The following is a 55,184-nucleotide window of genomic DNA, read 5'->3' as shown; positions in this document are numbered from 1 at the left end:
GAGCCCCACGTGCATCTGGCCGGTGACATGGGCGGGATTCGCGGCGGCGAAGCGGCGATGCTCGCCGGCAAGATCGCTGCCACTTCGATCCTGCTGCAACGCGGTGTGCTCGAAGAGGAACTGGCGCGCGTCCGTCGCGACCGTTATCTGGGCAAACTCAAAGCCATCGTGCGCTTCCGCGCGGCGGTGGATCGCTACACCGAACGCGGCGTCGGGCAGACCGCATTGCCGGCCGCCGACACGGTGATCTGCCGCTGCGAACACGCGACCCGCGCCGACATCGACCGCGCGCTGGAGCAAGGCGTGCAAGACATCGCCAGCCTGAAAATGCGCACCCGCGTAAGCATGGGCGACTGTCAGGGGCGGATGTGCGTCGGCTATTGCAGCGATCGTTTGCGACAGGCCACCGGGCGCAAGGATGTCGGCTGGCTGCGCCCGCGTTTCCCGATCGATCCGATACCTTTTTCCGCATTCCAGTCCCTCGGCACGGAGGCCGTTTCCCATGAGTAAGTTCTATGACGTGGTCATCGCCGGCGGCGGTGTGATCGGCGCGTCCATCGCCTATCAACTGTCCAAGCGCAAAGGCCTCAAGGTTGCGCTGATCGACGCCAAGCGCCCGGGCAACGCGACCCGCGCTTCGGCCGGTGGCTTGTGGGCCATCGGCGAGTCGGTGGGGCTGGGCTGCGGGGTGATTTTCTTCCGCATGATGTCGGCCAACCGCAAGCGCGAAACCCAGGGCGCGGCGGTGGCAGTGGACGCCAGCACGCCGCACATCCTGCCGCCGTCATTCTTCGATTTTGCCTTGCAGTCCAACGCGCTGTACCCGGCGTTGCACCGTGAGCTGCGTGACAATCACGGGATGGATTTCAAGTTCGAAAAGACCGGGCTCAAATTCGTGATCTATGACGATGAAGACCGCTTGTACGCCGAGCACATCGTCGGCTGCATTCCGCACCTGGCCGATCAGGTGCGCTGGCTGGATCAGGCGGCATTGCGCGAGTCCGAGCCGAGCGTCAGCCATGAAGCGCGCGGGGCGCTAGAGTTTCTCTGCGACCATCAGGTCAGCCCGTTCCGCCTGGCCGACGCCTACACCGAAGGCGCCCGGCAGAATGGCGTGGACATGTTCGTCAACACCAACATCACCGGCGTGTTGCATCACGGCACGCGAGTGACCGGGGTGCAGACGGCCGAAGCCGGGGTGTTCCACTGCAAAACCCTGATCAACGCCGCCGGCGCCTGGGCAGCGGACTTGAGCGAGTGGGCCACGGGCATCCGTATTCCGGTGAAACCGGTGAAAGGGCAGATCCTGCTCACCGAGCGCTTGCCGAAAATCCTCAACGGCTGCCTGACCACCAGCGATTGCTACATGGCGCAGAAGGACAACGGCGAAATCCTGATCGGCAGCACCACCGAGGACAAAGGCTTCGACGTCACCACCACCTGGCCGGAAATCGCCGGGCTGGTGCAGGGCGCCGTCCGTTGCCTGCCGGAACTGGCGGACATCAACCTCAAGCGTACCTGGGCCGGATTGCGGCCGGGTTCGCCGGACGAGTTGCCGATTCTCGGGCCGATGGCCGGGGTAGAGGGGTATCTCAACGCCTGCGGGCATTTCCGTACCGGGGTGCTGACGTCGGCGATCACCGGGGTGTTGCTGGACAAACTGGTCAACGATGAACCGCTGCCGCTGGACATCACGCCGTTTCTGGCGGACCGGTTTGAAGTGGCGCCGGCCAAAGAAGAGAGGGAGCTGGAGATAGCCTGAGCCTGCTAGCTGTGATCGTTCCCACGCTCCGCGTGGGAATGCAGCCCGGGACGCTCCGCGTCCCTTCCAGATCTGGAACGCGGAGCGTCCCTTGAGGCATTCCCACGCAGAGCGTGGGAACGATCATCAACTCTGCAAACGTCAGGACTTGCCCGATTGTTCTTCCAGTTGATCCGACTCGAACAACCGGGCCAGTTCCGCCCGCGCTTCCTGCGCGGTCTGCAGGACTTTGGCCGCGTCGTCGTACACCGCGTGTTGAGCTTCCAGCACCTGTTCATCATGGTGCTTGAAGCGCTTGATCCGCGCATCGGCCTGGGCCTGGGTCAAGCCAAGGCCAACCAAGGTGCGGCGACTCATTTCCAGACTTGAGTAATAAGTCTCCCGGATCGGATCGGCCCCCACATCCACCAACCGATGAACGTGCTGCCGGTTACGCGCCCGGGCTATGATTTTCATGTGCGGGTAGAGCTTGCGCACGATCTCGGCGGTCTTGATGTTGGTTTCCGGATCGTCCGTGGCAATCACGAAATACTCCGCTTCCCCGGCCTTGGCCGCATTGAGGATTTCCGGACGCATCGGATCACCGTAGAACACCGGCACACCCCCAAAACTGCGCGACAGTTCGATAGTCTCCACCGAGGTGTCCAGCGCCACGAACTTGATGTTCTGCGCCCGCAGGATCCGCGCCACGATCTGGCCCATCCGACCCATGCCGGCGATTACCACCCGTGGGGTTTCGGTCTCGATCTGGCGGAACTTCTCCGGCACTTCCACCGGCTGCACCTTCGGGCTGACCAGTCGTGCGCAGACCAACAGCAACAGCGGCGTCACCGCCATCGACAGGGTGATGGTCAGCACCAGCAGATCGTACAGACGCGGTTCGAACAGCCCCTGATCGCGACCGATCTTGAACACCACAAACGCAAATTCACCGCCCGCCGCCAGCACGATGCCGAGGCGAATCGCGCTGACCTTGTTCAACCCGCCGGCCAGACGCCCGACCACAAACAGCAGCGGCAACTTCAGGGCGATCAGCAGCAGCGTCAGCCCCAGCACCGTGATCGGCGCGCTGAGCAGCAGACTGAGGTTGGCGCCCATGCCGACGCTGATGAAAAACAGCCCCAGCAGCAGGCCCTTGAACGGTTCGATCTGCGCTTCCAGCTCATGGCGATATTCCGAATCCGCCAGCAGCAGGCCCGCGAGAAACGCGCCCAGCGCCATCGACACACCAACCATGTCCATCAGCCACGCGGTGCCGATCACCACCAGCAACGCGGTGGCGGTGGAGACTTCCGGCAGACCGGTTTTCGCCACGATGCGGAACACCGGACGCAGCAGATAACGTCCGCCGATCACCACCACCGCGATGCCGCCGAGCACCTGCAAACTGTGGCGCACGTCGTCGGCGGTGCTGGTGTGGTGATCGACCCCCGCGAGCATCGGCACCAGGGCGATCAGCGGGATCGCGGCGATGTCCTGGAACAGCAGAATCGCAAACGCCAGGCGACCGTGGGGGCTGGTCAGTTCCTTGCGCTCGGCGAGGCTTTGCAATCCGAACGCGGTGGACGACAGCGCCAGACCCAGGCCCAAGACAATCGCGCTGTTCAACGGCTGACCGAACACCGACAGCGCCAGTACGCCAATCACCGAACCGGTCAGCAGCACCTGCGCCAGGCCCACGCCAAACACTGATTTGCGCATCACCCATAAACGTCGCGGCGACAACTCCAGACCGATGATGAACAACAGCAGTACCACCCCCAGTTCCGAGATATGGCTGACGCTTTGCGGATTGCCGATCAGGCCCAGCACCGACGGGCCGATGATCACCCCGGCAAACAGATAACCGAGCACCGCGCCCAGTTGCAGGCGCTTGGCCAGGGGAACGGTGAGCACGGCGGCAAAGAGAAAGACGACGGCGGCTTGTAACAGATTGCCTTCATGGGGCATGAGCGGAACTCCAGTAACGCGGTACGGCGGGGGGCGACAAGGATAAAGGCTGAAATGATTGCAGATCCAGCGCAGAGCCTGATTGAGCAGATGTGCTTCTGTAATAATTTGCATCAATTGGTTACATTTATAGCCTCAGCGAATCAATTCCTTTCGAGTCTTCCATGGCCATCAACTTCGACCTCAACGACCTGCAAGCCTTTCGCGCCGTCGTCGAGCAGGGCAGTTTCCGCAAGGCCGCCGACACCGTGCGCCTGTCGCAACCGGCACTGAGCCGGCGCATCGAAAAGCTCGAAGACGCCCTCGGCGTGAAGCTGTTCGAACGCACCACGCGCAAGGTCAGCCTGACCCAGGCCGGACGCGGTTTCATGCCCAGCGTCGAACGTTTGCTCGACGATCTGGACGTCGCGTTGTTGGGCATCAGCGAAGTCGCCTCGAATCGGCAGGGCCACGTAACCGTTGCCTGCGTGCCGTCGGCGGCGTACTACTTCATGCCGAGCGTGGTCGCCCGTTATCACCGGCAGTTTCCGCGCATCAAAGTCAAAGTCCTCGATTCCAGCGCCCACGACGTGCTGAGCGCGGTGGTCAACGGCGAGGCGGATTTCGGTCTGAGCTTCATGGGCACCCAGGAGGCGGGCGTGGATTTCGAACCGCTGGTGCAGGAGAGCTACGTAGTCGCCTGTCGCCGCGATCATCCGCTGGCCGGGCGTAGCAGCGTGACCTGGGACGAGTTCTACCGGCAGGATTACATCTCGCTCGACAAAACCTCGGGCAACCGTTTTCTGCTGGATCAGGCCCTGGCCAAAGTGGTGCCGCAGCGCCCGAGCATCTGCGAGACGCGGCATGTGACGACCATGATCGGTCTGGTGGAAGCGGGGTTGGGGGTGGCAGCGGTGCCATTGATGGCGATGCCGGCGGCGGATCATCCGATCCTGACGCGGGTGCCGCTGACCGAGCCGCAAGTGATGCGCAGCGTTGGCATCATCAAGCGCCGGGGTCGTACGCTGACCCCGGCGGCATTGGAGTTGGAGCGGCTGGTGGTGGAAATGAAAGTCCAGCCGCCGACCGTCAGCGCTTGACCGAGTCGAGCCCGGTGGCCTGCACATCAGCCTGGGCGGCCGGCGCGGCCAGATAAGCGAGCAACGCTTTAGCTTCCTCTGGATGCTGCGCACCTACCGGAATCCCCGCTGCAAACCGTGTCACCGACTGCACCGATTCAGGAATCTTTGCCACAAAACTTACCCCCGGCACCGGCAGCAATTCGCTGACCTGCTGGAAGCCCAGTTGATAGTCGCCAGTGGCGACCACCGAGCCCACCGGGATTTTCGGGATCATCTTCGCCTTCGGTTTCAGCTGATCTTCGATACCCAGTTTTTTGAACAATTGCTGCTCGATGTACACGCCGCTGGAGCTGTCGGAGTAAGCCACCGATTTTGCATCCAGCAGGGTTTTCTTCAGGGCATCGACGTTGCTGATGTCCGGTTTCGGCGCGCCTTCGCGCACTACCAGGCCGATTCGCGAATCCGCCAGCTCCACCCGCGACGCCGGATCAACCTTGCCTTGCTTGATCAGATCATCGAGGGCGTAGCCGACCATGATCACCACGTCGGCCTTTTCACCACGGGCGAGGCGATTGGGGATTGCCTCCGGCGCCTTGCCCATCGACGGACCGAGTTGGGTGTCCAGCGTGTTGCCGGTGGCGGCGGCGAATTTCGGCCCGAGGATCTTGTAGGCGGCGGTGAAACCGCCGGAAGTCATGACCCGCAGTTCTTCGGCCTGGGCCGCAACGTTGAACGCAAGACCGGCGAGCAGGGCTGAAACGGTAAACAGTTTTTTCATGGTGATGTTCTCAGGCAGTAACAGGTTGCAGACGACCGCCGGCCCGGCGATACAGATAAAGCGTGGCGCACAATGCACACAGTGCGCCGATGCTCATCCAGTAACCCGGTGCGGCTTTGTCGCCGGTGTACTCAATCAGGAAGGTCGACATTGCCGGGGTGAACCCGCCGAACACGGCAGTGGCGAGGCTATAGGCCAGGGAGAAACCGGCCACCCGCACTTCCACCGGCATGATTTCGGTCAGCGCCGGAATCATTGCGCCGTTGTACAGGCCGTAGATAAACGACAGCCACAACAGCGACAGCAGCATGTGGCTGAAGCTCGGCGCCTGCACCAGGTACGACAGCGCCGGATACGTGGTGGCCAGCGCCAGCAGCGCCATGGCGATCAGCACCGGACGGCGGCCGACGCGATCGGACAATGCACCGCCAATCGGCAGCCAGAAGAAGTTGGAAACGCCCACCAGCAGCGTCACCAGCAACGCATCGGAAGTGCTCAGGTGCAGCACGGTTTTGCCGAAGGTCGGTGCGTACACGGTGATCAAGTAAAACGCGGTGGTGGTCAGGGCAACCATCAGCATCCCGCCCAGCACCACGCCCCAGTTCTGGCCGAGGGTGCGGAACACTTCCTTCATGCTCGGACGATGTTTACGAGCGGCGAACTCTTCGGTCTCCGCCAGATTGCGCCGCAGAAAGAAAATGAACGGCACGATCATGCAGCCGACGAAAAACGGAATACGCCAGCCCCAATCGGCGACCGCTTCCGGCGCCATCCACTGGTTCAAGCCATAACCGAGCGCGGCGGCGACGACGATGGCCACCTGCTGACTGGCCGACTGCCAAGCGGTGAAAAAGCCCTTGCGACCGGGCGTGGCAATCTCCGAGAGATACACCGAAACCCCGCCCAGTTCGGCACCGGCGGAGAAGCCCTGCAGCAGCCGTCCGATCAACACCAGCGCCGGGGCGAACAGGCCGATGGTTTCGTATCCGGGCACCAGCACAATCAAGATCGTGCCGCTGGCCATGATCGACAGGGTGACAATCAAACCTTTGCGCCGACCGACGTCATCGATGTACGCGCCGAGCACGATAGCCCCCAGCGGACGCATCAAAAAGCCTGCGCCGAACACTGCGAAAGTCATCATCAGGGATGCGAACTCACTGCTCGCCGGAAAGAACACCGCCGCGATCTGCGTGGCGTAGAAACCGAACAGAAAGAAGTCGAACTGTTCGAGGAAGTTACCCGAGGTCACCCGGAAAATGGCGCCGGCCCGTGAGCCGCCGTGTGGGATTGAGGCTGTCATAGAAAAGTACTCCACCGCTTTTATGACGTGCGCGACGGGGAGGCGGCGCACGGTTTTTATTGGGGCGGATAGTGGCGCGCAGGGATCGATTTGTTAATTGCATTGTTGGCATGGATTGATGCGCTATGCAGATCAATGGCGTGCTATGGCAGCTGTTTTGGCGTCGCTGCCAGTACGGTTCTGGCTACCATCGAGTCTTGCGCTGGTGCGGCGATGTTCACAAAAGTCCCGTCCCAGTCAGGGTCTATCCTGCGAATGCGTTCACGCAGATCCGGATGGCCCGAGAGCAGAAGAGAGCTGGAAGTGCCAGGGCCGAAAAACAGGTGGCTGAACTCGGCGGCACGGGCGGCCTTGAGGGTCGAGCCCATTTTGTATCCGCCGATTTTCTTCAGTGCCCCGGCGATACTGTCGGGGTTGCGGGTGTATTGCACGGCCGTCGCATCGGCCAGGAACTCGCGTTGCCGGCTGACTGCAGCCTTGATCAGGTTGCCGAAGAACGTCCCGGAGAATCCGACAATACACAGCGCAGTGCCAAACATGCTGACCAGAATGGTCGGCTGCTTACGATTGGCAGATGAGTGTGGTGTGTCCTCAAGACCGCGCAAAAGATGGTTTCCCGCCAACCCGATCACCATGATCCCGTGAACGATCGCGACCAGTTGGGTGTTCAGGCGCATGTCGCCGTTATAGATGTGGCTGAATTCGTGGGCGATCACGCCTTGCAGTTCATCGCGTGACAACAGGCTTATCGCACCTTGAGTGACGCCGATCACTGCATCCTGAGGAGCGAGGCCAGCAGCAAATGCATTGATGCCCAGATCTGGCAGCAGATACACGGGAGGGACTGCGGTGCCAGACGCCAACGCCATTTCCTCCACCACGTTGACCAGGCGGCGCTCTTCCAGAGTCCGCGCGTCATGGTTGATCAGACGACCAGCCAAACGGCGCGCGACCACTTTGCCGCCCCCTTTCAGTTCGACGTATTTGGCCAGCCCGCCGAGCAACACAACAGCCGTTACCAGTGCCGCGACGGTCGCGAAAAACTGCCAGTTCGACGCCATGTTCTCCAGCGTTTTGCCGTATGAGAACGGCAGAATCAGGAGCATGCAAAACACAAGAATCAGGCTGAGTACGGCGAGAAACATCAAGATCACGAGCTGCACCGAGCGACGTTTGGCCCGGCACTGTTGTTCAAAGAAATTCATCTGGCCATCCGTGGACGTGGAGTCTGAATCAATCCGCCGTTGCCGCCATCTGATCTGACACCGGTTTGCCCGCTGCGGCAGCCGTCGTAAAACTCCCGTCCCACTGCGGATCGATCCGACGAATCCGCACGCTCAGATCAGGGTGGGTCGCAAACATCCGGCTCAGCAAACCTGAGCCGCCGGTACTGAAAAACAAATGGCTGAACTCGGCGGCACGGGGCGAGCTGATCACCGAGCCTTGTGCATGGGCGCCGATTTTTTTCAGGGCACCGACAATGCTTTGCGGATTGCGCGTGTATTGCACCGCGCTGGCATCGGCGAGGAATTCACGCTGGCGACTGACAGCCGCCTTGATCAAATTGCCATAGAGATTTCCGATAAATCCGGCCACGCACAGTGCGGCACCGAGCGCAAAAACCACCAGCATCAATCGCACGTCGCGTTTGTCGCGTTTGAGCAGGCTGGCCAGTATGTAAGTGCCGGCCAGCCCCAGCACCAAAAGGCCGTGCACCACCGCCACCAGTTGCGTGTTGAGGCGCATGTCCCCGTTGAAGATGTGGCTGAATTCGTGGGCGATCACCCCTTGCAGTTCTTCTCGGGTCAGTAGTTTCACTGCGCCACGGGTCACACCAATGGCCGCGTCCTCCGGTGTAAACCCGGCCGCGAAGGCATTGATGCTTTCGTCGGGTAACAGATACACCGCTGGTATGCAGGTGCCGGAGGCAATAGCCATTTCTTCGACGACGTTCATCAACCGCTGCTCGTCCAGGGTTCGCACATTGCCATTGAGCAGGCGGCCAGCCAGTTTCTCCGCGACGACTTTGCCGCCCGCGCGCAGTTGCCGATATTTGAGCAGACCGCCAATCACCACGATGCTGCTGATGAACGATGCGATAACGGCCATTGCCAGAAACGCATCCGTCAGCGTGCCGGTCCCGCTCAGGTAATCCTCAAAACCATTGAAGACGAAGGGCAGGCTGGTCATCCCGATCAGCATGACAATCGCCAGAATCATCATGCACACCAGCCGTTGCGTCTGGTTTCGGGCCTGGGTCTGTCGTTCAAAAAAATTCATCGGGCCATCCATGGAGAGAAGAAGTCAGAAAGAAACGTTGGGCGCGGTCTTGATGGCCAGCGTATCGGCGAACTTCAGCGGAACCGCATCCTCGCGATGGCCAAAACTGGCCGCCAGCAGCACCGCCGGAAAGCTCTGCTTGAGCGTGTTGTAGGCCATCACCGCATCGTTGAACGCCTGCCGCGCGAAACTCACCTTGTTTTCGGTGCTGCTCAGCTCTTCGCTCAGTTGTTGCATGTTCTGCGAGGCCTTGAGTTCCGGATAAGCCTCCAGCGTCAGGTTCAAGCGACCCACCGCGCTGCTGAGTGCGCTGTCCGCCAGCCCCAATTGCGCGATGTTCTGAGCGCTGCCCGGTTTCGCCTGTGCAGCCTCAAGACCGGCCAAGGCGGCATTGCGCGCGGCGATCACCGCTTCAAGGGTTTCGCGCTCATGGGCCAGATAGCCCTTGGCGATGCTGACCAGATTGGGGATCAGGTCATAGCGGCGTTTGAGCTGCACTTCGACCTGAGCAAATGCGTTCTTGATCTCGTTGCGCCGGGCAACAAGTTTGTTGAAAAGACTGACAGCGTAGAGCCCCAGCAGCGCCAGCAACACCAGATTGACGATGAGATAGATTTTCACGGTGATGTCCTTATTCACTCGGCAGGGGCGCGCGATCTTATCGCAAATGGATGCCGTTGACTGTATTGGCCCGGTGGCGGGTTAGCCCGGATCGCGTTCCGGAGCGTGGCTACAATCTCAACTTCCATCAATAAACAAGGAATGATTCCGGAACCCCGCAGTCGGAGTTCAGGTATCACACATCTGAAGGAGGTTCACCGATGAACAACAAGACCCTAATCGCCAGCCTGGCCCTAGTCGCCGGCATCGCCGGGATCAGCCCCCTCGTTCAAGCGGCGCAAACCTCGAACGACACTGTCGAGCAATCACCGACGGGCAACCGCGAACTGAACGTCAACGACCGCGCCCCGGATATCTACCAGCGCAGCGAAAAAGCCATCAAAAACTGGAAACAGAAAGGCCTCAAGCAGCCGGAACCGCAAGCGCAGTGGGTGCAGATCAATGACAAGTACGTGATGGTGATGATTACCAACGGGACGATTGTGGCGATTCAGCCGGTGGAGAAATAGCCTCGGGCTCAATCAGCCCGGCCATGACTCAGCGCTTGCCCGCCGCCCAATCGATACTGATTATTCCCGCTGCGCTTGGCCTGATACATCGCCAGATCCGCAATGTGCAGCAAGCGATCCATGGTCGGTGCGTGGTCGGGGAACACGGCGACGCCGAGGCTGGTGCCGATGTGGCGTTGTTCGTTGCCGATGGGAGTCGGCGGGGACAGTTCGATGAAGATTTTCTGGCAGATGCTGCGCGCTTCGTCCTGCAGGTTCAGGCCGGGGGCGAGGCCTTGCAGGATGACCACGAATTCGTCGCCGCCGATCCGCGCGACGGTGTCGCTGACCCGCAGGATGCGTTTCAGGCGCGTAGCGGTGGTGATCAGAACGCGGTCGCCGGCGGCGTGACCGTAGCGGTCGTTGATCGCTTTGAAGCCGTTGAGATCGATGAACACCAGCGCCACCCGCGTTTCGGTCACGCGGGCATGTTCCAGTGCTTCCGATAGCCGTTCCTCCAGCACCAGCCGATTCGGCAGGCCGGTCAACGGGTCGAAGTGAGCCAAGTGCTGGAGGTAGCTGGCCGAGGCCTTTTCTTCGGTGATGTCGCGTACCACACCCATCATCTTGATAACCGCGTCGTGATCGTTGCGCACCACGTTACCGGTTTCCCGCAGCCAGCGAATCGTGCCGTCGGGCCAGACCACGCGGTATTCCTCATCATGGTTTTCACCGGTCTTCAGGCACCGCAATTCCCCGGCGCGCACCCGGGCGCGGTCGTCGGGGTGTACGCAGGAGCAGAACAGGGCGTAGGAGGGTGTCACTTCGCCGATCTTGAAGCCGAACATGCCGAATATTGCGTCCGACCAGTAGAGCCGGTCAGTGTCGACTTCCCAGTCCCACGTGCCGATCCGGGCGAAATACTGGCTGCGCTTGAAGCGGTCGGCATCGCCATCCTGACGTATGTTCTGGCCCTCGGCGGCGCGGGTGAGCAATTCGCGATACTCGGCGATTTGCTGACGAAGCTCGCGCACTCGGCGGATCAGAACGGCGATCACGACCAACAGCACAACGACAATGGCGAAGCTGATCCAGAGTTGAGTCATTCAAGCGTCGCTGACATGGCGTATCGATCCGGGAGTGATGGCGCGTCGCTATCTTAATTCACGGCCAACGCCGGAAACAGCGGCAACCTTGGGTCAAACGGTTGCCAATGGCCGGTATTTCTGGGAAAACGGCGGCCAGCGGAACAATAGAGCGAATGTTATGAATGATGAACTGCAGATAATCGATCTTCAGCCCGGAGACGGAAAAGCCGCCGTCAAAGGCGCGTTGATCACCACCCAATACACCGGTTGGCTGGAAGACGGCACCGAATTCGATTCGTCCTGGAGCCGGGGCAAGCCGTTTCAGTGCGTGATCGGCACGGGGCGGGTCATCAAGGGTTGGGATCAAGGGATCATGGGCATGCAGGTGGGCGGCAAGCGCAAACTGCTGGTGCCGGCCCATCTGGGTTACGGCGAGCGGACGATGGGCAAGATTCCGCCGAATTCGAATTTGGTGTTCGAGATTGAGTTGCTTGAGGTTTTGACGCGGGAGGATTGATTGCCCGTTTCATCGCTGAAGTCATAAAAACCCGCTGCCTCCCTTCACGGAGGCAGCGGGTTTTTTCTTGCCTTATGCCCCAGGTGTTACGCAGCCATCGCCATCTCATCCAGCGTCGCGGCAACCGTGCCGGTCAGGCTTGGGAATCTGCGTTTTACGCTGGTGAGTGCCGGCAGCAGGCGGCTGCGGTCCAGTTCGCCATGGTCACGGGTGAGTTGGGTGAGTGCGGTGAGTGCGGCGCTGACGATGGATTTCCGTTCGCTCTCGAGCAGTAGCAAACAGGCTTTCTGGGCCCATTGGCTGTCTTTCTCGTTGAGGCCGATGGAGATCAGGGCGGCGACGATGTGTGCATCGGATTTGCTTTCCATGGGTGTTCCTCAGGTCGTGGCATCGAGAGTGTCCAGCGCCCGGTTCACAGCCAGTTCGCCACACATCACCACTTGGGCGATGCCCAGCACGGTGCTGCGGTAGGGCGGGTCCAGCAGCGCGGCGAAGTCGCTGAGCATCACGCTGGCCGAAGTCATCGATTCGCAGGCGTGGGCCAGCAGGGCATGCTGATCCAGGTCGGGGGCGACGAGGAACATGCGGCCGGGGCAGTGTTGTTTCGGGGCGGTGGGTTTCAGGTAATGGTCGAGGGCGCGCTCGGCGGCTTCGTGGAGTTTTCTGGAATCGGCGGAGGCGTAGGGCGAGGCCGGATCGGATTCGCTGGGTTTGTCTGTTTCGGGTGGATCGGGGACGTATTTGAACATTCGGGAAAGCCTCAAAGTGATGCCGACACCACCTCGCGACTAAACGAAAAGGTGGCAGCTGTACGCAGGTTAGTCGACCGGCGACTTCCCAAAACCGGCGCACCCGAGGGTGCCCTGCACACAGCCGCCATAGAGTGCAGATGAAGGTCACCTGACTGTCTGGAGCACATGTAAAGTTTTGAGAAATCATCGAGCGACTAAACCCGATCACTGACCATTCAGTGACGCGGACCAAGTTACTGACGCCCTCAAAACCGCACAAGCCGGCGGATTCTGGCGTAGTTGTAGGCAAAGGCGCAAGGCGATGTAGCCTCGCGGATGAGGGCAAAATGATGCTTCATTTGTCAGGCTTTATGGCTCACGTAAAAGGTCGCCGTCGGCCTGTGAAGCGTGTTTGCTTGTGAACATCCTCTTTGTGATACCGAATATTTAATAAGCCACTTTGAGCTTGATTTATATCGGTTTCGATATAGCCTGCGTGGCACGTTCAAATGCCAGGAACAGGTGAAACATGAAGGATCATCAAAACCCACCCCAACGTTTCTCAAACATCTGGGACGCACTGGAAGACACGCCGCATGAAGCGGCCAACATGCGTCTGCGGGCGAAACTGATGCGCACGCTTTGTGAAACGATTCGTGCGTGGGAGCTTCCGCAGAAAGAGGCGGCCAAGCGTCTTGGCATCACTCAGCCGCGTCTCAACGACGTACTCAACGGCAAAATCGACAAGTTCTCGCTGGATGCGCTGGTCAACCTGTCGGCCGCCGCAAAACTGGAAGTAGACCTCTGTTTCCAGTTGCCTGCATCCCTGGAATGGGCCACCTGATCCTTGATTGCAGCGATGCTTAAGTCTGCATCTCGCTGAACATCGGAATTCGTCCATTCAGCGAAGGCCGGTAGTGCCACGCGAGTCTTCCCGGATCAATGTCGCGGGCGAGAATTTCAGTGAGCGTGGCGCTGGCGATCATCATCGCCAGCATCTGTCCGGGACATTGATGCCGACCGCTGCCGAACGTGAAGCTGCGTCGGTTCGGGCGATCCACCATAAAGCGATCCGGGTTTTCATTCAGTGCCGGGTCACGATTGGCTGAGGCCAGCAGCACCAGAATCACGTCGCCGGCTTCCAGCCGCACGCCGTCGATTTCGCAGCTGTTCGCCACAAATCGACGGGTGTTCTGTACCGAAGGATCGAAGCGCTGGACTTCAGCCAGCAACGAATCCACTGACGCCACGCGTAATTCAGGCTGACGCTGCAACGCCACCAGCGCATTACCGATAAGCCCGGCAGTGGCCTCGAACGTCTGTGAACAGAGGCCGATCAGGTTGGCGAGCAGCACGTCTTCATCGCCGACAAACCGCTGGCGAATGTCGGCGAGAAACGGGTTCGGATCCGCTAACATTTCAATGAAATACCCGCGCAATTGCTCCGCCGCCCGATGGGCCGCCGCCAGTTGCAGGTCATTGCTCAGCGGCGACAGGCACGCCGCGAAATCCGCCGTCAGTTCACTGATGACCCGCGCCTGCGCCGGGGTGAAACCGAGCAGCGACGCAACCACGCACACCGGGCCACGAAACATTGCTTTATAGAGGCCGTCGGCATCGTTCGTGATCAACCGCGCGGACACCAGAGCGCTGACTTCTTCCCGATCAATCAATCCCAGCGGCGGCTCGATGGCCGAACGCGGGCAGCGTTGAGCCTCGCCGTCGTTCATGCGCATCAACTGGCCGAACACCTCGCCCGCCAAGTTATCGGCAATCGCCTTGGGCACCGGCTCCTGCACCGGACGCACCCGGCAATCCGGATGCGCCAGCACCGCGCAAACCGCCCGGGCGCTGCTGGCGACCCACAGTTTCAGTCCGTGATGAAAGGTCAGCCCGCCCGCCGCGCGCAGTTCGGCGTAGTAGAGGTAGGGATCGGCGTGAGTCGCCGCGATGATCGGGTCCATGGATCGCAACCTTGTCGGTGGGGAAAGTGTTGCTACTATCTCCAGTCCTTGAGGGCGATGATTCGTCCGGGAGCGAAATATGCACGCCAGAAAAGCAGTACAAGATTCGGCTTAACGATGTAGGCACTTTTCCGAAGAGTAAGAGGGATTCATGTCATGTGCAGGTTCCCCTTCCATGAGTCGGAGAGAAGGGGAAAGAGGGGGGTAGCCAAGCTAAGCGACTGGCAAAGGATCGCTTAATAGGGTGCCCGCTGGGCCTGTGGTTATGGTGTACGAAACCTTACTTCCGATTTTGAATGAGTTGGGATTATTCACCCGAAATGATGTAGAGCTGCCTCCATCATCGGGTTTGACGGATATAAAGAATTCATTGCCGTTGGTAAAACTCTTCTCGACTGTTCCGGTTTTACGCGTAGTGACGATTGGTGTAGACATGTCCTGTTTCCTCCCATCGCTGAAATCATTAAAAGGTGTGTGGAGTTGCTATTACAGGAAAGGCTTTTTGAAGATTCTTTTCTACTGTCATTTCTGTCAGGTTTTGCCACCGTTCATCGTTTTCCAACGCCTGCATGGATTTGATCCTCAAGCCCCAAAATTGGGATGCGTGGAGGACTGCTAACATTTCCAGTCCTTGAGGGCGATGATTCGTCCGGGAGCGAAATATGCACGCAGAACATCAAGACATCGGCGTCTCGCAAGTGGCCGCCGCCATCGCGGAACCGGCGCGGACCAAAATGCTGTGCTCGCTGATGGACGGCCACGCCCGCACCGCCACGGAGCTGGCGACCCTCGCCGACGTCAGCGCCTCGACCGCCAGCGCGCACCTGGCCAAGCTCAAGGACCTGGCCTTGGTGCGCCTGCATGTGCAGGGCCGTCACCGTTATTACAGCCTCGCCGACAAGCGCGTGGCCCAGGCGCTGGAAGCGCTGATGGTGATCGGCCAAAACCCCGCGCCGACCTTCAAACCGCATACGCCGGATCGCCTGCAATTTGCCCGCACCTGCTACGACCATATGGCCGGGACGCTGGCGGTGTTGCTGCATGACCGCTTGCTTGAGGCGGGATGGCTGGTGGAAACCGATGAACAGGTTTATCGCCTCAATGAAAGCGGGGAGGCGTTTTTTGAAGGGCTGGGCATTGAGGTCAAGGATCTGTCGACGATGCGCCGCCGCTTTGCCTGCCCGTGCCTCGACTGGAGCATGCGTCGGCCGCATCTGAGCGGTTCGCTCGGGGCCGCGTTGTTGCAGGCCGCGTTGAAGCGCAAATGGGTGACGCAGGATCTGGACAGTCGGGCGCTCACTTTGACGGTGCAGGGGCGCCGGGAACTGGCGTCGCGCTGGGGACTGGTTTTGCCTGGGTCCGGGCGGGAATCGTCAGGTCGCCAACTGACTGACTCCCCGCCCAGATCGGTGCATGCGCGTTAGCTTAGGGTGTATCCGCTATCGACCACCCAATCCTGCCCGACGACGCCGCGTGCGCCATTGCCCAACTGAAAAAGAATGACGTCGGCCACTGCCGCAGGTTCCAGGAATTGTCCGCCCAATAGCCGTTTGTTGACGCCCTGGGCCACGTCCCCGAGCGCTTCGTCGCTCAAGCCCAGTGTCGACCAGATCGGCGTTGCGGTCGGGCCGGGGGAGACGCAATTGATGCGCACGCCATGGGGTGCCAGCTCGACCGCAAGGGTTCGGGCATGGGCGATCAACGCCGCTTTTGATGCGATGTAGGCGGCCAGTCCCGCGAAACTGATTTGGGCCAGAAAAGTACCGATGAACACCACCGAAGCGCTGTCTGCGAGGTGCGGGCGCAGGACGGCCAACGTGTTCAGGGCACCTGCGCCGTTCACCGCCCATTGGCGATCAAACGCCGAGCTGTCGAGCCCGTCGGCGAGTTCTGCGATACCGGCATTGGGCACCACGAAGCTCACCGGGCCCAGACTCGCAGCCTGCTCGGCCAAGGAGGCAAGGTCAGAGGCTTGAGTGACATCGCCGGGATGCCAGACCAGTTGGTGGGGATACCGTTCAAGCAGTTCGGCCAGTGCGCCGAGTTTTCGCGACATGGCCAATACGCGCGCGCCTTGATCCAGCAGACGCTCGGTAGCGGCCAGGCCTATGCCCGAACTGGCACCGGTGAGGACGGCAAGCTTGCCCTGAAAAACATGATCCATGTTCGACTCCCGTTTTTGGTCTTCAGCCAAATGGCTACGGGGGAGCAGTCAATTTTCGGGCCATGCCGGACAGCCTTTGATATCAAGGGTTGCGCAGGGTTGGTAGTCATTATGACTCTTTTGGAATCGAGTCAATCTGACTGCCTTTGAGTCAAATTGACCTGACTCCTGCGGCGCGACATTCCGACGAAGAGCGGTATTGCGCCTTGTGTGAGCCAATCGCTCTCTATACTGTATATGCGAACAGTATTGAGTCCGTGCCATGCAAATCATCGACAAGCTCAGCATCCTCGCCGACGCCGCCAAGTACGACGCCTCCTGCGCCAGCAGTGGCGCGCCCAAGCGCAGTTCCGAGGGCAAGAGCGGGCTGGGCTCGACCGATGGCATGGGCATCTGCCACAGCTACACGCCGGACGGGCGTTGTGTGTCGCTGCTCAAGATTCTGCTGACCAACTTCTGTCTCTACGACTGCCAATACTGCGTCAACCGGCGCTCCAGCGACGTACCGCGTGCGCGTTTCACGCCCGAGGAAGTGGTGACGCTGACGCTGGATTTCTACCGGCGCAACTGCGTCAGCGGGTTGTTCCTCAGCTCGGGGATCATTCGCTCGGCGGACTACACCATGGAGCAACTGGTGCGCGTCGCGAAGCTGTTGCGCGAAGAGCATGAGTTCCGTGGCTACATTCATCTCAAGACCATCCCTGACGCGGATCCCGCGCTGATCGAAGAGGCCGGGCGTTATGCCGACCGCTTGAGCGTCAACATCGAATTGCCCACCGATGCCAGCCTGCAAACCCTGGCGCCGGAGAAGCACATCGGTTCGATCAAGCAGGCGATGAATACCATCTACACCGGCGTGCAGACCGTGCTCAACGAACCCCGCGCACCAAAGTTCGCCCCGGCCGGGCAGAGCACGCAGATGATCGTCGGTGCCGATGACACCGACGACAGCACCATCCTGCACAGCGCTCAAGCTTTGTATGGCAACTTCCGTCTGCGCCGGGTCTATTACTCGGCGTTCAGCCCGATTCCCGACAGTCCGAAAAGCGTGCCGTTGGCCGCACCGCCGCTGATGCGCGAGCACCGCTTGTATCAGGCGGATTTCCTGTTGCGCGGTTATGGCTATACCGCCGGTGAGTTGCTCACGGGGCCGGGCAATCTGGCGTTGGACATCGACCCGAAACTGGCCTGGGCGCTACAGAATCGCGAGGTATTCCCGCTGGATCTCAATCGTGCCGAACCGGCGTTGATTTCACGCATTCCCGGCATCGGCTTGCGCACCACCGAACGTCTGGTGGAACTGCGTCGGCAGCGGCGCATTCGCTACGAAGACGTGGCGCGCATGCGCTGTGTGCTGGCCAAGGCCAAACCGTTCATCATCACCAGCGATTACCACCCGCAGCAGGCAGAAGTCACCAGCCAGATGCTCTATCAGCAGTTGCGCGACCGGCCGATGCCGCAGCAGATGGGGCTGTGGGGATGATCAACCTCGATTGCGACGACCTGTTCGGCACTTGGCGTCAGCAGGCGCGCTGGCTGCTCAGCCATGAAATCGACCCGAGTCTGGTGAGCTGGGCGTCGGAAGGGGTGAGTGATCTGTTTGCCAGTGACGTGTCGGTGCCCGAGGGGCAGGGGCCATTTCAGGCGCGTATTCCGCGTGCGTTGCTCGACACTCTGGAACAGGCGTCACGCTACCGTGGCGATCAACGCTGGAGTCTGTTGTATGAAGTGCTGTGGCGGGTTAGCCATGGTGATCGCACGGCAATGATGGCCGGCGACAAATTGGGCAGCGAGTTACAGCGGCGGATCAAGCAGGTGCAGCGCGAAGCCCATCATCTGCATGCGTTCGTGCGCTTCATCGAGCGCCCGCCAGAGCTGCCGGGCCCGCAATACGTCGCATGGCACGAACCGGCCCATGACATGCTGCACAGCGCCAGCGAACACTTCATCGGGCGCATGGGCCGGCATCGCTGGCTGATCGCCACGCCCCGCGATGGGGTTTATTACGATGGTGAACAACTGATCCATGAACGTCAGTGTCCGCTGGAGTGGCAGCAACTGGCGCAGAACGTCGATGATCCCCACGGGGACTTATGGCTGACGTACTACAGCCATATCTTCAATCCGGCGCGTTTGAACGAGAAAGTCATGCAGGGGCATTTGCCGACGCGGTTCTGGAAGAACCTGCCGGAAGGAGAGCTGATTCCCGGATTGATTACCCAGGCGCGAATGGGCAAGCAGCAGAACGGACAGGCGAGCGGGATTGCCGGTCGCGCGGGCAAGCGGATTGCCATGAAGGCCACCGAGCCAAACGAATAAAAAAGCCCCCATCGATCACTCGATGGGGGCTTTTGTGCATCTGGCCGTCAGATCAAACCTTGACGATCCAGCCTGCTGGCGCTTCAACGTCGCCGGTCTGCACGCCGGTCAGCTCTTTGTAGAGCTTCTGGGTGACCGGGCCGACTTCGGTTTCGCTGTGGAAGACGTGCAGGTGGTCGTTGTAGCTGATGCCGCCGATCGGGGTGATCACCGCAGCAGTACCGCAAGCACCGGCCTCTTTGAAGTCCGACAGCTTGTCGATGAACACGTCGCCTTCGACCACTTCCAGGCCCAGACGGGACTTGGCCAGTTCGATCAGCGACAGACGGGTGATGCCTGGCAGTACTGACGGCGAGTTCGGGGTCACGAACTTGTTGTCGTGGGTGATCCCGAAGAAGTTGGCCGAACCGACTTCTTCGATCTTCTTGTGGGTCAGCGGATCCAGGTAGATGGCGTCAGCGAAGTGCGCTTTCTTGGCCTGGGAACCCGGCATCAGGCTGGCGGCGTAGTTGCCACCGACCTTGGCGGCACCGGTGCCTTGTGGCGCGGCGCGGTCGAAGGTGGAGATCTGGAAGTTGTGCGGGGTCAAGCCGCCCTTGAAGTAGGCGCCAACCGGAATGCAGAAGATCGAGAAGATGAATTCGGGTGCGGTACGCACGCCGATGTTGTCACCCACGCCGATCACGAACGGACGCAGGTACAGCGCGCCGCCGGTGCCGTAAGGCGGGATGAAGCGCTCGTTGGCGCGAACCACTTGCTTGCACGCTTCGATGAACTGCTCGGTGGACACATGCGGCATCAGCAGGCGGGCGCAGCTGCGTTGCATGCGCGCGGCGTTCTGGTCTGGACGGAACAGGTTGATCGAGCCGTCCTTGCAACGATAGGCCTTCAGGCCTTCGAAGCATTGCTGGCCATAGTGAAGGGCAGTGGAGCCTTCGCTGATGTGCAGCACGTTGTCTTCGGTCAGGGTGCCTTTGTCCCACTCGCCGTTGCGAAAGTACGACAGATAGCGTTTGTCGGTCTTGATGTAGTCAAAACCCAGCTTGTCCCAGTTGATGCTTTCGTTACCCATGACACCCTCTATCACTGAACAACCGCCGAAGCGGTTCAAGGCTTCTGACGTTTTTTTGGATGGGCACAACAATACTTCATTCTTGAGCGGTTTCGCAGCCCGAAATCTCTGCCTTTGATCGTTCCCACGCTCTGCGTGGGAATGCAGTCCGGGACGCTCTGCGTCCCAACAGCCGAACGCGGAGCGTCCGTGGAGGCATTCCCACGCGGAGCGTGGGAACGATCTGCGACCGAGAGTTACAGGTGCAACGCGTGCCCAAGCGCACGCAACGCCGCTTCCTGCACCGCTTCACCCAGGGTCGGGTGCGCATGGATGGTGCCGCCGATGTCTTCCAGTCGCGCACCCATTTCCAGACTTTGGGCGAACGCGGTCGACAGCTCCGAGACCCCGACACCGACCGCCTGCCAGCCGACAATCACATGATTGTCCCGACGAGCGACCACCCGCACGAAGCCGGTTTTCGATTCCAGGGTCATCGCCCGGCCATTGGCCGCAAACGGGAAGTTCGACACGATGCAGTCCAGTCCTGCCGCTTTGGCCTCGTCCGGGGTCTTGCCGACCACCACCAGTTCAGGGTCGGTAAAGCACACGGCGGCGATGGCGGTTGGGTTGAACTCGCGGGTCTTGCCGCTGATCAGCTCGGCGACCATCTCGCCCTGAGCCATGGCGCGGTGGGCCAGCATCGGCTCGCCGCTCAGGTCGCCAATGGCGTAGACGTTGCGCATGCTGGTCTGGCAACGGCTGTCGATCTTGATCGCCGAGCCGTTCATGTCCAGGTTCAGCGCTTCAAGGTTCCAGCCCTGAGTATTGGGTTTGCGACCGACAGCCACCAGCACCTGATCGGTTTCAAGGTTCAGGGTGTCGCCGTTCGGATCACGCACCTGCAACGTACCGTCGAAGCCCAGTACGCTGTGTTTCAAATACAGCTTTACGCCGAGTTGCTTCAGCGCGTCGTGCACCGGTTGGGTCAGTTCGGCGTCGTAGGCCGGCAGAATGCGATCCTGCGCCTCTACCACGCTGACCTCGGCACCGAGCTTGCGATAGGCAATGCCCAGCTCCAGGCCGATGTAACCTCCGCCGACCACGATCAAGCGTTTCGGAACCGACTTCGGTGCCAGCGCTTCGGTGGACGAAATGATCGGCCCGCCAATCGGCAGGATCGGCAGGTTGACGCTTTTCGATCCGGTGGCCAGCACCAGATGCTCGCACTGGATGCGGGTGTCGCCGACTTCCACGGTCTTGCCGTCGATGACCTTGGCCCAGCCATTGACGACCTGAACCTTGTTCTTCTTTAGCAACGCGGCGACGCCGGTGGTCAGGCGATCAACGATGCCGTCCTTCCATTCGACGCTCTTGGTGATGTCGAGGGTCGGCGCCGAAACGCTGATGCCCAGTGCCGAATGCTGGTTGTGATGTTGAGTCTGGTGAAACTGCTCGGCCACATGGATCAGCGCTTTCGACGGAATGCAGCCGATGTTCAGGCAGGTGCCGCCCAGCGATTCGCCCTCGACCAGAATGGTCGAAATGCCCAGTTGCCCGGCACGAATGGCCGTCACGTAACCGCCGGGGCCGCCACCAATGATCAGCAGCGTGGTGTTCAGAGATTGCATGCCATCACTCCACAAACAGGGTCGCGGGTTGTTCGAGCAAGCCACGAATGGCCTGGATGAAGAGCGCCGCGTCCATACCGTCGACCACGCGGTGATCGAAGGAGCTGGAGAGGTTCATCATCTTGCGGATCACCACTTGGCCTTTGACGACCATCGGACGTTCGACGATTTTGTTCACGCCGACGATGGCCACTTCCGGCAGGTTCAGCACCGGGGTACTGACGATGCCGCCAAGGGCGCCGAGGCTGGTCAGGGTGATGGTCGAGCCGGACAGCTCATCGCGGCTCGCCTTGCCGTTGCGTGCAGCGGTGGCCAGGCGGGAGATTTCCGCCGCACTGTCCCACAGGCTGCGCGCTTCTGCGTGACGCACGACCGGCACCATCAGGCCGACATCGCTTTGCGTAGCGACGCCGACATGCACCGCGCCGAGGCGGGTGATGACCTGGGCTTCGTCGTCGTAGCGGGCGTTCATCTGCGGGAAGTCGCGCAGGGCAACGACCAGTGCGCGCACCAGGAACGGCAGCAAGGTCAACTTGCCACGGCTGGCACCGTGTTTTTCGTTCAGATGGGCACGCAGTTCTTCAATTGCGGTGACGTCGATTTCTTCGACATAACTGAAGTGCGCAGCGCGCTGAGTCGCGTCCTGCATGCGCTGGGCAATCTTGCGGCGCATGCCGATCACTTGAATCTGTTCTTCGTCGTTACGTTGGGCGTACGCGGCGGCGACCGGCGCCGAAGCGTTCGACTGACCTTGTGCCAGATAGGCCTCGAGGTCTTCGTGCAATACGCGACCGGCTGGGCCGGAGCCGCGCACCAGACGCAATTGAATGCCCAGGTCCAACGCATGTTTGCGCACGGCCGGCGAAGCCAGCGGACGCTCATCAGCTTCGCGAGCGACCACCGCGCCCTGGCAAACCGGAGCCGTACGCGGCGCGGCGGGTTTGCTTTCAACGACAGCTTCAACTTTGGGTGCGACTGGCGTTTCTTTCGCCGTAACTGGCGCCGGTTTGTCCGACTCCTTCAGATTGCCGGCGCCCTCGACCTCGATGCTGATCAGCACACTGCCGACCGCCATCACTTCACCCGGCTGACCGCCCAGCGCAATCACCTTGCCATGGACTGGCGAGGGAATATCGACCATCGCCTTGTCGGTCATCACATCCGCCAGCACCTGATCTTCAACGACCAGATCACCAACCTTGACGTGCCACTGCGACAGTTCTACTTCTGCGATGCCTTCGCCGATGTCCGGCATCTTGATAACGTGCGTGCCCATTCAGACCTCCATGACCCGTTTCAGCGCCGCGCCCACTCGGGACGGCCCAGGGAAATACGCCCACTCCTGCGCGTGCGGGTAGGGGGTGTCCCAACCGGTGACGCGTTCGATCGGCGCTTCCAGGTGGTGGAAGCAATGCTCTTGCACCAGCGACACCAGTTCGGCGCCGAAACCACAGGTGCGGGTGGCTTCGTGAACGACCACGCAACGGCCGGTTTTCTTCACGGATTTGACGATGGTTTCCAGGTCCAGCGGCCACAGGCTGCGCAGGTCGATGACTTCAGCGTCAACACCGCTTTCTTCAGCCGCAACTTGCGATACGTAAACGGTGGTGCCGTAGGTCAGCACGGTCACGTCCTTGCCCGGACGGGTGATGGCGGCCACGTCCAGCGGCACGGTGTAGTAACCGTCCGGCACCTGGGCTTGCGGGTGTTTCGACCACGGGGTTACCGGGCGGTCGTGGTGGCCGTCGAACGGGCCGTTATAAAGGCGTTTTGGCTCGAGGAAGATCACCGGGTCATCGTTTTCGATGGAGGCGATCAGCAGGCCTTTGGCGTCATACGGGTTGGACGGCATGACGGTGCGCAGACCGCAGACCTGAGTGAACATCGCCTCGATGCTCTGGCTGTGGGTCTGGCCGCCGTAGATGCCGCCGCCGCAAGGCATGCGCAGGGTCATCGGGGCGGTGAACTCGCCGGCCGAGCGATAACGCAGACGGGCGGCTTCGGAAATGATCTGGTCGGACGCCGGGTACACGTAGTCGGCGAACTGAATCTCGGCCACCGGGCGCAAGCCATAAGCGCCCATGCCCACCGCGACACCGACGATGCCGCTCTCGGAGATCGGCGCGTCGAACACCCGCGAGGTGCCGTACTTGGTCTGCAAGCCTTCGGTGCAACGGAACACACCGCCGAAATAGCCGACGTCCTGGCCGAACACCACCACATTGTCGTCACGCTCAAGCATCACATCCATGGCCGAGCGCAGCGCCTGGATCATGGTCATGGTGGTCGTGGTCATGGCGGTTTCCAACTGAATATTGTTGTTGTGATCGTTCATATCAGATCCCCAACTGCTGACGCTGGCGCTTCAAGTGCTCCGGCATCTCTTTGTAGACGTCTTCGAACATGGTCGCGGCGCTTGGAATCTGGCCACCGGCGAGGGTGCCGTACTGTTCGGCCTGTTTCTGTGCGGCGATCACTTCGGCTTCGAGCTCGGCGCTGACGGCGGCGTGCTCCTCTTCCGACCAGTGGCCGACCTTGATCAGGTGCTGTTTCAGGCGGGCAATCGGGTCGCCCAGCGGGAAGTGGCTCCAGTCGTCGGCGGGACGGTATTTGGACGGATCGTCGGAGGTCGAGTGCGGGCCGGCGCGGTAGGTGACCCATTCGATCATGGTCGGGCCGAGGCCGCGGCGCGCGCGTTCGGCAGCCCAGGCGGAGGCTGCGTAGACCGCGTAGAAATCGTTGCCATCCACCCGCAGCGAGGCGATGCCGCAACCGACGCCGCGTCCGGCGAAGGTGGTGGCTTCACCACCGGCGATGGCCTGGAAGGTCGAAATCGCCCACTGGTTGTTGACCACGTTGAGGATCACTGGCGCACGGTAAACGTGGGCGAAGGTGAGGGCGGTGTGGAAGTCCGATTCGGCGGTGGCACCGTCGCCGATCCAGGCCGAGGCGATTTTGGTGTCGCCCTTGATCGCTGAGGCCATGCCCCAGCCCACGCCTTGAATGAATTGGGTGGCGAGGTTGCCGGAAATGGTGAAGAAACCCGCATCCTTGACCGAGTACATGATCGGCAACTGACGGCCCTTGAGCGGATCGCGCTCGTTGGACAGCAGTTGGCAGATCAGGTCGATCAATGGCACGTCGCGGGCCATCAGGATGCTTTGCTGGCGGTAGGTCGGGAAGCACATGTCGTCGATGTTCAAGGCCAGGGCCTGAGCGCTGCCGATGGCTTCTTCGCCGAGGCTCTGCATGTAGAACGACATTTTTTTCTGACGCTGGGCGACCACCATGCGGTTGTCGTAGATGCGGGTCTTGAGCATGGCGCGCATGCCTTTGCGCAGGATCTCGACCGGCACGTTTTCGGCCCATGGGCCGAGGGCGTTGCCCTGGTCGTCGAGCACACGGATCAGGCCACGGGCCAGGTCGGCAGTGTCGGCCGGTTCTACGTCGATGGAAGGTTTGCGCACCGTGCCGGCATCGGTCAGATGCAGGTAGGAGAAATCGGTTTTGCAGCCTGGGCGGCCCGAGGGTTCAGGGACGTGCAGACGCAGCGGTTCATACGCTTGGGTCATGGCTTCTACGCTCGATCTTGTGAATTTCTTGTAGTGAGCTGGCAGTCATTCTTCGATAAAAGAAATCTTGTCCTACAACAATCATAGGCCCGGCCAAGAAGAATATTTCTCTCTGTTTCGTTGCGCTGAAGATCATTTGCAGATAGAAATTCTGCATAAACATAAAAAACAGGTGGTTTTGTCTCATGCGCAAACTGGACCGTACCGATATCGGCATTCTCAACAGCCTTCAGGAGAACGCGCGTATCACCAACGCCGACCTGGCCCGTTCGGTCAATCTGTCGCCGACGCCGTGCTTCAACCGGGTCAAGGCGATGGAGGAACTGGGGCTGATCCGCGAGCAGGTAACCCTGCTGGATGCCGACCTGCTGGGGCTGCACGTCAACGTGTTCATTCACGTCAGCCTGGAGAAGCAGGTGGAAGAGGCCCTGCAGCATTTCGAAGAGGCGATTTCCGATCGCCCGGAGGTCATGGAGTGCTACTTGATGGCCGGCGACCCGGACTATCTGATCCGGGTGCTGGTACCAACCATCCAGTCGCTCGAGCGCTTCATGATGGACTTTCTGACCAAGGTGCCGGGCGTGGCCAACATTCGGTCGAGCTTTGCGCTCAAGCAGGTGCGCTACAAGACGGCGTTGCCGTTGCCGGCGAACGGTTTGACATTGGGTGCTTGAAGATGATCGTTCCTACGCTCTGGGTGGGAATGCCGCCATGGACGCTCCGCGTCCCGCTTCCGATCAGTTGATTACAGTTTGTTGAGCGGAATCTTCAGGTACACAACGCCGTTATCTTCCGCCGCCGGAAAATCCCCCGCCCGGACATTGACCTGAATCGCCGGCAGCAACAGCGTCGGCATTCCCAACCCCGCGTCCCGCCGTGTGCGCATTTCAACGAACGTGGCTTCATCGACGCCGTCATGCACATGGATATTGCTTTTGCGCTGTTCACCGACAGTAGTCTGGCACTGTGCCTGGCGACTTTCGGGTGGATAGTCGTGGCAGACGTAGAGCTTCACGCTGGCGGGGAAGGCCAGCAGCTTGTGAATCGAATTGAACAATTGATGCGCGTTGCCACCGGGAAAGTCGCAACGGGCGGTGCCGACGTCGGGCATGAACAGCGTATCGCCGACCAGAATCTGCTCGCCATCGATCAAATAGGCCATGTCCGCCGGGGTGTGGCCGGGGACGTGCAGGGCGGTGGCCTTGAGATTGCCGATCCTGAATGACTCGTTCGGCGCGAACAGATGATCGAACTGCGAGCCGTCGACGCGAAATTCCGGTTCCAGGTTGAACAGCGCCTTGAACACGTTCTGCACTTTGCTGATCGATTCGCCAATCGCGATTTTCCCGCCCAGTTCCCGACGCAGGTACGGCGCGGCGGACAGGTGATCGGCGTGCGCATGGGTTTCCAGCAGCCATTGCACTTGCAGGTCGTGGGCGCGAACGAAGGCGATGATCCTGTCCGCCTGTGCCGTGCAGGTGCGACCGGCGGCACCGTCGTAATCGAGCACCGGATCGACGATCGCGCATTGCCCACCGTCGGCTTCGTAGACCACGTAGCTGTAGGTCGAGGAGGCGGGGTCGAGAAAGGCTTCAATCAACGCGGGCATGGACATGAACCTGTGGCAGAGGACGAAAAGTCAGTCGTGGGTTGCAACACTTTATGTAAACACATAATGTCCGCAGCTTAAGTGACGTTGAAGGCATCCTGCAAATGCAATCCAGTCTGACCGAATGTGAAGTCGCCCAACTGCGCGCCTCGGCCTCCAAGGCCTGTTCGCTGCTCAAGGCCATGGCCAACGAGGATCGGCTATTGATCCTGTGCCAGCTGACCCAGGGCGAGCGCAACGTCGGCGAGCTGGAGAAAATGACCGGCGTGCGGCAGCCGACCCTGTCCCAGCAGCTGGGTATCCTGCGTGATGAAGGGCTGGTCGCGACCCGTCGTGAAGGCAAGTACATTTTTTACGGTCTCGCCAGTCACGAAGTGATCCAGGTGATGAAAACCCTTTCCGGACTCTACTGCGGAGCCGTGCTCAAAAGCTGGGCGCAATAGACCCGGCTATCCTTGCGTGCAGCCATAAGGAACAAACAATGAACGATCAACACTGGGGCCCATCCATCAGTGCGGACATCGTGGTCATCGGCGGCGGCACTGCCGGTATCGGTTTTGTCGCGAGCCTGCTCAAGCGCGATCCCGGCCTGAAAATCACGGTAATCGAGCCGAGCACCCTGCATTACTACCAGCCGGCGTGGACGCTGGTCGGCGGTGGTGCCTTTGATGCCAAAGACACTGCGCGACCGATGAACAAAGTGATGCCGCGTAAGGCCACCTGGATTCAGGCTGCAGTGACCGGTATCGACCCGGACCAGCGCCGCCTCACCCTCAACGATCAACGCACTGTCACCTATCAGAACCTGATCGTCTGCCCCGGCCTGCGCCTGGCGTGGGAGAAGATCGAAGGCTTGCAGGAAAGCCTCGGCCAGCACGGCGTCACTTCCAACTACAGCTATCAGCACGCGCAATACACCTGGGATCAGGTGCAGAAACTGCGCGGCGGCAGAGCGCTGTTCACCCAGCCGCCAATCCCGATCAAGTGCGCCGGCGCGCCGCAGAAGGCGCTGTACCTGTCCTGCGATCACTGGCTCAAGCGCAACGTGCTGAGCAAGGTCGAGGTCGAGTTCAATCTGGCCGGCGCCGCATTGTTCGGCGTCCCGACCTTCGTGCCGCCGCTGATGAAGTACATCGAAAAATACAACGCGCGGCTGGCGTTCAATTCCAATCTGGTGAAGGTCGACGGCCCGGCGAAAACCGCCTGGTTCGACATCAAGGATGCGGACGGCAATGTCACCCGTCAGGCCAAGACTTTTGATTTGTTGCACGTCGTCCCGCCGCAGGTTTCGCCGGATTTCATCGCGCAGAGTCGGTTGGCCGACGCCGGCGGCTGGTGCGAGGTCAATCCGCACACGCTGCAACATCCGCGTTATCCCGACGTGTTTGCCCTGGGCGATATCTGCGGCACCACCCATGCGAAAACCGCCGCGGCAGTGCGCAAGCAAGTCGTGGTGGTGGCGGAAAACCTTCTCGCCCTGCGCAAGGATCTGGCACTGCCGCTCAAGTACGACGGCTATGGTTCCTGCCCGCTGACGGTAGAGAAGGGCAAGGTGATCCTCGCCGAGTTCGGCTACGGCGGAAAATTGCTGCCGACCTTTCCCCTCGACCCGACCGTGCCGCGCCGCTCCGCGTGGTGGCTGAAGGCGACGCTGCTGCCGTGGTTCTACTGGAACGGCATGCTCAAGGGCCGCGAATGGCTGACGCGTCTGTCCAGGGTCGACTGAGAACACGCTATGTTGCTGGCAAGTCTGTTTGGCGTGGTGATGGGATTGGTCCTTGGTCTGACCGGGGCCGGCGGCGGGATTCTCGCGGTGCCGGCGCTGGTGCTGGGGCTGGGCTGGACGATGACGCAAGCGGCGCCGGTGGCGTTGTTTGCAGTGGGCAGCGCGGCGGCGGTCGGCGCGATCGATGGTTTGCGTCACGGTCTGGTGCGCTATCGCGCGGCGCTGCTGATTGCAGCGCTCGGCGCGGTGTTTTCGCCAGTGGGCATCTACTTCGCCCATCAGTTGCCGGAAAAGGTTTTGATGATTCTGTTCAGCCTGCTGATGGTGATGGTGGCGTGGCGCATGCTGCGCCGTGAACGCCAGCTGGAGGGGCCGAGCGATCATGGCCACGCCAGCTGGGGCCAGAAGAACTGCATGCTCAATGAACAGACCGGCCGTTTCGACTGGACCGCCAAATGCACCGCGACCCTCGCGGCACTGGGCGCGGTCACCGGTGTGGTGTCCGGTTTGCTGGGGGTGGGTGGCGGGTTTTTGATCGTGCCGGCGTTCAAGCAACTGACCGACGTGCAGATGCGCGGGATCGTCGCCACTTCACTGATGGTCATCAGCCTGATTTCCGCCATCGGCGTGATCGGCGCGTTCCATGCGGGCGTGCGGATAGATCGACTGGGTGCTGCGTTCATTGTGGCGAGCATCGTCGGCATGATCATCGGTCGCCAACTTTGCGCGCGAGTACCGGCGAGGACGTTGCAGGTGGGGTTTGCCAGTGTGTGCCTGGTGGTTGCGGCTTACATGTTGCTGCGGGCGTGAGACAACACCTGTGGCGAGGGAGCGAACGCCCTCGCCACAGCGTCAGCGTTACAACACCAGGTGCGGTAACCACAGCGACAGTGCCGGAACATAGGTCACCAGCATCAGCACCAGGAACAGCACCGCATAGAACGGCAGCAGCGCCTTCACGGTGCTTTCGATGCTGACCTTGCCCACCGCCGAACCCACGAACAGCACGGCGCCCACCGGCGGCGTTATCAGGCCGATACCGAGGTTGACCAGCATGATCATGCCGAACTGCACCGGGTCGACGCCGATACCGAGGATCACCGGCATCAGAATCGGCGTAAGGATCAGGATCAGCGGCGCCATGTCCATCACGGTGCCGAGCAACAGCAGCATGACGTTGATGCACATCAGGATCACGTAGCGGTTGTCGGACAGGGTCAGGAACAGCGTGGTGATTTTCGCCGGGATCTGCATCAGGGTCATGGTGTAGCCGAAGCTGGCGGCGAAGCCGATCAGGATCATCACGATGGAAATGGTGCGCACCGTGCGATGCATCAGTTTCGGCAGCTCACTCCATTTGTAGTCGCGGTAGATGAACATGGTGACGAAAAACGACCACAGCACGGCGATGGCCGCCGACTCGGTGGCCGTGAAGATCCCCGAGAGAATCCCGCCGAGAATGATCACCATCGCCATCAGCCCCCACAGCGCTTCGCCGCAGATCTTCAAGGCTTCGCGCATCGGGATCACTTCGCCTTTGGGATAGTCGCGTTTGCGCGCGAAAATCAGGCACAGCACCATCAGGCATGCGCTCATCAGCAGGCCCGGCACGACACCCGCCATGAACAGCGAAGCGATGGACACGGTGCCGCCAGCCGCCAGCGAGTAGAGCACCGAGTTGTGACTCGGCGGAGTCAGCAAGGCCTGCACCGAACCACTGACGGTCACTGCCGTGGAGAAGTCCCGGGGATAACCCTTGCGCTCCATTTCCGGGATCAGCACCGAACCCACCGACGCGGTATCGGCCACCGACGAGCCGGAAATCGCACCGAAAAACGTCGAGGCCATGATGTTGACCAGCGACAGCCCGCCACGCACGAAGCCCACCAGTACCCCGGCGAACGCCACCAGCCGTCGCGACATGCCGCCCTCGGCCATGATCGCGCCGGCCAGCACAAAGAACGGAATCGCCAGCAGCGAGAATTTGTTCACCCCGCCCGCCACCTGAATCATCAGGGCCTGGAACGGGATGTCGATCCACCACGCGCCGATCAGCGCCGACAGCCCGAGCGCATAGGCCACCGGCATGCCGATCAGGATCAGTGCGATAAAACTGCCCAGCAGAATCAATGCGTCCATCAGGCAGCCCCTTCGTTTTCTTCAACCAGGTCGAACCGCACCACGCGGCGATTGCTTTGATCGCCGAGCAAGAGTTTTTCCAGCACGAAAATCAGCGTCAGCGCTCCGCCAATCGGGATCGGCATGTAGGTGATGCCGACGCGCAATGTCGGCAGGGCGCTCATGAACTGGTTCCACGTCGACAGGCAGAGCTTGGTGCCCCAGATGGTCATGAACAGGCAGATGGTGCCCATGAGCACTTGGGAAACGATGCTCATGGTTCGACGCATGTTCGGTTGCAGGCGGTCGGTGACCATCGCCACCGCCATGTGCGCGCCGGCGCGATAGCTGGCGGCGGCGCCGATGAAGGTGAAGACCATCATCAGCAGGATGGCGGTGGGCTCCGGCCAGCTTGAGCCGGTGCCGAGGACGTAACGGGCGAACACGCCCCAGGGAATGATCAGGGAAATGGTCAGCACCGACAGTCCGGCGACCCAGATGCAGGCCATGTAGATCCGGTCATTGATGCGCAGCAGCAAATTCTTCATCGGGTTCCACCGTAACCGGGCAGGCGTGAGCGCCGAGCGACGCCAGCGCTGCCGGGCCTTGTATTGAGGGCAGGGAGGTTACTGAACGGCTTCGATGCGTTTGATCAGGTCGACGTAGGGCGCGCCGTATTTTTCGCGGATCGAAGCGGTGGCCTCGTAGAAGGGTTTCTTGTCGACGGTGATGAACTCGACGCCGGCGGCCTTGAGTTTCTCTTCACTGCTGGCCGACTTGGCATCCCACAAGGTGCGCTCCTGGGCCTGCGCAGCCTTGGCGGCTTTTTTCACCAGCGTTTGCTGATCGGGGCTGAGTTTTTCCCAGGTGATTTTCGACATCACGATGGGCTCGGGCAGGATCAGGTGCCCGGTCAGGCTGTAGAACTTGGCGTTCTGGTAGTGGTTGTGTTCAAGCAGGGTCGGCGGATTGTTTTCCGCGCCGTCGATGACGCCGGTCTGCAGGGCACTGAAGATTTCGCCGGTGTCCATGGCGATACCGTTGCCGCCCATGGCGTTGATGGTCTCGATGAACATCGGGTTGCCCTGCACGCGGATTTTCATGCCCTTGAGGTCTTCAAGGCTGCGCACCGGTTTCTTGGTGTAGATGTTGCGCGTGCCACCGTCCATCCACGCCAGCGCCACGAGGTTGAATTCGGAGTTGGTGATCTTGTCGAGGATCTCGTCACCGATTTCACCGTCGATGATTTTGCGCATGTGCGCCTGGTCACGGAACACGAATGGCATGTTGAACACGTTCACGTCCGGCACCACAGGGCCGACGATCCCGAGGCTGACGCGGGCCATCTGGATGGCGCCGACCTGAGCCTGTTCGACCACTTCCTTTTCCGAGCCGAGCACGCCGCCGGGAAACATTTTGAAGGTCAGCTTGCCGTCACTTTCGGCAACCAGGGTCTTGCCCAACTGTTCTTCGGCGACCACGGTCGGATACCCGGCGGGGTGGATGTCGGCGAATTTGATTTCCAGCGCCTGGGCCGCGCTGCCGAAGGTGAGCGCGAGGGGGAGGGCGACGGCGAGCAACGTGCGTTTGAAGTCCATGAGGGGTTCTCCAGTCTTGTTATTTTTGTGTTCAAGGCACAGCAATGCAGCAAGGGCGGGTTACAGCAGATCGTCGAACATTGGCTCCGGCAGGCCTTTGACGCCGGGGTTGAGGGCGAACACGCCGCCGGCCAGGGACTGCGGATCCTGGTCGTCGCCGGGGCGAATCGAAGTCACGAACAAGGTGTCCATCCGGCTGCCGCCGAAGGCGCACATGGTGGGTTTTTTCACCGGTACCTGCAGCGAGCGGTCAAGGCGACCGTCGGGGGTGAAACGATGGATCAGGCCGACGTCGTTGGCGCAGATCCAGTAGCAGCCATCGGCATCCACGGCAGCGCCGTCGGGGCGGCCGTAAAAATGGTTCATGTCCACGAACACCCGCCGGTTGGAGGGTGTGCCTGTCTCGGTGTCGTAGTCGAAAGCCCAGATCAGTTGGACGTTCGGGTGCGAGTCCGACAGGTACATGGTTTTGCCGTCCGGGCTGAAGCCCAGGCCATTGGGCACGATGAAGCCATCAAGCTGTGCCTCGATCACGCCTGTTTGCCCAGCACCGTAACGATAGAGCCGGCCCTCGGGCAGATTCAGCCCCATGTTCAGCACCATGCTGCCGGCCCAGAACCGACCCTGGCGGTCGCAGCGACCGTCGTTCAGGCGCATGTCCTGGCGGTTGTGTTCGACCGGTGCTAGCCGATCGCTGTCGAGGCTGCCATCGCCATGCGGTTGCAGATGAAAGAACCCGCTCTCCATGCCGGCCACCCAGCCGCCGCGACTGTGTCGGGCAAGGCAGGCGAGCATCTCGGGCGCCTTCCAGGCGTGAACATGGCCAGTGTCGGCGCTCCAGCGTTGCAGGCCGCCGTTGGGGATATCGACCCAGTACAAGGCGTTCTCCTGCGATACCCAGACCGGGCTTTCACCCACCGCGTTGCGGGCGTCGACGATCAATTCGGCTTGCATACTCATTCCCTTGGTTTTATTGGAGACGTGAATCGCGCCGGTCAATCGCCAAACGGGCCGGCCGCAACGAAGGCTCCGCCCTGATAGATCCGCGCCGGGTCATCGGCTGCCGGCATGGGCTGCGCCTCGACCTTTTCGCGAAACACTTCGGAGGTGTCTTTGGCCTCGAAACCGAGGTGGCTGGCGAAGCGGTTGTCCCACCACACATCCTTGTTGGCGGACATGCCATAAACCACGGTGTGGCCGACGTTGGGGGTGTACAGCGAACGTTCGAGCAGTTGGGTGAGATCGTCGAAGCTCAGCCAGGTGTGCATCATTCGGCGGTTCTGCGGTTCGGGAAACGACGAGCCGATGCGGATGCTGACGGTTTCGATGCCATAGCGATCGAAGTAGAAACTGGCCATGTCTTCGCCGTAGGACTTGGACAGACCGTAGTAGCCGTCGGGGCGGCGAGCGGAGCTGGCGTCGAGGCGTTCGTCCTGCTTGTAGAAGCCGATGACATGGTTGGAGCTGGCAAAGATCACCCGCTTCACACCGTGTCGGCGTGCCGCTTCATAGATATGGAATACGCCGCAGATGTTGGCGCCGAGGATTTCTTCGAAGGGGCGCTCCACCGAGACGCCACCGAAGTGCAGGATCGCATCCACGCCTTCGACCAGTTGATGCACGGCGGTTTTGTCGGCGAGGTCGCAGAGCACGATTTCTTCCCGGTCATCGATGGCCGGGGCAAGGGCGGCGATGTCCGACAGGCGCAGCACGTTGGCATACGGGCGCAGACGTTCGCGCAAGACTTTGCCCAGGCCACCGGCGGCGCCGGTCAGCAGCAGGCGATTGAACGGAGTTGGGGCGGTGGAGGTGGACGTCATGGCAATCCCTTACACGTTGTTATTAGGTTTGTTGTAGGTTGTCGTATGACTGCGCTGAAGTATCGGTAGGGTTTCCGGAACTTGTCAACGCGACTTTCGGTGTAAGTGACGGAAGGCCGATTCACCCTCCGTTCACCCCATGCCAGGGTTTACAACAACGAAATCGGGTAACTGATGAAGATCCGGTTCTCGTCGAATTCATTGGTGCTGAAGTCCCGGCGAATCGTCGCGTTGCGCCATTTGACGTTGAGGTTTTTCAGCGGACCGCTCTGCACGGTGTAGGCCAGCTCCGACTCGCGCCCCCATTCCTTGCCGTCGGTGATGGTGCCGGTATGCACGTTGTCACCGCTGATGTAGCGGTTCATCAGCGTCAGCCCGGGGACGCCGAGGACTACGAAGTTGTAGTCGTGGCGGATCTGCCAGGAACGCTCCTGCGCGTTGTCGTAACTGGCGTTGTAGCTGTCGTTGGCCAGGGTGCCGCCGCTGGTGCCGTTGACGCGCATCCAGGCATCGTCGCCGCTGAGCTTTTGCAGGCCGATGTAGAACGTGTTGCCGCCGTACCGGGCCGAGAGCATGGCGAATGCGGTTTTGTTGTCGAGGTCGCCGGCCTGGGCGCTGCCGTCTTCCTTGCCGGTGAAGAAACCGAGATTGGCGCCCAGCGTCCAGTCGCCCAGCGGCTGGCTGTGGCTGAGGTTGAAGTACTGCTGCTGGTAGATGTCGCTGAGTTCGGCGTACCACAGACCGACAAGCGTGCGTTTGTCGTTAAAGGTGTATTCACCGCCGCCGAAATTGAAGCGGTCGGAGGTGAAGGCGCCGCGGCCGTTCATCGACATGTCTTCCATGCTGGCATCGTTGCGCGGGCTGTTGCCACGGAACTGGCCACCGTAAAGGGTCAGGCCATTGATTTCGGTAGAGGTGATCTGGCCGCCACGAAAGGTCTGGGGCAGGGAGCGGCCATCATCCGAGCGCAGGATGGGCAACACCGGCATCCATTCGCCGACCTTCAATTCGGTCTTCGACACCTTGGCCTTGAGCGCAACACCCAGTCGCCCGAAATTGTCCGCCGGGCGCCCGTCATCGTGAATCGGCAGCAGCTGCGTACCGCCCGTGCCTTTGCCGCCATCGAGTTTCTGCGAATACATACCCAGCACGTCCAGACCAAAGCCGACGGTGCCCTTGGTAAAGCCGGATTTGGCGTCGAGGATGAAGTTCTGCGTCCACTCTTCAGCCTTGCCCTGCGGATAGTTCGGGTTGACGAAGTTGCGATTGAAGTAGGCGTTGCGCAGGTTCAGGGTGGCTTTGCTGTCTTCGAGGAAACCCTCGGCATCGGCGCTCATCGGCAAGGCGAGGGCGAGACTGCCGCAGCCGATCAGGCTCAGGGTGGAACGCGGGCGGGAGATAGAAAAACGGGACGTGCGGACGGAATTGCAGACGAGTGTGCTCACTGTGACGCTCCCTGTTTCATTTGTTGTTTTTATTATTTGTTATACGTCGTCGTACAACATGGTTGCGGATATTTGCGAGGTTTTCCGGAAAAGTCAACAGGGCGTCGTACGATGACTTTGGGTGAGCGGGCAGCCCTCAAAGCGCTGTGAGGAGGGCTGCTGTCGGCACGTTTACTGGTTGTAGAGCGCTTCAGTGTTATCGATCAGGGGATTTTTTTCGGTCAGCACGATCTGCGCGATCTGATCCTTGCGCATGAAACTCACCTTCGCATGCGACTGGGCGTACCGGATGAAGCGCTCCATGGCCTCGACCATCGCCGGGGTGCCACCGATGCGGTCGTGCAGACTCACCGACATCATCCGCCGCTTGCTCGCGCCTTCGGCGTAGAGGCGATCGAATTCCAGCACCAGTTGCTGATAGAACTGCTCGGCAGAGAAATGCCTGCCCTCGACCAGCACGATGTCGTTGTTGCGCAGGGTGTACGGCACCACGGCGAATTTGCGCCCGCGAACCATGGTCACGAACGGCTCGTCGCGGCTGACATCGTCGATGTGATAGGTGAAATTCAGATCCTGCAGCACCTTCAACGTATTGGGGCTGCGGCGCAGCCAGTTGGCGTTGTAGCCGACCGAGCGCTGACCGGTGATTTTTTCCACCGCCGCGACGCCATCACCGATGAACTGTTTTTCCTGGGCGTAATTCATGTTGTACGAATCGGCCCAGCGCATGCCGTGGGCTGCCAGTTCATGGCCACGCTCGGCGATGGCTTTTGCCAGTTCGGGGTGCTTGAGCGCCGCTTCGCCGACCACGTGAGAGGTGACTTTGATGCCGGTGCGATCCCACAGATCAAGCATGCGCCACAGGCCTTCCTTGTAGCCGTAATCGAACCAGGTCTGCGCCGGTAGATCCGGGTAGCCTTTTGGCAGCGGTGTGCCGGAGAACGGACTTTCGGCGCCCTCGGGCTGGCCGCCGGTTTCGAATTGCATCGACACCGAAATCACCAGTTGCGAGCCGTCCGGCCACGGGCGTTCCTGGGCAAAGGCGAGGGCTGGCAGCAACAGCGCGGCGGCCAGCAGGTTTTTCAGCAGACGCGGGGAGCGTTGCCAACGGGGAGTGGTCATATCGGGCACCTTGCAGGTTGAGAAGTGCTGCAAGGTTGGCATCCGCTACGCTTGGGAAAAATCCGCTGCGGACGAGATGACCTTTAAACAAAATTTACGAATCGCGATGCACGAATTCCTGGTGGGAGCGAGCTTGGATAGGTGTTTGGCCAGGATTTGCGGCACACTTAAGCGACTACAAGACAAGGCCTTTCAATGGATCAATACGCCCCGCGCAACTGGCAGCCGCACGAGAAGCCCAGTCTGCCCGGTTCCCCCTCGACGCCGCTGCACTCCAACCCCAAGCGCCTGGCTTATGCGCTGGTGGGCGTGCTTGTCGCGGTGACCGGTGGTCTGGGCAATGCGCTGGTGGTCGCCAACCTGCCTTATCTGCAAGGTGCGCTCGGGGCGACGACGGCGGAGATGGCCTGGCTGCCGGCGGCGTACGTGATGACCAACGTGTCGATGAACCTGCTGCTGGTGAAGTTTCGCCAGCAGTTCGGCTTGCGCGCGTTCACCGAGGTGTTTCTGGTGCTGTATGCGCTGGTGACCTTCGGCCATCTGTTCGTCAATGACCTGAATTCGGCGATCGCCGTGCGTGCGGCCCACGGCATGGTCGGCGCGGCGCTCAGTTCGTTGGGCTTGTATTACATGGTGCAGGCGTTCCCGGCCAAATGGCGGATGAAGGCGTTGGTGCTGGGCCTGGGCACCTCCCAACTGGCCTTGCCGCTGGCGCGGCTGTTTTCCGAAGACCTGTTGCAGATTGCCGAATGGCGCGGCCTGTACCTGTTTGAATTGGGCATGGCGTTGCTGTCGTTGGGCTGCGTCCTGATGCTCAAACTGCCGCCGGGTGATCGGTTCAAGACCTTCGAACCCCTCGACTTTCTCACCTTCGCCATCCTGGCCAGTGGTGTGGCCTTGCTGTGCGCCGTGTTGTCCCTGGGCAGGATCGACTGGTGGCTGGAAGCAGACTGGATCGGCATCGCCCTGGCCGCGTCGATTGCGCTGATTCTCGCGGGGCTGGCCATCGAACATAACCGCAGCAACCCGATGCTGATGACCCGCTGGCTCGGCAGCGGGGTGATGATCCGTCTGGCGCTGGCGGTGATCCTGATTCGCATGGTGACCTCGGAGCAATCCACCGGCGCCGTCGGCTTCATGCAAAACCTGAACATGAGCAGCCAGCAGCTTCATAGCTTGTACGTGGTGATGCTGATCGGCAGCGTCGCCGGGCTGCTGACCAGTGCGCTGACCATCGACCCGAAACACCTGTTGATGCCGCTGATCATTTCGCTGGCGTTGATGGCCACCGGCTCGATCATGGACAGCTCGTCGAACAACCTGACCCGCCCCGGCAACCTGTATTTCAGCCAGTTCCTGCTTGCGTTCGGCAGTACTTTCTTTCTCGGCCCGACCATGGTGCTGGGCACGCGCAACGTGCTGACCAACCCGCGCAACCTCGTGAGTTTTTCGGTGTTGTTCGGGATCTGCAACAACCTCGGCGGCCTGATCGGCGCGGCGTTGCTGGGGACTTTCCAGATCGTGCGCGAGAAATTTCATTCCAGCCATATCGTCGAGCAACTGGTGATGTCCGATCCCAGGGTCGCCGCCCGGGTCCAGAGCGGCGGATCGGCGGTCGGCTCCGTGATTGCCGACCCGAGTCTGCGCAATCTGCAGGGCATTCGCAGCCTGGCCAACGCCGCCACGCGCGAAGCCAACGTACTGGCCTATAACGATGTGTTCATGCTGATCGCGGTGATCGCAATCCTGACCATGATCTGGATTTCCATCCGTGCGCTGTGGCTGATCAGCACCACCAAAGCCGTCGCCCCGACACCTTCCGTACCTTCCAGCGGTGCCACTTCTTCATGACCGAACCGACCACTACGACCACCAATGCCATCGCCGCCACCCCTGAAGGTGTGGCGCCGCCGTCATCACCGAACACCGAGCCGCGTTCGTTGCGGGTGCGGATCATCTCGTCGCTGGGCTTTGCCGCGATTGCCATCGTCGGCGTGCTGATCGTGCTTTACGCCTGGCAACTGCCGCCGTTCAGCAGCGCAGTTGAGACCACCGAAAACGCCTTGGTGCGCGGGCAGGTAACGATCATCGGCCCGCAGCTCAGTGGCTATGTGTTTGAAGTGCCGGTGCAGGATTTCCAGTTTGTGAAGGAGGGCGACTTGCTGGTGCGTCTCGATGACCGCATCTATCAGCAACGTCTCGACCAGTCGCTGGCACAACTGGCGGTGCAGAAGGCCTCGCTGGCCAACGTGGTGCAGCAGCGTAACAGCGCCGAAGCCACTATCAAGTTGCGGCAGGCGGTGGTGGCCGACAGCGAGGCGCAGTTGCGCAAAAGCGAGGCCGACTTGCGTCGCAACAAGGCGCTGGTCAATGACGGTTCCGTGTCCAAGCGCGAGATGGACGTGGCGCTGGCCGCCAATGCGCAAAGCATTGCGGCGGTGGCGCAGGCCAAGGCCAATCTGGAAATCGCCCGGCAGGATCTGCAAACGGTGATCGTCAATCGCGGCTCGCTGGAAGCGGCGGTGGCCAGCGCCGAGGCGGCGGTGCAGCTGGCGCGGATCGATTTGTCCAACACCCGGATCATCGCCCCGCGCGACGGTCAGCTCGGGCAGATCGGCGTGCGTCTCGGCGCCTACGTCAACTCCGGGGCGCAGTTGATGGCGCTGGTGCCGAACCAGAAATGGGTGATCGCCAACCTCAAGGAAACCCAGATGGACAATGTACGCGTTGGGCAGCCGGCGAGCTTCACCGTCGATGCCTTGAACCACCGCAAGTTCACCGGCCACGTGCAGCACATCTCGCCGGGCACCGGTTCCGAATTCGCGTTGTTGCAGGCCGACAACGCCACCGGCAACTTCGTGAAAATCGCCCAGCGGGTGCCGGTGCGCATCACCATCGATCCGGATCAGCAGGAGAGCGAGCGTTTGCGGCCGGGGATGTCGGTGGTGGTCAGCATTGATACGGCGGCGGGCGATACCCAGAAACACTGACCTCAGGCAGCGATCATCGGCGGCAGGGTGCCAAGCACGGAAACCGCCGCCACGGCGCCGATCCCCAGCAGCCATTCGAGCATGACGCTGCGCTTGAGGGTGTCGATCCGCTGTTCGCAATCGTTGATCCGCAGGCGATTGAACAGCGCCAGTGCAAGCATGCCGAACACCAGCAGCGCCTTGATCAGCAGGATCAGGGCGAATCCCGAGAACAGCGGCGTCGGCCACCATTGGCCGGTGAGCACGCGTACGTTGATCAACCCGGTGACCAGCAGGCCGGCGACCAGCCCGTAGCCGAGTCCGCTGAATCGCTGCAAGACTTCGCGTACGGTTTGGTCGGGTTGGCGCAGGATCATCACCAGCATCAGCAGGCCGCCAAGCCAGGCGCCGACGCAGGTCAGGTGAATGACCTGATTGAGGATCAGCATCTGCCCGCTGAAGCCATCGAGCATCGCCCCGTGACCGACCGGTGCCAGCGTCATCAGCAGCAGCGCGCTCAGACCCAGCCGCAATGGTCGGCTCGAACGCCACGGCGTAAACAGCAACGCCAGCAACAGGGCATTGATCAGCAGATGCCAGCGCCAGACCTGACCGAAAAACGTATGACCGAGAACCAGCTCGACGGTGGCCGGATCAAACGCGGCAGCCGCCGAACCGGCCATGCTTGCGGTAATCAACAACGCCCAGATGACGCCGCTGGCCAAGGCAATCGCCACCAGCCAGCGAGCCAGTCGCGCGAGGTGCCGATCCAGCGTCGGCGCTTCACCCTTGAGCAGCAGCGGCCGGAACAGCCAGGCCCCGAACAGCATCAACACCACGATGAAATGCAGGAACCGGCACAGCACCAGCGCTTCACTCATGAATTACTGGCCAACCTTGAACTGATAGGCGCCTTCGCTTTTGTGTGTGTCGACCGACACCGCATGCCATTCGACCTTGTACTCGCCAGCGGTCAGCGGTGTTTCGGGGGTGACGATCAGGGTTTTCCTGTCACCTTCGGTGGTCAGCGGTTTGACCGCCACCGGCTTGCCGTCGTGGGTCAGGGTGACTTTGGTGAAGCTGGCTTCGACGCCTTCGGAAAACACCAGGCGCAGATCCGCCGGTGCCGCGACGGTGCTGTCGGCGGCCGGAATCTGACTTTTCAGATGGGCGTGGGCAAAGGCCTGGGAAGTGACGATCAGCGAAGCCAGCAGCGCGCCAGCGGTGAACAGTTTTTTCATCGACATGGAAAGATTCCTTTCAGTGAAATGGCGGGCTGAGTATAGAACCTGGATCACAGGGCTTTCAGGCGCATGTGAATGACCGGAAAGGGCCGGCCTTCGCCGTCGAGTGCCGAGCGGCCGATGTCTTCGAATCCGTAGTGCCGATAGAAGCCGTGGGCTTGCGGGTTCTGTTCGTTGACGTCGACCTTCAGCAGCGGGCGGCGGACGTGGTCGAGCAAGCGTCGGCCGATGCCCTGGCCACGCTGGGCCGGGTCGATGAACAGCATCTGCACGGTGTCATCGTCGGTGGCGATAAAGCCTGCCGGGGAGTGGTCGGGGTTCTCGAAAACCTGCACATCCAGCGCGGGCAGGTAGGTGTCACGCACCAGCGGGAACAGCCGATGGATATCGTCTTCCGGGAGGAAATCGTGGGTGGCGCGGACCGAGCGCTCCCACAGTGCGGCGAGCTGCGGATCATCCGCAGCGGTGCGCTTTCGAATGGTCATGGATGAGTCCTTCAGTGTCTGACGGGGAGAAGGAGGGCGATCCTAAACCAGAAAAAAGCGCAAGTGTGTGAAGAATCGTTCTCGGCTGTCGCCCCTTGCCCAGAGCGGATGCTAGTCTTCAACAACGTTGTCTTCAGGGAGCCCTCATGGGCAATCACAAGATCGAAATCCGCCGCACCAACGTCGACAAGATCCTGCTGGCGGCGGAAAAAGTCTTCGCCGAAAAGGGTTTCGGCGGCACCGCCATGGCGGACATCGCCGCTGAAGTGCAGCTGCCACGCTCCAACCTGCATTACTACTTTTCGACCAAGAGCGAGCTGTACAGCGCAGTGCTGTTCGACCTGCTGGAAGTGTGGAAGCAGGACGCGCTGTGCTTCGAGATGTTCGACGATCCGCGCGTGGTGCTCAGCAGCTACATCCGCGCCAAGATGAACCACTCGCGCAGCCGGCCTTACGGGTCGAAAGTCTGGGCCAACGAAATCATCCACGGCGCGCCGACCCTCGGCGAGGCGCTGGATGTGAGCCTGTATGACTGGGCGAAGATGAAGGAGGCGAAGATCCGCCAGTGGGTCGAGGACAAGCGGATTCTGCCGGTGGAGCCGTCGAGCCTGCTGTACATGATCTGGGCCTCGACGCAGCACTATGCGGACTTCGATCATCAGGTGAATATTCTGAATGAGCACCAGCCGCTGTCGGACATGCAGTTCGAGCGGGCGGTGCAGACGGTGACTAGCGTGATTTTGCGGGGGATCGGATTAGAACCTTGAGCCTCGTAACTGATCGTTCCCACGCTCCGCGTGGGAATGCCTCCGGTGACGCTCTGCGTCATGCTCTGAAGCGGACGCAGAGCGTCCATGGCTGCATTCCCACGCGGAGCGTGGGAACGATCATTCAAGGGCTGACGTGATACGGATTGCGCGGATCATGATTCCAGTCCAGAAACGGCTTGCCCGTTTCCATCGGCACCATCTCGATGCAATCCGCCACCGGACAGGTGATCTGACACAGATTGCACCCCACACACTCGTCATCGATCACTTCATATTGATGCGTGCCATCGGCCTGTTTCAGGCTGCTGATCGCCTGGTGTGAGGTGTCCTCGCAGGCAATGTGACAACGCCCGCAACCGATGCATGCCTCCTGGTCGATCTTCGCGATCACCTGATAGTTGATGTCCAGGTACTTCCAGTCCGTGGTGTTACCCACCGCGCGCCCGGAAAACTCCGCGATGCTGGCGTAACCCTGACTGTCCATCCACCGCGACAAACCATCCTTCATTTCATCGACAATCCGGAAACCATGCAGCATCGCCGCCGTGCACACCTGCACCGCGCCGCTCCCGAGTGCGATGAACTCCGCCGCGTCACGCCAACTGCCGATGCCGCCGATGCCGCAGATCGGCAGGCCCTGGGTCTGCGGATCGCGGGCGATTTCCGCGACCATGTTCAGCGCGATGGGCTTCACTGCCGAGCCGCAATAACCGCCGTGGGTGCTTTTGCTGCCGACGGTGGGCAGGGCGACCATGTGTTCGAGGTCGACGCTGGTGATCGAGTTGATGGTGTTGATCAGCGACACCGCATCGGCGCCGCCACGGTGTGCAGCGCGGGCGGCGACGCGGATGTCGGTGATGTTCGGCGTCAGTTTGACGATCACTGGCAGCGAGCAATAGGTCTTGCACCAGCGCGTCACCTGCTCGACGTACTCCGGCACCTGACCGACCGCCGCGCCCATGCCGCGTTCGGGCATGCCGTGGGGGCATCCGAAATTCAGTTCGATGCCATCGGCGCCGGTGGCTTCCACCAGCGGCAGGATGTGTTTCCACGACTCTTCGACGCACGGCACCATCAGCGAAACGATCAGCGCGCGGTCCGGCCAATCCTTTTTCACCTGAGTGATTTCCCGCAGGTTGATTTCCAGCGAGCGGTCGGTGATCAGTTCGATGTTGTTGATGCCCAGCACTTCGCGGTTGGCGCCGTAGTGCGCCGAATAACGCGACGACACGTTGACCGCCGCCGGGTCTTCACCCAGGGTTTTCCAGACTACGCCACCCCAGCCGGCTTCGAAGGCGCGGACCACGTTGTAGGCCTTGTCGGTCGGCGGCGCGGAGGCCAGCCAGAACGGATTGGGGGCTTTGATACCGGCGAAGACAATCGAGAGATCGGCCATTTACGCAGCCTCCACTTTGAGCATCAGTTGAGCGTTGATCGCCTCGGCGGCGCGCTTGCCGTGTTGCACCGCTTGCACGGTCAGGTCCTGATCGAGGCTGGTGCAGTCGCCGCCGGCATACACGCCGGGGATGCTGGTGCGCAGGTTTTCATCGACCTGGATTCGATCGCCCTGACGCTTGAGTTCGCGGGCCAGCGGGTCGGCAAGGGCGCTGCCGTCGAAGGCCTGACCGATGGCTTTGAAGATCGCATCGGCGGCCAGTTCGAATGTTTCGCCAGTGGTTTGCAGACGACCGTCCACCAGATGGGTGCGGGCGAAACGCATGCCGCGCACCTTGCCTTGAGCGTCGAGCAGCACTTCGTCCGGTTGCGCCCAGGTCAGCAGCCGCACCTGATTGGCCTTGGCGATGTCCTGTTCGTGGCCGGTGGCGCCCATGTCCGCTGCGCCACGGCGATAGACCAGATTGACGTCACGGGCACCGAGGCGGGCCATTTGCACGGCCATGTCGATGGCGGTGTTGCCGGCGCCGAGGACGATGCAGTGTTCGGCCAACGGCAGTTGCGACAGGTCGTCGGCCTGGCGCAGTTCGCGGATGTAGTCGGTGGCGGCGAGCAGGCCGGGGGCGTCTTCGTGGGCCAGGCCGAGTTGCTTGCTGGCGTTCAGGCCGAGGCCGAGGAACACCGCGTCGAACTGTTGATGCAGTTCGCTCAAGGTCAGGTTGTCGCCGAGTTTCTGTCCGTGGCGGATTTCGATGCCGCCGATCTGCAGGAGGAAATTCAGCTCCTTCTGCGCGTAGTCGTCGACCAGTTTGTACTTGGCGATCCCGTATTCGTTGAGCCCGCCAGCCTTCTCCCGCGCTTCGAAAATCACCACGTCGTGACCGTGCATGGCGCTGCGATGGGCACAGGACAAACCCGCCGGACCAGCCCCGACCACTGCGATGCGTTTGCCGGTAGCGGCGGCGCGCTGGAACGGGTGCTCGGTGAAATGCGCGTTGTCCACGGCGTAACGTTGCAGCAGGCCGATCAGCACCGGCGCGCATTCGTGGGCGTTGTTGCGCACGCAGGCTTGCTGGCAGAGGATCTCGGTCGGACAGACCCGGGCGCAACTGCCGCCAAGGATGTTCGCCGAGAGGATTTTCTGCGCCGCGCCGGGCACGTTGTCCTGATGGATATTGCGGATGAACGACGGAATGTCGATCTCGCTCGGGCACGCGTTCACGCACGGGGCGTCGTAGCAATACAGGCAGCGCGAGGCTTCCAGATGCGCCTGACGGTCGTTGAGCGGCGGCGCCAGATCAGTGAAATGGCCGGCGAGGGCGGCCGCACTTTCTTGCGGGTGCGGGAGATGGTTCAGGGTCTCGATCACGGTTTTTTGCCTCACGGTTATTTGAGGTTTTCTGCCTCTGTCGGGCAGTGGTTAGATCATCTGTTGATCGTTCCCACGCTCCGCGTGGGAATGCAGCCCGTGACGCTCCGCGTCACTGGACGCAGAGCGTCCCTTGAGGCATTCCCACGCAGAGCGTGGGAACGATCATCGGTAATCCAGGGATCAGCGTTTCACGGCAACCGGGCGATGCAACTCCGCCCGCTTGCTCAGCAAATCAAACACCGCCGGATACGCCGGCCGTTCGATATACCGGCCCGCCCCACGCTCGGCGCGCAGGTCGCCATCGGCCCAGACCACCCGGCCCTGGCTGACGGTATGGCTCGGTACGCCGGTCACGGTCTTGCCTTCGAAGATGTTGAAGTCCACCTGCTGATGGTGGGTCCTGGCGGAGATGGTGCGGGTGCCCTGCGGGTCCCACAGCACCAGGTCGGCATCGGCGCCGACGCGGATCGCGCCCTTGCGCGGATAGAGATTGAAGATTTTCGCGGTGTTGGTGGAGGTGAGGGCGACGAAGTCCTGCATCGACAACCGCCCCGAGTTCACCCCTTCATCCCACAACACCGCCATGCGGTCTTCGATGCCGGCGGTGCCGTTGGGGATCTTGCTGAAATCGTCGCGGCCGGCGGCTTTCTGCTCGGCGCAGAAGCAGCAATGGTCGGTGGCGGTGGTGTGCAGATTGCCGCTCTGCAAGCCATGCCAAAGCGCGTCCTGATGCCCGCGCGGACGGAACGGCGGGCTCATCACGTAACCGGCGGCGGTCTGCCAGTCCGGGTGCTGGTAGACACTGTCGTCCAGCAGCAGATGCCCGGCCAGCACTTCGCCGTAAACCGGTTGGCCCTTGCTGCGGGCATAGGTGATTTCGTCGAGGGCTTCCTTGGTCGAGACGTGCACCAGGTACAGCGGCGTGCCGATGGTTTCAGCGATCCGGATTGCCCGGCTCGCGGCTTCGCCTTCGACCTGAGACGGCCGCGACAGCGGATGCGCTTCCGGCCCGGTGATGCCCTGGGCCATCAACTTGCGTTGCAGGTGATAGACCAGCTCGCCGTTTTCCGCGTGCACGGTCGGCACCGCGCCGAGTTCCAGGCAGCGCTCGAAGCTCGCCACCAGCGTGTCATCGGCGGCCATGATAGCGTTCTTGTAGGCCATGAAATGCTTGAAGCTGTTGATCCCATGATGGCTAACCAGCTCGGCCATTTCCTCGCGAACCTGCTCGCTCCACCAGGTGATCGCGACGTGGAAACCGTAGTCGGACGCGGATTTTTCCGCCCAGCCACGCCACTGGTGAAAGGCTTCGAGCAGCGACTGCTGCGGATTGGGAATCACGAAATCGATGATCGAGGTGGTGCCGCCGGCCAGGCCTGCGGCGGTTCCGCTGTAGAAATCTTCGCTGGCCACGGTGCCCATGAACGGGAGTTGCATGTGGGTGTGGGGATCGATGCCGCCGGGCATCAGGTACTGGCCGCTGCCGTCGAGCACTTCGGCGCCGGCGGGAACATCCAGGTTTTCACCAATGGCTTTGATCACGCCGTCGGCGCAATAGACATCGGCGCGGTAACTTTCATCATGGGTAACAACGGTGGCGCCACGGATCAACAGAGACATTCCGAGTTCCTCGCAGGCATGACCGACTTGTGCCGGCTCTAGTGTTTTATTGTTTGCGGCGCCAGATGCGTAATCTTGTCAGCGCTGTCAGGAATAGACGCTAGTCGCAGTTCTGCAATTGATCAAGATTATTTTTTATAAGCTTATGACTGTTTTAACTTGTTGATAAATAACGATAAAAATACAAAATCACCAAAATGGTGAGGCACTTCACCATTTTGACGCACTTGACAGGTTGGAAATATGAGCAAGATTTCCTATGTGAAATCAGCCGCTTGAAGTTGAGCTGCGGGTGATGCGTTCTAAAGAAAAATAATGCAGTGCACCAGATTGAGTCCTGACAGTTCGGACAACTTGCCTGGCATTTAGCCTGAGTGTTCAGTCAAGTTTTCGCGGCCTCACAAGGTGAATAATTAAAACTGATAAACATCAGTCAGTTACAAAAAGATCGAAGCACGGCCCCAGCGCCAAGCGGTTCCCCCGGCACGTTTATTGATGCCGCCGCTGACACCATGGCCGGTGCATGAAAGTTGTCAGTTCCTCCGGCCATCGTCCGGCTCGCACCTGCGTGTGCAGCCGCCTGATGAGCAAAAAAATAATCAGAAGAACAGTGGAGCGGCCATGCAACAGAACAGATCGCAAGTGACCGAGCGCGACGGCTTGTTCGAACTCGAAGCCGGCAGCGACGTCCTCGACAGTCCCCGTTACAACCACGACATGGCACCGACCAAGGTGCGCGAACGAACCTGGAACAAATGGCACATCACTGCGCTGTGGGTCGGCATGTCGATCTGCGTGCCGACCTACACCCTCGGTGGTGTGCTCACCGCGTATTTCGGCCTCACCGTCGGCGAAGCCTTGCTGGCGATTCTGTTTGCCAACGTCATCGTCCTGATTCCCCTCACGCTCAATGCGTTTCCCGGCACCAAGTACGGGATTCCGTTTCCGGTGCTGCTGCGATCGTCGTTCGGGATTCTCGGCTCCAACGTGCCGTGCCTGATCCGGGCGCTGGTGGCGTGCGGCTGGTTCGGCATTCAGACCATGTTCGGCGGGCTGGCGATTCACCTGTTTCTCGGGTCGGTGTTCGACGGCTGGAAATCCCTCGGCGGGACGGGGGAGGTGATCGGTTTCATGGTCTTCTGGGCGCTCAACCTGTGGGTGGTGATCCGCGGCGCCGAGTCGATCAAATGGCTGGAAACCCTGTCGGCGCCGCTGCTGGTGGCGGTCGGCATCGGGTTGCTGGTGTGGGCCATGCCCAATGTGTCGATGACTGAATTGCTGGCGATCCCGCCGAAGCGTCCCGAAGGCGCGAGCGTGGTCAGCTACTTCGCCGCCGGGCTGACGGCGATGGTCGGTTTCTGGGCCACGTTGTCGCTGAACATTCCTGACTTCAGCCGTTATGCCCGCAGCCAGAAGGATCAGATCCTCGGGCAGATTTTCGGCCTGCCGCTGACCATGTTCCTGTTCGCCGCGCTGGGCGTGGTGATGACCGCCGCTTCGGTGAAACTGGTGGGCGTCAGCGTCTCCGATCCGGTGACGCTGATCGGCCATATCCAGAGCCCGGTGTGGGTCGCGGTGGCCATGGCGCTGATCATCATCGCGACGCTGTCGACCAACACCGCCGCCAACATCGTCTCGCCAACCAACGACTTCCAGAACATCGCGCCGAAGGTGATCAACCGCACCAAAGCGGTGATCCTCACCGGGTTCGTTGGTCTGGCGTTGATGGGCCATGAACTGCTGAAGAAGCTTGGGCTGATCGTCTCCGATGTCAGCCTGGAAACCGTGTATTCGAACTGGCTGCTGGGCTATTCCAGCCTGCTCGGGCCGATTGCCGGGATCATGGTGGTGGACTATTTCCTGATCAAGAAACAGCAATTGGACCTGGCTGGCCTGTACCGCGACGACGTGTATCCGGCGTGGAACTGGGCCGGATTCATCGCCTTCGGCGTGCCGGTGGTGCTGACCCTGCTGTCGCTGGGCAGCAGCGCATTCAGCTGGTTCTACAGCTACGGCTGGTTCACCGGCTCGGCGCTGGGTGGGTTGATCTATTACGGGTTGTGCGCGATGCGTGCGACGCCTTCGGTAGTGAAATCACCGGTGTAGCAGATGATCGTTCCCACGTTCCGCGTGGGAATGCAGCCCGGGACGCTCCGCGTCCCCACAGCGGACGCAGAGCGTCCATGGATGAATTCCCACGCAGAGCGTGGGAACCAACTGCCTGAGGAGAACCCCATGAACGCAGCCGTAGACGTTCTGCAATCGACCCATCAGCACATCAACCGCGACCGCTTGTGGGCGTCGCTCATGGAACTGGCCAAACTCGGCGCCACGGTCAAGGGCGGGGTCTGTCGCCTGGCCCTGACCGACCTCGACCGCCAGGCCCGCGACCTGTTCGTGCAGTGGTGCAAGGACGCCGGTTGCAACGTCACGGTCGATGAAGTTGGCAACATCTTCGCCCGTCGCCCCGGGCGTAACCCGAACCTGCCGCCGGTGATGACCGGCAGCCACATCGACACCCAGCCCACCGGCGGCAAGTTCGACGGTTGCTTCGGCGTGCTCGCCGGGGTCGAGGTTCTGCGCACCCTCAATGACCTCGGCGTGGAAACCGAGGCACCGCTGGAAGTGGTGGTCTGGACCAACGAAGAAGGCTCGCGCTTCGCCCCGTGCATGATGGGCTCCGGCGTGTTCGCCGAAAAATTCACCCTCGAAGAAACCCTGGCCAAGGTCGATGCCGACGGCGTCACGGTTGGCGAAGCGTTGAACGCCATCGGCTACGCCGGGCCGCGCAAGGTCAGCGGGCATAAGGTCGGCGCCTATTTCGAAGCACATATCGAGCAAGGCCCGATCCTGGAGGACGAACAGAAAACCATCGGCGTAGTACTCGGCGCACTGGGGCAGAAGTGGTTCGACCTGAAACTGCGCGGCGTCGAAGCCCACGCCGGCCCGACCCCGATGCACCTGCGCAAGGATGCACTGGTTGGCGCCTCGGTGATCGTCGGCGCGGTCAATCGCGCTGCCCTCGGCCACCAACCCCACGCGTGCGGGACCGTCGGTTGCCTGCAAGCCTATCCCGGCTCGCGCAACGTCATCCCCGGCGAAGTACGCATGACCCTCGACTTCCGGCATCTGGAACCGGCACGCCTCGACTCGATGATCGCCGAGGTCAAGCAAGTCATCGAAGCGACCTGCGAAGAACACGGCCTGACCTATGAACTGACCCCGACCGCCGACTTCCCGCCGCTGTACTTCGAAAAAGGCTGCGTCGAAGCCGTGCGCGGCGCCGCCAAAGGTCTGGGCCTGTCGCACATGGACATTGTCAGCGGCGCCGGCCACGACGCGATTTTCCTCGCTGAACTGGGCCCGGCCGGGATGATCTTCGTACCGTGCGAAGGCGGCATCAGCCACAACGAAATCGAAAACGCCGCGCCGGACGATCTGGCGGCCGGGTGTGCGGTGTTGCTGCGGGCGATGCTGGCGGCTTCGGCGGCGGTGGCGGGCAAGCAACGCGCGGCGTAAAGCCAGGGTTGGGTAGTCAAGAGACTGTGGCGATCTGGCAGATCGCCACAGACACCCGGCTCAAGTTGTTCTTTTGTGGCTCAGCTCTGCCTTGCGCCGTTCCTTGCCATCCGGGCTGCCGATGTTCAACAGCCTTCTTTCGATCATCACGTTTTCCAGTGCCTGCCGCTCTGCCGGGTCCATCTGGTGTTCGCGCTTTTTCAGCTCCAACAGAATGGGTGTGGACCACGTGCGATAGGTCCGTTCGGTAATACGGTCGCTCGTCATTTTTGTCTCTCCTTGATCAGATGCCCGGCCGCAGGCGCGGGCACAATCCGTCGAGGTACTAACGTTAGACGAGAAAGCCGCGAGGCGCGAATAGTCAACGCTCAATCGTGGTTGGCACGATCACAACCGTCCGCGGTCGTAAATTTCACATGCGCGAACTTGTGGAGAATCAATGAGCCGGGACGTCCTGACCACCGAAACCAATCGCCGTCAGTTGCAACAAATCATTGCCGGGCTGTCTGACGGGGTGATTCTGTTGGAGATCGACCAGACGATTCTCTGGGCCAACGAAGCGGCGCTGACGATGCATGGCGTCAGCCGCATCGGCGAGCTGGGCAACAACGCCGGGGAATATGCCGAGCGCTTCAATCTGCGGTATCGCAACAACCACGCGCTGGCACCGGAGCAGTACCCGATCTGCCGTGTGGCCGCCGGCGAAACCTTCAGCGACGTGCTGGTCGAAGTCTCCCCGTGCAGTGACGAGGAACGCACCTGGGTGCACAGTGTGCGCAGCATGGTGCTGACCGATCGCGATGGCGAGGTCGAGTCGCTGGTGCTGATCATGAGCGACGTCACCGATTGGGCCAACGCCGAGCAGCGCTTCGAAAAAACCTTTAATGCCAACCCGGCGCCGGCGGTGATCTGCCGCCTCAGCGATCTGCGTTATATCAAGGTCAATCCGGGGTTTCTGGAAATGACCGGCTACACCCGCGATCAGGTGATCGGCGCCTCGACCTATGAGCTGGACATTCTCGAACGGGCCGAGCGCAAGGACCTGGCGATCCAGCGCCTGCGTGATGTCGCGACCATTCCGCAGATGCAGGCCGAACTGCGTCTGCCGGACGGTGGCAGCAAACAGGTTATCGTCGCCGGCCAGCCGTTGGTGCTCAACGACGAAGACTGCATGCTGTTTTCGTTCGTCGACATGGAGCCAAGGCACAAGGCCGAGGTCGCCCTGCGCCAGAGTGAGGAGCGGTTCGCCAAGGCCTTTCGCCTGACGCCGGTGCCGATCCTGATTTGCAGTGCCGACGAGCAGCGGCTGATCGATGTCAACCAGGCCTTCCTCGATACCTTGGCTTACGACAGCGACGACGTGCTCGGCAAGACCGTCGCGCAACTGGACTTCATCGATGAACAGGCTGAGCGCGCCCGGTTGCTGGCGGCGCTGGAGAAGACCGGCCGGGTCGATCGCGCCGATATGCGAATCCGCAAGAAAAACGCCGAAGTGCTGGAGTGCGCGGTGTCCGCTGACACCGTCAACATCCAGGACACGGTGTGCTATCTGCTGGTGCTGATGGACATCACCGAGCGCAAGCACACTGAGCTTGAACTGGTGGCAGCGATTGAAGAGGTGATGAAGGATGCGTCGTGGTTCAGCCGCACGCTGATCGAAAAGCTGGCCAATGTGAAGAAGATCAACTCGCCGCAGTTGCCCAGCGTTTCGTTCACCGATCTCACCGCCCGCGAGCGCGATGTTCTGGGGCTGATCTGCGAGGGGCTGGCGGACAAGGAAATTGCTGCACGGTTGAAACTGGCGCCGAATACAGTGCGCAATCATGTGGCGACGGTTTATTCCAAGCTGGATGTGCACAGCCGCAGCGAGGCGATTGTCTGGGCCCGCGAACGGGGGTTGTTCTCGGGGAGCAGCCGGGGGCAGCGGTAAGGTGCAAATGCACTAGTTCATGGGGTGCAAATTCGGGTGTCTGACAAGGCAGGCTGTTCTTAGGCTGGTGGGGTGCGATGCGGGTTTCGTTCGTGATCGTGTCCCTTCCGTCGTTGTTATTGGATCAGACCATGAATGTGTTGTTTGTCATTGAACCTGGCGTGTTGCGTCGATTTTCGGAGCTGGCGCAATGATTTATCTGACGCAGTTGCGGGCGCAACTTGAGCGTAGTTTTTCGCCGTTGGCTTGTGAGTGTGTGGTGGATGGGGATCATTCCCTTACTGTGAAGTTGTATCACCCGGCGTCCGGTCAGGTTGATCTGGTGATTAGTGGGTTGAGTCTGGATGCCTTGCGTACTTCGGAGGCGGTGGATGCTTTGGTTGATGAGTTGCGGTATGAGCTTGAGAGTAATTCGTTGCGAACGCCGGGGTGAACTTGGCGGCCTCTGGGCCGACCAGGTTCTTGTTCGGTTTGGGTGAATATCCGGTTCTTCGGGTGCAGCCGCTGGCGGTTTCGCCCTTACGGCGAGTCACCTTTTCCAAACGCCGAAAAGGTAACCCAAAAGGCTTTACCCTGACGTACGGCCCTCGCTGTGGCTCGGGTTCCTTCGCTCCGGGATTGATCCGGGGGCATCGCCTCCGGTTTGCTTCGCTGCACCTCCTCTCGATGTGTTTGGCTTCGCCAAACGGTCGCTGCGCTCCCACCCCCGGATCAATCCCTCCACTCAGCCTGCCGACGGGCCCTGCGATCAAAAGCGGTGCTCGAGCTAACGCTCATCGTGGTGAGTGGTGAAGAGCGCTAAGCCGACTTGTTTGATCGTTCCCACGCTCCGCGTGGGAATGCAGCCCGGGACGCTCTGCGTCCCAATCCGACTTTCACCTGTGAGTGATGGCTTGTCGGCGGTGGCGATGGATTAGTCGACTCATTCCGAAAATCGACAGCAAATCCTGCCAGTTCGAGCCATTTCACTGGCACTTGCAGTCCACTGGTCTATAAGGAATGAGTGGTTCGGTTTCCATAGCCGGGCGTTGTCCTGCTCGGCGACGGGAGTTTTCTTCCATTCATCGCGGGTCATCCTATGAACAATCCTGGGAAACGCGTGTGTGCTTCGTTGTTGTCGGCTTTCGGTCTGGTGCTGCTCAGTGGTTGCGCCAGTCCTCCACCCCCTCCGCCGGCAGCACCGCCTCCGCCACCTGAGCGCACTTGTCAGGTCATGGAAAATACCGAGGTCGCCGGTGATGCCTATGCCGACGGGCAAGTGACTCGACACATCACCAAGACCCGTTGCGTCACTCAATAAGCCGGGCGCCGTTAAAGGCGCGGGTCGAGTGGATTGTGCTGGTGGCCGATCTGGTTGGCACCGCAGTCTTCGCCGTGGAAGGCGCGATTGCGGCGATGCGCAGTCAGCTAGATCTGCTTGGGGTGATGGTGATTGCGTTCATTGTCGCGCTCGGTGGCGGGGTGACCCGTGATCTGTTGATCGGTGCCACGCCGCCCAAGGCTGTGGCGGACTGGCGCTATCCGGCGCTCGCATTTGCCATGGGCGGGGTGGCGTTTGTTTTTCATGAGCGGGTGCTGGGCTGGTCCGGTTCGACCCTGATCGTGCTGGATGCGGCGGGATTGGCGCTGTTTGCCGTGGCCGGGGCGCAGAAGGCGTTGAATTTCGGGATCTCGCCGTTTGTGGCCATGTTGATGGGCACGATTACCGGGGTCGGTGGCGGGGTGCTGCGTGACATTGTGCTGGCGCGGGTGCCGGTGGTGTTGCAGGCGGATCTGTATGCCAGCTCGGCGTTTGTCGGCGCGGCAGTGTTGATCGTCGGGCGCAGGCTGGGTGTGCCACCGGTGGCGGCCGCGTTGCTGGCGGGGGCGGCGTGTCTGTTGTTGCGGTTGTTGTCGGTGCATTTCGGCTGGCAGTTGCCGAAGGTTCTGGAGGCATGAAAAAGGCAGCCCCTGGGCTGCCTTTTCTTTTGCGTCAGAGGCGGATCAGGACAGGAAGCCGCCGTCCACGTTCAGCGATACGCCGGTGGTGTAGCTCGAGGCATCGCTCGCCAGGTACAGCACGGCGCCGGCCATTTCGCTTGGGTCGGCTACGCGCTTGAGTGGGATCTGCGTCAGGGCCTGTTTCAGGATCGCGTCGTTTTTCACCAGGGCCGAGGCGAATTTGGTGTCGGTCAGGCCCGGTAGCAGGGCGTTGCAGCGGATGCCGAACTGCGCGCATTCCTTGGCGAAGACTTTGGTCATGTTGATCACGGCGGCCTTGGTCACCGAGTAGATGCCCTGGAAGATCCCCGGCGAAATGCCGTTGATCGAGGCCACGTTGATGATGCTGCCGCCGCCGTTTTCGCGCATCAGCTTGCCGGCTTCCACCGACATGAAGAAGTAGCCGCGGATGTTCACGTCGACAGTTTTCTGGAAGGCGCCAAGGTCGGTATCCAGCACGTTGCAGAACTGCGGGTTGGTCGCGGCGTTGTTGACCAGGATGTCCAGCCGGCCGAACTGTTCCTTGATTCCGGCGAAGACCTGGCTGATCTGCTCCATTTCGCCGATGTGGCAGGCGATTGCTGTGGCCTTGCCGCCGGCGGCGATGATGGCGTCGGCCACGTGCTGGCAGCCTTCGAGTTTGCGGCTCGAAACGATCACATGTGCGCCTTGCTGGGCCAGCAGTTTGGCGATGGCTTCACCGATGCCACGGCTGGCGCCGGAGACGAAAGCGATCTTGCCGTCGAGGTCGAACAACTGAGTCTTGGACATGGGATTCCCTTGTAGTAAGCCTTGTTATAACGCCGTCATCAGAGGCTGGATTTGGCAATGACCTGCAGGCTCATCTGCTCCAGCAGTTTGTTCATGTGAATGAACTGCGCGAAGCGTTTGTCCTGGGTCTGCCCATGGAAGAAGCGGTAGTAGATCTGCTGCACGATGCCGGCCAGGCGGAACAGGCCGTAGGTGTAGTAGAAGTCGAAATTGTCGATCTGGATGCCCGAGCGTTCGGCGTAATAGTCGACGAATTCGCGGCGCGTCAGCATGCCCGGCGCGTGGCTCGGCTGGCGGCGCATCAGTTGCACCGGTGCCGGGTCGTCCGCCTGGATCCAGTAGGCGAGGGTGTTGCCCAGATCCATCAATGGATCGCCAAGGGTAGTCAGTTCCCAGTCGAGCACGCCGATG

54 protein-coding genes (2 of these 54 running past the window's edge) are annotated in these 55,184 nt (G+C 61.0%); 21 read left to right on the top strand and 33 right to left on the bottom strand.

Annotated features, from left to right (window positions below):
- Together hcnB and hcnC are read left to right on the top strand one after the other, a co-directional pair.
- Positions 1-510 carry the 3' portion of a cyanide-forming glycine dehydrogenase subunit HcnB gene (hcnB, locus tag AC07Y2_RS10065; RefSeq protein WP_085602652.1) on the top strand. It extends 900 nt beyond the left edge of the window, so only the last 510 of its 1,410 coding nucleotides appear in the window; its start codon lies off the left edge, out of view; it ends in the stop codon at positions 508-510.
- Complete coding sequence (gene hcnC, locus AC07Y2_RS10060) at positions 503-1,762, top strand: cyanide-forming glycine dehydrogenase subunit HcnC (RefSeq protein WP_103385935.1); 1,260 nt, start codon at positions 503-505, stop codon at positions 1,760-1,762. Before hcnB ends, hcnC begins: the two co-directional genes overlap by 8 nt.
- Positions 1,763-1,903: 141 nt before the next feature.
- On the opposite strand, the gene AC07Y2_RS10055 is transcribed toward hcnC, so the two are convergent.
- Positions 1,904-3,712 carry a monovalent cation:proton antiporter-2 (CPA2) family protein gene (locus tag AC07Y2_RS10055; protein WP_039767275.1) on the bottom strand — a complete coding sequence of 603 codons (1,809 nt, stop codon included), beginning with the start codon at positions 3,710-3,712 and terminating at the stop codon, positions 1,904-1,906.
- Between the two features lie 164 nt (positions 3,713-3,876).
- On the opposite strand from AC07Y2_RS10055, the gene AC07Y2_RS10050 reads away from it, so the two are divergent.
- Positions 3,877-4,791, top strand: a complete 915-nt coding sequence (locus AC07Y2_RS10050) for a LysR family transcriptional regulator (RefSeq protein WP_064597602.1) — start codon at positions 3,877-3,879, stop codon at positions 4,789-4,791.
- On the opposite strand, the gene AC07Y2_RS10045 is transcribed toward AC07Y2_RS10050, so the two are convergent.
- The 5 genes from AC07Y2_RS10045 to AC07Y2_RS10025 all read right to left on the bottom strand — a co-directional run bounded on the left by AC07Y2_RS10045 (position 4,781) and on the right by AC07Y2_RS10025 (position 9,755).
- A complete protein-coding gene (locus AC07Y2_RS10045; RefSeq protein WP_103385936.1) occupies positions 4,781-5,551 on the bottom strand; it encodes a substrate-binding domain-containing protein in 771 nt (256 codons plus the stop codon). The two genes, AC07Y2_RS10050 and AC07Y2_RS10045, sit on opposite strands and share 11 nt — an antisense overlap.
- Before the next feature lie 10 nt (positions 5,552-5,561).
- The gene (locus AC07Y2_RS10040; protein ID WP_039767269.1) at positions 5,562-6,854 is read right to left on the bottom strand and encodes an MFS transporter; all 1,293 of its coding nucleotides are present in this window, start codon (positions 6,852-6,854) and stop codon (positions 5,562-5,564) included.
- A 143-nt stretch (positions 6,855-6,997) separates the two neighbouring features.
- Complete coding sequence (locus AC07Y2_RS10035) at positions 6,998-8,059, bottom strand: M48 family metallopeptidase (RefSeq protein WP_103385937.1); 1,062 nt, start codon at positions 8,057-8,059, stop codon at positions 6,998-7,000.
- A gap of 28 nt (positions 8,060-8,087) precedes the next feature.
- Positions 8,088-9,134 carry a M48 family metallopeptidase gene (locus AC07Y2_RS10030; RefSeq protein ID WP_103385938.1) on the bottom strand — a complete coding sequence of 349 codons (1,047 nt, stop codon included), beginning with the start codon at positions 9,132-9,134 and terminating at the stop codon, positions 8,088-8,090.
- Between the two features lie 24 nt (positions 9,135-9,158).
- A complete protein-coding gene (locus AC07Y2_RS10025) occupies positions 9,159-9,755 on the bottom strand; it encodes a LemA family protein (RefSeq protein ID WP_103385939.1) in 597 nt (198 codons plus the stop codon).
- Between the two features lie 200 nt (positions 9,756-9,955).
- On the opposite strand from AC07Y2_RS10025, the gene AC07Y2_RS10020 reads away from it, so the two are divergent.
- Positions 9,956-10,264: an RcnB family protein gene (locus AC07Y2_RS10020; protein WP_011334872.1), complete on the top strand. Its 309-nt coding sequence runs from the start codon at positions 9,956-9,958 to the stop codon at positions 10,262-10,264.
- An 8-nt stretch (positions 10,265-10,272) separates the two neighbouring features.
- Here AC07Y2_RS10020 and AC07Y2_RS10015 read toward each other — a convergent pair whose 3' ends face one another.
- On the bottom strand, positions 10,273-11,349 hold the full coding sequence (locus AC07Y2_RS10015; RefSeq protein WP_103385940.1) for a sensor domain-containing diguanylate cyclase: 1,077 nt from the start codon (positions 11,347-11,349) through the stop codon (positions 10,273-10,275).
- Positions 11,350-11,509: 160 nt separating this feature from the next.
- On the opposite strand from AC07Y2_RS10015, the gene AC07Y2_RS10010 reads away from it, so the two are divergent.
- Positions 11,510-11,848 (top strand): FKBP-type peptidyl-prolyl cis-trans isomerase, encoded by a 339-nt coding sequence (locus AC07Y2_RS10010; protein ID WP_007952931.1) that lies wholly within the window; start codon positions 11,510-11,512, stop codon positions 11,846-11,848.
- Positions 11,849-11,934: 86 nt separating this feature from the next.
- On the opposite strand, the gene AC07Y2_RS10005 is transcribed toward AC07Y2_RS10010, so the two are convergent.
- Together AC07Y2_RS10005 and AC07Y2_RS10000 are read right to left on the bottom strand one after the other, a co-directional pair.
- Complete coding sequence (locus AC07Y2_RS10005; protein ID WP_103385941.1) at positions 11,935-12,216, bottom strand: hypothetical protein; 282 nt, start codon at positions 12,214-12,216, stop codon at positions 11,935-11,937.
- Between the two features lie 9 nt (positions 12,217-12,225).
- A complete protein-coding gene (locus tag AC07Y2_RS10000) occupies positions 12,226-12,597 on the bottom strand; it encodes a DUF6124 family protein (protein ID WP_039767261.1) in 372 nt (123 codons plus the stop codon).
- Between the two features lie 511 nt (positions 12,598-13,108).
- On the opposite strand from AC07Y2_RS10000, the gene AC07Y2_RS09995 reads away from it, so the two are divergent.
- Positions 13,109-13,423: a helix-turn-helix domain-containing protein gene (locus AC07Y2_RS09995; protein WP_039767259.1), complete on the top strand. Its 315-nt coding sequence runs from the start codon at positions 13,109-13,111 to the stop codon at positions 13,421-13,423.
- 19 nt (positions 13,424-13,442) lie between these two features.
- On the opposite strand, the gene AC07Y2_RS09990 is transcribed toward AC07Y2_RS09995, so the two are convergent.
- Complete coding sequence (locus tag AC07Y2_RS09990; RefSeq protein ID WP_103385942.1) at positions 13,443-14,543, bottom strand: cytochrome P450; 1,101 nt, start codon at positions 14,541-14,543, stop codon at positions 13,443-13,445.
- Positions 14,544-15,205: 662 nt separating this feature from the next.
- Between AC07Y2_RS09990 and AC07Y2_RS09985 the strand changes: the two genes are divergently transcribed.
- The gene (locus tag AC07Y2_RS09985) at positions 15,206-15,967 is read left to right on the top strand and encodes an ArsR/SmtB family transcription factor (protein WP_103385943.1); all 762 of its coding nucleotides are present in this window, start codon (positions 15,206-15,208) and stop codon (positions 15,965-15,967) included.
- Here the strand turns inward: AC07Y2_RS09985 and AC07Y2_RS09980 are convergent.
- A complete protein-coding gene (locus tag AC07Y2_RS09980) occupies positions 15,964-16,707 on the bottom strand; it encodes an SDR family NAD(P)-dependent oxidoreductase (protein ID WP_103385944.1) in 744 nt (247 codons plus the stop codon). The two genes, AC07Y2_RS09985 and AC07Y2_RS09980, sit on opposite strands and share 4 nt — an antisense overlap.
- A 262-nt stretch (positions 16,708-16,969) precedes the next feature.
- Between AC07Y2_RS09980 and AC07Y2_RS09975 the strand changes: the two genes are divergently transcribed.
- A complete protein-coding gene (locus AC07Y2_RS09975) occupies positions 16,970-18,190 on the top strand; it encodes a putative DNA modification/repair radical SAM protein (RefSeq protein WP_074688836.1) in 1,221 nt (406 codons plus the stop codon).
- Positions 18,187-19,026 carry a TIGR03915 family putative DNA repair protein gene (locus tag AC07Y2_RS09970; RefSeq protein ID WP_039767251.1) on the top strand — a complete coding sequence of 280 codons (840 nt, stop codon included), beginning with the start codon at positions 18,187-18,189 and terminating at the stop codon, positions 19,024-19,026. Before AC07Y2_RS09975 ends, AC07Y2_RS09970 begins: the two co-directional genes overlap by 4 nt.
- 52 nt (positions 19,027-19,078) lie before the next feature.
- On the opposite strand, the gene AC07Y2_RS09965 is transcribed toward AC07Y2_RS09970, so the two are convergent.
- The 5 genes from AC07Y2_RS09965 to AC07Y2_RS09945 all read right to left on the bottom strand — a co-directional run bounded on the left by AC07Y2_RS09965 (position 19,079) and on the right by AC07Y2_RS09945 (position 25,280).
- Positions 19,079-20,098: a branched-chain amino acid aminotransferase gene (locus AC07Y2_RS09965; RefSeq protein ID WP_039767249.1), complete on the bottom strand. Its 1,020-nt coding sequence runs from the start codon at positions 20,096-20,098 to the stop codon at positions 19,079-19,081.
- 236 nt (positions 20,099-20,334) lie between these two features.
- Positions 20,335-21,708, bottom strand: coding sequence for a dihydrolipoyl dehydrogenase (lpdA, locus tag AC07Y2_RS09960; RefSeq protein WP_103385945.1), 1,374 nt, complete (start codon positions 21,706-21,708; stop codon positions 20,335-20,337).
- A 4-nt stretch (positions 21,709-21,712) separates the two neighbouring features.
- Positions 21,713-22,984 (bottom strand): dihydrolipoamide acetyltransferase family protein, encoded by a 1,272-nt coding sequence (locus tag AC07Y2_RS09955; RefSeq protein WP_103385946.1) that lies wholly within the window; start codon positions 22,982-22,984, stop codon positions 21,713-21,715.
- Positions 22,985-24,043: an alpha-ketoacid dehydrogenase subunit beta gene (locus AC07Y2_RS09950; protein WP_003224000.1), complete on the bottom strand. Its 1,059-nt coding sequence runs from the start codon at positions 24,041-24,043 to the stop codon at positions 22,985-22,987.
- Between the two features lies 1 nt (position 24,044).
- Positions 24,045-25,280: a 3-methyl-2-oxobutanoate dehydrogenase (2-methylpropanoyl-transferring) subunit alpha gene (locus tag AC07Y2_RS09945; RefSeq protein ID WP_103385947.1), complete on the bottom strand. Its 1,236-nt coding sequence runs from the start codon at positions 25,278-25,280 to the stop codon at positions 24,045-24,047.
- A 185-nt stretch (positions 25,281-25,465) separates the two neighbouring features.
- Here AC07Y2_RS09945 and bkdR point away from each other — a divergent pair, with 185 nt between their 5' ends.
- Complete coding sequence (bkdR, locus tag AC07Y2_RS09940) at positions 25,466-25,954, top strand: Bkd operon transcriptional regulator BkdR (protein WP_025111414.1); 489 nt, start codon at positions 25,466-25,468, stop codon at positions 25,952-25,954.
- A gap of 71 nt (positions 25,955-26,025) precedes the next feature.
- Here bkdR and AC07Y2_RS09935 read toward each other — a convergent pair whose 3' ends face one another.
- A complete protein-coding gene (locus AC07Y2_RS09935; RefSeq protein WP_039767240.1) occupies positions 26,026-26,889 on the bottom strand; it encodes an MBL fold metallo-hydrolase in 864 nt (287 codons plus the stop codon).
- A 104-nt stretch (positions 26,890-26,993) separates the two neighbouring features.
- On the opposite strand from AC07Y2_RS09935, the gene AC07Y2_RS09930 reads away from it, so the two are divergent.
- Genes AC07Y2_RS09930 through AC07Y2_RS09920 form a run of 3 tightly spaced genes read left to right on the top strand, consistent with a single transcriptional unit; the run spans position 26,994 to position 29,425 of the window.
- Complete coding sequence (locus AC07Y2_RS09930; RefSeq protein WP_103385948.1) at positions 26,994-27,332, top strand: ArsR/SmtB family transcription factor; 339 nt, start codon at positions 26,994-26,996, stop codon at positions 27,330-27,332.
- A gap of 38 nt (positions 27,333-27,370) precedes the next feature.
- Positions 27,371-28,615 carry an NAD(P)/FAD-dependent oxidoreductase gene (locus tag AC07Y2_RS09925; RefSeq protein ID WP_103385949.1) on the top strand — a complete coding sequence of 415 codons (1,245 nt, stop codon included), beginning with the start codon at positions 27,371-27,373 and terminating at the stop codon, positions 28,613-28,615.
- Between the two features lie 9 nt (positions 28,616-28,624).
- Positions 28,625-29,425, top strand: a complete 801-nt coding sequence (locus AC07Y2_RS09920; RefSeq protein WP_103385950.1) for a sulfite exporter TauE/SafE family protein — start codon at positions 28,625-28,627, stop codon at positions 29,423-29,425.
- Between the two features lie 48 nt (positions 29,426-29,473).
- On the opposite strand, the gene AC07Y2_RS09915 is transcribed toward AC07Y2_RS09920, so the two are convergent.
- The 7 genes from AC07Y2_RS09915 to AC07Y2_RS09885 all read right to left on the bottom strand — a co-directional run bounded on the left by AC07Y2_RS09915 (position 29,474) and on the right by AC07Y2_RS09885 (position 36,718).
- Complete coding sequence (locus AC07Y2_RS09915) at positions 29,474-30,754, bottom strand: TRAP transporter large permease (RefSeq protein WP_103385951.1); 1,281 nt, start codon at positions 30,752-30,754, stop codon at positions 29,474-29,476.
- Entirely contained in the window at positions 30,754-31,281 is a 528-nt protein-coding gene (locus tag AC07Y2_RS09910) for a TRAP transporter small permease (RefSeq protein WP_039767235.1), read from the bottom strand. The genes AC07Y2_RS09915 and AC07Y2_RS09910 overlap by 1 nt, the downstream gene beginning before the upstream one ends.
- A gap of 78 nt (positions 31,282-31,359) precedes the next feature.
- On the bottom strand, positions 31,360-32,331 hold the full coding sequence (locus AC07Y2_RS09905) for a TRAP transporter substrate-binding protein (RefSeq protein WP_074688819.1): 972 nt from the start codon (positions 32,329-32,331) through the stop codon (positions 31,360-31,362).
- A 60-nt stretch (positions 32,332-32,391) separates the two neighbouring features.
- Positions 32,392-33,285 (bottom strand): SMP-30/gluconolactonase/LRE family protein, encoded by an 894-nt coding sequence (locus AC07Y2_RS09900; RefSeq protein WP_103385952.1) that lies wholly within the window; start codon positions 33,283-33,285, stop codon positions 32,392-32,394.
- A gap of 41 nt (positions 33,286-33,326) precedes the next feature.
- Positions 33,327-34,151 carry an NAD-dependent epimerase/dehydratase family protein gene (locus AC07Y2_RS09895; RefSeq protein ID WP_103385953.1) on the bottom strand — a complete coding sequence of 275 codons (825 nt, stop codon included), beginning with the start codon at positions 34,149-34,151 and terminating at the stop codon, positions 33,327-33,329.
- Between the two features lie 149 nt (positions 34,152-34,300).
- Positions 34,301-35,596: an OprD family porin gene (locus AC07Y2_RS09890; RefSeq protein ID WP_039767229.1), complete on the bottom strand. Its 1,296-nt coding sequence runs from the start codon at positions 35,594-35,596 to the stop codon at positions 34,301-34,303.
- Positions 35,597-35,767: 171 nt separating this feature from the next.
- Complete coding sequence (locus AC07Y2_RS09885; protein WP_103385954.1) at positions 35,768-36,718, bottom strand: polysaccharide deacetylase family protein; 951 nt, start codon at positions 36,716-36,718, stop codon at positions 35,768-35,770.
- Between the two features lie 195 nt (positions 36,719-36,913).
- Between AC07Y2_RS09885 and AC07Y2_RS09880 the strand changes: the two genes are divergently transcribed.
- On the top strand, positions 36,914-38,569 hold the full coding sequence (locus tag AC07Y2_RS09880) for an MFS transporter (RefSeq protein WP_103385955.1): 1,656 nt from the start codon (positions 36,914-36,916) through the stop codon (positions 38,567-38,569).
- Entirely contained in the window at positions 38,566-39,708 is a 1,143-nt protein-coding gene (locus tag AC07Y2_RS09875; RefSeq protein ID WP_039767224.1) for an HlyD family secretion protein, read from the top strand. The genes AC07Y2_RS09880 and AC07Y2_RS09875 overlap by 4 nt, the downstream gene beginning before the upstream one ends.
- Before the next feature lie 2 nt (positions 39,709-39,710).
- Here AC07Y2_RS09875 and copD read toward each other — a convergent pair whose 3' ends face one another.
- The 3 genes from copD to AC07Y2_RS09860 are packed head-to-tail and all read right to left on the bottom strand — an operon-like array spanning position 39,711 to position 41,416.
- Positions 39,711-40,568: a copper homeostasis membrane protein CopD gene (copD, locus tag AC07Y2_RS09870; RefSeq protein WP_103385956.1), complete on the bottom strand. Its 858-nt coding sequence runs from the start codon at positions 40,566-40,568 to the stop codon at positions 39,711-39,713.
- A gap of 3 nt (positions 40,569-40,571) precedes the next feature.
- Positions 40,572-40,934 (bottom strand): copper homeostasis periplasmic binding protein CopC, encoded by a 363-nt coding sequence (gene copC, locus AC07Y2_RS09865; RefSeq protein ID WP_103385957.1) that lies wholly within the window; start codon positions 40,932-40,934, stop codon positions 40,572-40,574.
- Positions 40,935-40,981: 47 nt separating this feature from the next.
- A complete protein-coding gene (locus AC07Y2_RS09860) occupies positions 40,982-41,416 on the bottom strand; it encodes a GNAT family N-acetyltransferase (RefSeq protein WP_039767218.1) in 435 nt (144 codons plus the stop codon).
- A 146-nt stretch (positions 41,417-41,562) separates the two neighbouring features.
- Here AC07Y2_RS09860 and AC07Y2_RS09855 point away from each other — a divergent pair, with 146 nt between their 5' ends.
- Positions 41,563-42,183: a TetR/AcrR family transcriptional regulator gene (locus tag AC07Y2_RS09855; RefSeq protein WP_007952885.1), complete on the top strand. Its 621-nt coding sequence runs from the start codon at positions 41,563-41,565 to the stop codon at positions 42,181-42,183.
- 124 nt (positions 42,184-42,307) lie between these two features.
- Here the strand turns inward: AC07Y2_RS09855 and preA are convergent, their stop codons facing one another.
- The 3 genes from preA to hydA all read right to left on the bottom strand — a co-directional run bounded on the left by preA (position 42,308) and on the right by hydA (position 46,573).
- Positions 42,308-43,582, bottom strand: coding sequence for an NAD-dependent dihydropyrimidine dehydrogenase subunit PreA (gene preA, locus AC07Y2_RS09850; protein ID WP_103385958.1), 1,275 nt, complete (start codon positions 43,580-43,582; stop codon positions 42,308-42,310).
- On the bottom strand, positions 43,583-44,950 hold the full coding sequence (locus AC07Y2_RS09845; RefSeq protein ID WP_103385959.1) for an NAD(P)-dependent oxidoreductase: 1,368 nt from the start codon (positions 44,948-44,950) through the stop codon (positions 43,583-43,585). It abuts the gene before it with no gap.
- A 183-nt stretch (positions 44,951-45,133) separates the two neighbouring features.
- A complete protein-coding gene (gene hydA, locus AC07Y2_RS09840) occupies positions 45,134-46,573 on the bottom strand; it encodes a dihydropyrimidinase (protein WP_039767210.1) in 1,440 nt (479 codons plus the stop codon).
- 621 nt (positions 46,574-47,194) lie between these two features.
- Between hydA and AC07Y2_RS09835 the strand changes: the two genes are divergently transcribed.
- Together AC07Y2_RS09835 and AC07Y2_RS09830 are read left to right on the top strand one after the other, a co-directional pair.
- On the top strand, positions 47,195-48,679 hold the full coding sequence (locus tag AC07Y2_RS09835; RefSeq protein WP_074688805.1) for an NCS1 family nucleobase:cation symporter-1: 1,485 nt from the start codon (positions 47,195-47,197) through the stop codon (positions 48,677-48,679).
- A gap of 129 nt (positions 48,680-48,808) precedes the next feature.
- Complete coding sequence (locus AC07Y2_RS09830) at positions 48,809-50,092, top strand: Zn-dependent hydrolase (protein ID WP_074688804.1); 1,284 nt, start codon at positions 48,809-48,811, stop codon at positions 50,090-50,092.
- Positions 50,093-50,152: 60 nt separating this feature from the next.
- Here AC07Y2_RS09830 and AC07Y2_RS09825 read toward each other — a convergent pair whose 3' ends face one another.
- Positions 50,153-50,359 carry a hypothetical protein gene (locus AC07Y2_RS09825; RefSeq protein WP_039767201.1) on the bottom strand — a complete coding sequence of 69 codons (207 nt, stop codon included), beginning with the start codon at positions 50,357-50,359 and terminating at the stop codon, positions 50,153-50,155.
- A 172-nt stretch (positions 50,360-50,531) separates the two neighbouring features.
- Between AC07Y2_RS09825 and AC07Y2_RS09820 the strand changes: the two genes are divergently transcribed.
- The 3 genes from AC07Y2_RS09820 (at position 50,532) to AC07Y2_RS09810 (ending at position 53,960) form a co-directional block, all read left to right on the top strand.
- Complete coding sequence (locus tag AC07Y2_RS09820; protein WP_103385960.1) at positions 50,532-52,022, top strand: helix-turn-helix transcriptional regulator; 1,491 nt, start codon at positions 50,532-50,534, stop codon at positions 52,020-52,022.
- A 190-nt stretch (positions 52,023-52,212) separates the two neighbouring features.
- Positions 52,213-52,455, top strand: coding sequence for a DUF1652 domain-containing protein (locus AC07Y2_RS09815; protein WP_039767197.1), 243 nt, complete (start codon positions 52,213-52,215; stop codon positions 52,453-52,455).
- A gap of 908 nt (positions 52,456-53,363) precedes the next feature.
- Complete coding sequence (locus AC07Y2_RS09810) at positions 53,364-53,960, top strand: trimeric intracellular cation channel family protein (protein ID WP_254778409.1); 597 nt, start codon at positions 53,364-53,366, stop codon at positions 53,958-53,960.
- A gap of 45 nt (positions 53,961-54,005) precedes the next feature.
- Here AC07Y2_RS09810 and AC07Y2_RS09805 read toward each other — a convergent pair whose 3' ends face one another.
- Positions 54,006-54,773 (bottom strand): SDR family oxidoreductase, encoded by a 768-nt coding sequence (locus AC07Y2_RS09805; protein ID WP_064380507.1) that lies wholly within the window; start codon positions 54,771-54,773, stop codon positions 54,006-54,008.
- 38 nt (positions 54,774-54,811) lie between these two features.
- Positions 54,812-55,184, bottom strand: the 3' portion of a protein-coding gene (locus tag AC07Y2_RS09800; RefSeq protein WP_074688799.1) for a phosphotransferase family protein. The gene runs 695 nt beyond the window's last position; 373 of the gene's 1,068 nt are visible here — the last part of the coding sequence; its start codon lies beyond the right edge, outside the window — the gene reads right to left on this strand; its stop codon occupies positions 54,812-54,814.

The organism is Pseudomonas sp. GW456-12-1-14-TSB6 (genome assembly GCF_059424205.1).
This window is presented reverse-complemented; position numbering and strand designations above follow the sequence as displayed.

Excerpts from the sequence above, each read along its gene's own strand:
- AC07Y2_RS09805 (WP_064380507.1), bottom strand. The coding sequence starts at position 54,773 with ATGTCCAAGACTCAGTTGTTCGACCTCGACGGCAAGATCGCTTTCGTC.
- bkdR (WP_025111414.1), top strand. The coding sequence starts at position 25,466 with ATGCGCAAACTGGACCGTACCGATATCGGCATTCTCAACAGCCTTCAG.
- hydA (WP_039767210.1), bottom strand. The coding sequence starts at position 46,573 with ATGTCTCTGTTGATCCGTGGCGCCACCGTTGTTACCCATGATGAAAGT.
- AC07Y2_RS09945 (WP_103385947.1), bottom strand. The coding sequence starts at position 25,280 with ATGACCCAAGCGTATGAACCGCTGCGTCTGCACGTCCCTGAACCCTCG.
- AC07Y2_RS09885 (WP_103385954.1), bottom strand. The coding sequence starts at position 36,718 with ATGACCACTCCCCGTTGGCAACGCTCCCCGCGTCTGCTGAAAAACCTG.
- lpdA (WP_103385945.1), bottom strand. The coding sequence starts at position 21,708 with ATGCAATCTCTGAACACCACGCTGCTGATCATTGGTGGCGGCCCCGGC.
- copC (WP_103385957.1), bottom strand. The coding sequence starts at position 40,934 with ATGTCGATGAAAAAACTGTTCACCGCTGGCGCGCTGCTGGCTTCGCTG.
- AC07Y2_RS09860 (WP_039767218.1), bottom strand. The coding sequence starts at position 41,416 with ATGACCATTCGAAAGCGCACCGCTGCGGATGATCCGCAGCTCGCCGCA.
- AC07Y2_RS09830 (WP_074688804.1), top strand. The coding sequence starts at position 48,809 with ATGAACGCAGCCGTAGACGTTCTGCAATCGACCCATCAGCACATCAAC.
- AC07Y2_RS09975 (WP_074688836.1), top strand. The coding sequence starts at position 16,970 with ATGCAAATCATCGACAAGCTCAGCATCCTCGCCGACGCCGCCAAGTAC.
- AC07Y2_RS09875 (WP_039767224.1), top strand. The coding sequence starts at position 38,566 with ATGACCGAACCGACCACTACGACCACCAATGCCATCGCCGCCACCCCT.
- AC07Y2_RS10045 (WP_103385936.1), bottom strand. The coding sequence starts at position 5,551 with ATGAAAAAACTGTTTACCGTTTCAGCCCTGCTCGCCGGTCTTGCGTTC.
- AC07Y2_RS09965 (WP_039767249.1), bottom strand. The coding sequence starts at position 20,098 with ATGGGTAACGAAAGCATCAACTGGGACAAGCTGGGTTTTGACTACATC.
- AC07Y2_RS09985 (WP_103385943.1), top strand. The coding sequence starts at position 15,206 with ATGCACGCAGAACATCAAGACATCGGCGTCTCGCAAGTGGCCGCCGCC.
- AC07Y2_RS09820 (WP_103385960.1), top strand. The coding sequence starts at position 50,532 with ATGAGCCGGGACGTCCTGACCACCGAAACCAATCGCCGTCAGTTGCAA.
- AC07Y2_RS10000 (WP_039767261.1), bottom strand. The coding sequence starts at position 12,597 with ATGTTCAAATACGTCCCCGATCCACCCGAAACAGACAAACCCAGCGAA.
- AC07Y2_RS09815 (WP_039767197.1), top strand. The coding sequence starts at position 52,213 with ATGATTTATCTGACGCAGTTGCGGGCGCAACTTGAGCGTAGTTTTTCG.
- AC07Y2_RS10030 (WP_103385938.1), bottom strand. The coding sequence starts at position 9,134 with ATGAATTTTTTTGAACGACAGACCCAGGCCCGAAACCAGACGCAACGG.
- AC07Y2_RS10050 (WP_064597602.1), top strand. The coding sequence starts at position 3,877 with ATGGCCATCAACTTCGACCTCAACGACCTGCAAGCCTTTCGCGCCGTC.
- AC07Y2_RS10040 (WP_039767269.1), bottom strand. The coding sequence starts at position 6,854 with ATGACAGCCTCAATCCCACACGGCGGCTCACGGGCCGGCGCCATTTTC.
- hcnC (WP_103385935.1), top strand. The coding sequence starts at position 503 with ATGAGTAAGTTCTATGACGTGGTCATCGCCGGCGGCGGTGTGATCGGC.
- AC07Y2_RS09910 (WP_039767235.1), bottom strand. The coding sequence starts at position 31,281 with ATGAAGAATTTGCTGCTGCGCATCAATGACCGGATCTACATGGCCTGC.
- AC07Y2_RS09980 (WP_103385944.1), bottom strand. The coding sequence starts at position 16,707 with ATGGATCATGTTTTTCAGGGCAAGCTTGCCGTCCTCACCGGTGCCAGT.
- AC07Y2_RS09915 (WP_103385951.1), bottom strand. The coding sequence starts at position 30,754 with ATGGACGCATTGATTCTGCTGGGCAGTTTTATCGCACTGATCCTGATC.
- AC07Y2_RS09835 (WP_074688805.1), top strand. The coding sequence starts at position 47,195 with ATGCAACAGAACAGATCGCAAGTGACCGAGCGCGACGGCTTGTTCGAA.
- AC07Y2_RS09925 (WP_103385949.1), top strand. The coding sequence starts at position 27,371 with ATGAACGATCAACACTGGGGCCCATCCATCAGTGCGGACATCGTGGTC.
- AC07Y2_RS10015 (WP_103385940.1), bottom strand. The coding sequence starts at position 11,349 with ATGACTCAACTCTGGATCAGCTTCGCCATTGTCGTTGTGCTGTTGGTC.
- AC07Y2_RS09895 (WP_103385953.1), bottom strand. The coding sequence starts at position 34,151 with ATGACGTCCACCTCCACCGCCCCAACTCCGTTCAATCGCCTGCTGCTG.
- AC07Y2_RS10020 (WP_011334872.1), top strand. The coding sequence starts at position 9,956 with ATGAACAACAAGACCCTAATCGCCAGCCTGGCCCTAGTCGCCGGCATC.
- AC07Y2_RS09825 (WP_039767201.1), bottom strand. The coding sequence starts at position 50,359 with ATGACGAGCGACCGTATTACCGAACGGACCTATCGCACGTGGTCCACA.
- preA (WP_103385958.1), bottom strand. The coding sequence starts at position 43,582 with ATGGCCGATCTCTCGATTGTCTTCGCCGGTATCAAAGCCCCCAATCCG.
- copD (WP_103385956.1), bottom strand. The coding sequence starts at position 40,568 with ATGAGTGAAGCGCTGGTGCTGTGCCGGTTCCTGCATTTCATCGTGGTG.
- AC07Y2_RS09990 (WP_103385942.1), bottom strand. The coding sequence starts at position 14,543 with ATGGACCCGATCATCGCGGCGACTCACGCCGATCCCTACCTCTACTAC.
- AC07Y2_RS10010 (WP_007952931.1), top strand. The coding sequence starts at position 11,510 with ATGAATGATGAACTGCAGATAATCGATCTTCAGCCCGGAGACGGAAAA.
- AC07Y2_RS10035 (WP_103385937.1), bottom strand. The coding sequence starts at position 8,059 with ATGAATTTCTTTGAACAACAGTGCCGGGCCAAACGTCGCTCGGTGCAG.
- AC07Y2_RS09855 (WP_007952885.1), top strand. The coding sequence starts at position 41,563 with ATGGGCAATCACAAGATCGAAATCCGCCGCACCAACGTCGACAAGATC.
- AC07Y2_RS09995 (WP_039767259.1), top strand. The coding sequence starts at position 13,109 with ATGAAGGATCATCAAAACCCACCCCAACGTTTCTCAAACATCTGGGAC.
- AC07Y2_RS10055 (WP_039767275.1), bottom strand. The coding sequence starts at position 3,712 with ATGCCCCATGAAGGCAATCTGTTACAAGCCGCCGTCGTCTTTCTCTTT.
- AC07Y2_RS09905 (WP_074688819.1), bottom strand. The coding sequence starts at position 32,331 with ATGGACTTCAAACGCACGTTGCTCGCCGTCGCCCTCCCCCTCGCGCTC.
- AC07Y2_RS09950 (WP_003224000.1), bottom strand. The coding sequence starts at position 24,043 with ATGAACGATCACAACAACAATATTCAGTTGGAAACCGCCATGACCACG.
- AC07Y2_RS09935 (WP_039767240.1), bottom strand. The coding sequence starts at position 26,889 with ATGCCCGCGTTGATTGAAGCCTTTCTCGACCCCGCCTCCTCGACCTAC.
- AC07Y2_RS09900 (WP_103385952.1), bottom strand. The coding sequence starts at position 33,285 with ATGCAAGCCGAATTGATCGTCGACGCCCGCAACGCGGTGGGTGAAAGC.
- AC07Y2_RS10005 (WP_103385941.1), bottom strand. The coding sequence starts at position 12,216 with ATGGAAAGCAAATCCGATGCACACATCGTCGCCGCCCTGATCTCCATC.
- AC07Y2_RS09920 (WP_103385950.1), top strand. The coding sequence starts at position 28,625 with ATGTTGCTGGCAAGTCTGTTTGGCGTGGTGATGGGATTGGTCCTTGGT.
- AC07Y2_RS09955 (WP_103385946.1), bottom strand. The coding sequence starts at position 22,984 with ATGGGCACGCACGTTATCAAGATGCCGGACATCGGCGAAGGCATCGCA.
- AC07Y2_RS09970 (WP_039767251.1), top strand. The coding sequence starts at position 18,187 with ATGATCAACCTCGATTGCGACGACCTGTTCGGCACTTGGCGTCAGCAG.
- AC07Y2_RS09880 (WP_103385955.1), top strand. The coding sequence starts at position 36,914 with ATGGATCAATACGCCCCGCGCAACTGGCAGCCGCACGAGAAGCCCAGT.
- AC07Y2_RS09930 (WP_103385948.1), top strand. The coding sequence starts at position 26,994 with ATGCAATCCAGTCTGACCGAATGTGAAGTCGCCCAACTGCGCGCCTCG.